Annotated in this window: 69 protein-coding genes, 15 pseudogenes and 1 riboswitch (1 of these 85 running past the window's edge); of the genes and pseudogenes, 58 read left to right on the top strand and 26 right to left on the bottom strand. The window is 36.9% G+C overall.

All coding sequences use genetic code 11. The features are described 5' to 3' along the window. Positions 1-931: pseudogene (locus JCM13188_RS12445) on the bottom strand (potassium/proton antiporter) (it extends 528 nt beyond the left edge of the window). Between the two features lie 168 nt (positions 932-1,099). Between JCM13188_RS12445 and JCM13188_RS12440 the strand changes: the two are divergent. The 13 genes and pseudogenes from JCM13188_RS12440 (at position 1,100) to JCM13188_RS12400 (ending at position 8,434) form a co-directional block, all read left to right on the top strand. Then, entirely contained in the window at positions 1,100-1,645 is a 546-nt protein-coding gene (locus JCM13188_RS12440) for an AAA family ATPase (protein ID WP_054754440.1), read from the top strand. A gap of 59 nt (positions 1,646-1,704) precedes the next feature. Continuing rightward, the gene (locus tag JCM13188_RS19245) at positions 1,705-1,845 is read left to right on the top strand and encodes a hypothetical protein (protein WP_279401802.1); all 141 of its coding nucleotides are present in this window, start codon (positions 1,705-1,707) and stop codon (positions 1,843-1,845) included. A gap of 45 nt (positions 1,846-1,890) precedes the next feature. Then, a complete protein-coding gene (locus JCM13188_RS19240) occupies positions 1,891-2,028 on the top strand; it encodes a hypothetical protein (protein ID WP_279401801.1) in 138 nt (45 codons plus the stop codon). A gap of 196 nt (positions 2,029-2,224) precedes the next feature. After that, positions 2,225-2,473 carry an ATP-binding cassette domain-containing protein gene (locus JCM13188_RS21175; protein WP_369405006.1) on the top strand — a complete coding sequence of 83 codons (249 nt, stop codon included), beginning with the start codon at positions 2,225-2,227 and terminating at the stop codon, positions 2,471-2,473. Between the two features lie 23 nt (positions 2,474-2,496). Beyond that, entirely contained in the window at positions 2,497-3,078 is a 582-nt protein-coding gene (locus tag JCM13188_RS21170) for an AAA family ATPase (protein WP_369405005.1), read from the top strand. Then, a complete protein-coding gene (locus JCM13188_RS12430) occupies positions 3,053-3,850 on the top strand; it encodes an ABC transporter permease (RefSeq protein WP_279401800.1) in 798 nt (265 codons plus the stop codon). The genes JCM13188_RS21170 and JCM13188_RS12430 overlap by 26 nt, the downstream gene beginning before the upstream one ends. A 39-nt stretch (positions 3,851-3,889) precedes the next feature. Beyond that, positions 3,890-4,003, top strand: a riboswitch (TPP riboswitch). 89 nt (positions 4,004-4,092) lie between these two features. Next, positions 4,093-4,605 (top strand): annotated as a pseudogene (gene thiW, locus JCM13188_RS12425) (energy coupling factor transporter S component ThiW). Next, positions 4,602-4,826 (top strand): thiaminase II/PqqC family protein, encoded by a 225-nt coding sequence (locus JCM13188_RS21165; RefSeq protein ID WP_369405004.1) that lies wholly within the window; start codon positions 4,602-4,604, stop codon positions 4,824-4,826. The pseudogene thiW and the gene JCM13188_RS21165 overlap by 4 nt, the downstream one beginning before the upstream one ends. Further along, positions 4,823-5,170: a thiaminase II/PqqC family protein gene (locus JCM13188_RS21160; RefSeq protein ID WP_369405008.1), complete on the top strand. Its 348-nt coding sequence runs from the start codon at positions 4,823-4,825 to the stop codon at positions 5,168-5,170. The genes JCM13188_RS21165 and JCM13188_RS21160 overlap by 4 nt, the downstream gene beginning before the upstream one ends. A gap of 114 nt (positions 5,171-5,284) precedes the next feature. Beyond that, positions 5,285-6,100, top strand: a complete 816-nt coding sequence (thiD, locus tag JCM13188_RS12415) for a bifunctional hydroxymethylpyrimidine kinase/phosphomethylpyrimidine kinase (protein WP_054754438.1) — start codon at positions 5,285-5,287, stop codon at positions 6,098-6,100. Positions 6,101-6,149: 49 nt separating this feature from the next. Next, complete coding sequence (gene thiM, locus JCM13188_RS12410) at positions 6,150-6,776, top strand: hydroxyethylthiazole kinase (RefSeq protein ID WP_369405003.1); 627 nt, start codon at positions 6,150-6,152, stop codon at positions 6,774-6,776. A 76-nt stretch (positions 6,777-6,852) separates the two neighbouring features. After that, the gene (gene thiE, locus JCM13188_RS12405) at positions 6,853-7,467 is read left to right on the top strand and encodes a thiamine phosphate synthase (protein WP_054754435.1); all 615 of its coding nucleotides are present in this window, start codon (positions 6,853-6,855) and stop codon (positions 7,465-7,467) included. A gap of 70 nt (positions 7,468-7,537) precedes the next feature. After that, a complete protein-coding gene (locus JCM13188_RS12400; RefSeq protein WP_054754433.1) occupies positions 7,538-8,434 on the top strand; it encodes a DMT family transporter in 897 nt (298 codons plus the stop codon). 51 nt (positions 8,435-8,485) lie between these two features. Here the strand turns inward: JCM13188_RS12400 and mreBH are convergent. Both mreBH and JCM13188_RS19235 read right to left on the bottom strand, forming a co-directional pair. Then, positions 8,486-9,491, bottom strand: a pseudogene (gene mreBH, locus JCM13188_RS12395) (rod-share determining protein MreBH). Positions 9,492-9,625: 134 nt separating this feature from the next. Next, positions 9,626-9,757 (bottom strand): YflJ family protein, encoded by a 132-nt coding sequence (locus tag JCM13188_RS19235; protein ID WP_279401799.1) that lies wholly within the window; start codon positions 9,755-9,757, stop codon positions 9,626-9,628. Between the two features lie 224 nt (positions 9,758-9,981). On the opposite strand from JCM13188_RS19235, the gene JCM13188_RS12390 reads away from it, so the two are divergent. Continuing rightward, positions 9,982-10,653: a YkgJ family cysteine cluster protein gene (locus JCM13188_RS12390; RefSeq protein ID WP_054754431.1), complete on the top strand. Its 672-nt coding sequence runs from the start codon at positions 9,982-9,984 to the stop codon at positions 10,651-10,653. A gap of 178 nt (positions 10,654-10,831) precedes the next feature. On the opposite strand, the gene JCM13188_RS12385 is transcribed toward JCM13188_RS12390, so the two are convergent. Next, positions 10,832-11,641 (bottom strand): HAD family hydrolase, encoded by an 810-nt coding sequence (locus tag JCM13188_RS12385; protein ID WP_054754430.1) that lies wholly within the window; start codon positions 11,639-11,641, stop codon positions 10,832-10,834. A gap of 143 nt (positions 11,642-11,784) precedes the next feature. Here JCM13188_RS12385 and JCM13188_RS21155 point away from each other — a divergent pair. After that, positions 11,785-12,431, top strand: a pseudogene (locus JCM13188_RS21155) (lysophospholipid acyltransferase family protein). A gap of 84 nt (positions 12,432-12,515) precedes the next feature. After that, positions 12,516-13,181 (top strand): SOS response-associated peptidase, encoded by a 666-nt coding sequence (locus JCM13188_RS12370; RefSeq protein ID WP_054754424.1) that lies wholly within the window; start codon positions 12,516-12,518, stop codon positions 13,179-13,181. A gap of 41 nt (positions 13,182-13,222) precedes the next feature. On the opposite strand, the pseudogene JCM13188_RS12365 reads toward JCM13188_RS12370, so the two are convergent. Further along, a pseudogene (locus JCM13188_RS12365) lies at positions 13,223-13,682 on the bottom strand (hypothetical protein). A gap of 78 nt (positions 13,683-13,760) precedes the next feature. Then, positions 13,761-14,684: a DUF3231 family protein gene (locus JCM13188_RS12360; protein ID WP_279401797.1), complete on the bottom strand. Its 924-nt coding sequence runs from the start codon at positions 14,682-14,684 to the stop codon at positions 13,761-13,763. Positions 14,685-14,876: 192 nt separating this feature from the next. Here JCM13188_RS12360 and JCM13188_RS12355 point away from each other — a divergent pair, with 192 nt between their 5' ends. Genes JCM13188_RS12355 through JCM13188_RS12345 form a run of 3 tightly spaced genes read left to right on the top strand, consistent with a single transcriptional unit; the run spans position 14,877 to position 16,482 of the window. Continuing rightward, the gene (locus tag JCM13188_RS12355; protein WP_054754422.1) at positions 14,877-15,347 is read left to right on the top strand and encodes a low molecular weight protein-tyrosine-phosphatase; all 471 of its coding nucleotides are present in this window, start codon (positions 14,877-14,879) and stop codon (positions 15,345-15,347) included. A 15-nt stretch (positions 15,348-15,362) separates the two neighbouring features. Further along, the gene (locus tag JCM13188_RS12350) at positions 15,363-15,641 is read left to right on the top strand and encodes a hypothetical protein (protein WP_054754419.1); all 279 of its coding nucleotides are present in this window, start codon (positions 15,363-15,365) and stop codon (positions 15,639-15,641) included. A 7-nt stretch (positions 15,642-15,648) separates the two neighbouring features. Then, positions 15,649-16,482: a YihY/virulence factor BrkB family protein gene (locus JCM13188_RS12345; RefSeq protein WP_054754417.1), complete on the top strand. Its 834-nt coding sequence runs from the start codon at positions 15,649-15,651 to the stop codon at positions 16,480-16,482. A 188-nt stretch (positions 16,483-16,670) separates the two neighbouring features. On the opposite strand, the gene JCM13188_RS21150 is transcribed toward JCM13188_RS12345, so the two are convergent. Together JCM13188_RS21150 and JCM13188_RS21145 are read right to left on the bottom strand one after the other, a co-directional pair. Continuing rightward, the gene (locus JCM13188_RS21150; protein ID WP_369405002.1) at positions 16,671-17,177 is read right to left on the bottom strand and encodes an MFS transporter; all 507 of its coding nucleotides are present in this window, start codon (positions 17,175-17,177) and stop codon (positions 16,671-16,673) included. A gap of 65 nt (positions 17,178-17,242) precedes the next feature. Continuing rightward, positions 17,243-17,845: an MFS transporter gene (locus tag JCM13188_RS21145; protein ID WP_369405001.1), complete on the bottom strand. Its 603-nt coding sequence runs from the start codon at positions 17,843-17,845 to the stop codon at positions 17,243-17,245. Positions 17,846-17,939: 94 nt separating this feature from the next. Here JCM13188_RS21145 and JCM13188_RS21140 point away from each other — a divergent pair, with 94 nt between their 5' ends. From JCM13188_RS21140 to JCM13188_RS21835, 10 genes and pseudogenes are all read left to right on the top strand, one after another. Beyond that, positions 17,940-18,107, top strand: a complete 168-nt coding sequence (locus JCM13188_RS21140; RefSeq protein ID WP_369405000.1) for an OsmC family protein — start codon at positions 17,940-17,942, stop codon at positions 18,105-18,107. Between the two features lie 11 nt (positions 18,108-18,118). Continuing rightward, on the top strand, positions 18,119-18,325 hold the full coding sequence (locus JCM13188_RS21135; protein WP_369404999.1) for an OsmC family protein: 207 nt from the start codon (positions 18,119-18,121) through the stop codon (positions 18,323-18,325). 109 nt (positions 18,326-18,434) lie between these two features. Continuing rightward, a complete protein-coding gene (locus JCM13188_RS12330) occupies positions 18,435-19,748 on the top strand; it encodes a Na+/H+ antiporter family protein (RefSeq protein WP_054754415.1) in 1,314 nt (437 codons plus the stop codon). Between the two features lie 235 nt (positions 19,749-19,983). Continuing rightward, complete coding sequence (gene pdaA / locus JCM13188_RS12325) at positions 19,984-20,766, top strand: delta-lactam-biosynthetic de-N-acetylase (RefSeq protein WP_054754413.1); 783 nt, start codon at positions 19,984-19,986, stop codon at positions 20,764-20,766. A 110-nt stretch (positions 20,767-20,876) separates the two neighbouring features. Further along, a pseudogene (locus JCM13188_RS12320) lies at positions 20,877-21,421 on the top strand (sigma-70 family RNA polymerase sigma factor). Further along, complete coding sequence (locus JCM13188_RS12315; protein ID WP_054754410.1) at positions 21,411-21,623, top strand: hypothetical protein; 213 nt, start codon at positions 21,411-21,413, stop codon at positions 21,621-21,623. Before JCM13188_RS12320 ends, JCM13188_RS12315 begins: the two are co-directional and overlap by 11 nt. Further along, positions 21,568-21,807, top strand: coding sequence for a helix-turn-helix transcriptional regulator (locus JCM13188_RS21130; RefSeq protein ID WP_369404998.1), 240 nt, complete (start codon positions 21,568-21,570; stop codon positions 21,805-21,807). The genes JCM13188_RS12315 and JCM13188_RS21130 overlap by 56 nt, the downstream gene beginning before the upstream one ends. A 6-nt stretch (positions 21,808-21,813) precedes the next feature. Further along, entirely contained in the window at positions 21,814-22,539 is a 726-nt protein-coding gene (locus JCM13188_RS12310; protein ID WP_054754409.1) for a permease prefix domain 1-containing protein, read from the top strand. A gap of 42 nt (positions 22,540-22,581) precedes the next feature. Then, positions 22,582-22,923: a hypothetical protein gene (locus JCM13188_RS21840; RefSeq protein WP_439646639.1), complete on the top strand. Its 342-nt coding sequence runs from the start codon at positions 22,582-22,584 to the stop codon at positions 22,921-22,923. Beyond that, entirely contained in the window at positions 22,890-23,450 is a 561-nt protein-coding gene (locus JCM13188_RS21835; protein WP_439646638.1) for a DNA-3-methyladenine glycosylase family protein, read from the top strand. Before JCM13188_RS21840 ends, JCM13188_RS21835 begins: the two co-directional genes overlap by 34 nt. 59 nt (positions 23,451-23,509) lie before the next feature. On the opposite strand, the gene JCM13188_RS12300 is transcribed toward JCM13188_RS21835, so the two are convergent. Genes JCM13188_RS12300 through JCM13188_RS12285 form a run of 4 tightly spaced genes read right to left on the bottom strand, consistent with a single transcriptional unit; the run spans position 23,510 to position 25,617 of the window. After that, the gene (locus JCM13188_RS12300; protein WP_054754407.1) at positions 23,510-24,169 is read right to left on the bottom strand and encodes a hypothetical protein; all 660 of its coding nucleotides are present in this window, start codon (positions 24,167-24,169) and stop codon (positions 23,510-23,512) included. Beyond that, positions 24,169-24,723: a hypothetical protein gene (locus JCM13188_RS12295; RefSeq protein ID WP_054754405.1), complete on the bottom strand. Its 555-nt coding sequence runs from the start codon at positions 24,721-24,723 to the stop codon at positions 24,169-24,171. The genes JCM13188_RS12300 and JCM13188_RS12295 overlap by 1 nt, the downstream gene beginning before the upstream one ends. Before the next feature lies 1 nt (position 24,724). Then, positions 24,725-25,198, bottom strand: coding sequence for a type II secretion system protein (locus JCM13188_RS12290; RefSeq protein ID WP_054754403.1), 474 nt, complete (start codon positions 25,196-25,198; stop codon positions 24,725-24,727). Further along, on the bottom strand, positions 25,195-25,617 hold the full coding sequence (locus JCM13188_RS12285; RefSeq protein WP_054754402.1) for a type IV pilus modification PilV family protein: 423 nt from the start codon (positions 25,615-25,617) through the stop codon (positions 25,195-25,197). Before JCM13188_RS12285 ends, JCM13188_RS12290 begins: the two co-directional genes overlap by 4 nt. An 83-nt stretch (positions 25,618-25,700) precedes the next feature. Between JCM13188_RS12285 and JCM13188_RS12280 the strand changes: the two are divergent. The 8 genes and pseudogenes from JCM13188_RS12280 (at position 25,701) to JCM13188_RS12245 (ending at position 31,873) form a co-directional block, all read left to right on the top strand. After that, positions 25,701-27,387 (top strand): annotated as a pseudogene (locus tag JCM13188_RS12280) (GspE/PulE family protein). A gap of 103 nt (positions 27,388-27,490) precedes the next feature. Next, the gene (locus JCM13188_RS12275) at positions 27,491-28,606 is read left to right on the top strand and encodes a type II secretion system F family protein (protein WP_054754400.1); all 1,116 of its coding nucleotides are present in this window, start codon (positions 27,491-27,493) and stop codon (positions 28,604-28,606) included. A gap of 26 nt (positions 28,607-28,632) precedes the next feature. Then, the gene (locus JCM13188_RS12270; RefSeq protein ID WP_054754398.1) at positions 28,633-29,052 is read left to right on the top strand and encodes a prepilin-type N-terminal cleavage/methylation domain-containing protein; all 420 of its coding nucleotides are present in this window, start codon (positions 28,633-28,635) and stop codon (positions 29,050-29,052) included. 36 nt (positions 29,053-29,088) lie between these two features. Continuing rightward, a complete protein-coding gene (locus JCM13188_RS12265) occupies positions 29,089-29,841 on the top strand; it encodes a prepilin peptidase (protein WP_054754396.1) in 753 nt (250 codons plus the stop codon). Positions 29,842-29,853: 12 nt separating this feature from the next. Next, the gene (locus tag JCM13188_RS12260) at positions 29,854-30,051 is read left to right on the top strand and encodes a type IV pilus biogenesis protein PilM (RefSeq protein WP_054754394.1); all 198 of its coding nucleotides are present in this window, start codon (positions 29,854-29,856) and stop codon (positions 30,049-30,051) included. 22 nt (positions 30,052-30,073) lie between these two features. Next, positions 30,074-30,814 (top strand): type IV pilus biogenesis protein PilM, encoded by a 741-nt coding sequence (gene pilM / locus JCM13188_RS12255; protein WP_054754393.1) that lies wholly within the window; start codon positions 30,074-30,076, stop codon positions 30,812-30,814. Positions 30,815-30,821: 7 nt separating this feature from the next. Then, a complete protein-coding gene (locus tag JCM13188_RS12250; protein ID WP_054754391.1) occupies positions 30,822-31,346 on the top strand; it encodes a hypothetical protein in 525 nt (174 codons plus the stop codon). Beyond that, a complete protein-coding gene (locus JCM13188_RS12245) occupies positions 31,343-31,873 on the top strand; it encodes a hypothetical protein (RefSeq protein ID WP_054754389.1) in 531 nt (176 codons plus the stop codon). Before JCM13188_RS12250 ends, JCM13188_RS12245 begins: the two co-directional genes overlap by 4 nt. Positions 31,874-31,929: 56 nt before the next feature. Here JCM13188_RS12245 and JCM13188_RS12240 read toward each other — a convergent pair whose 3' ends face one another. The 7 genes and pseudogenes from JCM13188_RS12240 to JCM13188_RS12210 form a co-directional block, all read right to left on the bottom strand. Further along, on the bottom strand, positions 31,930-32,325 hold the full coding sequence (locus JCM13188_RS12240) for a hypothetical protein (protein ID WP_054754386.1): 396 nt from the start codon (positions 32,323-32,325) through the stop codon (positions 31,930-31,932). Next, positions 32,316-32,693, bottom strand: a complete 378-nt coding sequence (locus JCM13188_RS12235) for a hypothetical protein (RefSeq protein WP_054754383.1) — start codon at positions 32,691-32,693, stop codon at positions 32,316-32,318. The genes JCM13188_RS12240 and JCM13188_RS12235 overlap by 10 nt, the downstream gene beginning before the upstream one ends. A 10-nt stretch (positions 32,694-32,703) precedes the next feature. Next, the gene (locus JCM13188_RS12230; RefSeq protein WP_054754381.1) at positions 32,704-33,612 is read right to left on the bottom strand and encodes an ABC transporter ATP-binding protein; all 909 of its coding nucleotides are present in this window, start codon (positions 33,610-33,612) and stop codon (positions 32,704-32,706) included. A 2-nt stretch (positions 33,613-33,614) separates the two neighbouring features. Next, the gene (locus JCM13188_RS12225) at positions 33,615-33,809 is read right to left on the bottom strand and encodes a PLD nuclease N-terminal domain-containing protein (RefSeq protein ID WP_054754379.1); all 195 of its coding nucleotides are present in this window, start codon (positions 33,807-33,809) and stop codon (positions 33,615-33,617) included. A 117-nt stretch (positions 33,810-33,926) separates the two neighbouring features. Next, a complete protein-coding gene (locus JCM13188_RS12220; protein WP_054754377.1) occupies positions 33,927-34,346 on the bottom strand; it encodes a helix-turn-helix transcriptional regulator in 420 nt (139 codons plus the stop codon). 168 nt (positions 34,347-34,514) lie between these two features. Continuing rightward, positions 34,515-35,062 (bottom strand): annotated as a pseudogene (locus tag JCM13188_RS12215) (GNAT family N-acetyltransferase). A gap of 283 nt (positions 35,063-35,345) precedes the next feature. After that, entirely contained in the window at positions 35,346-36,185 is an 840-nt protein-coding gene (locus JCM13188_RS12210) for a TIGR01777 family oxidoreductase (RefSeq protein WP_279401796.1), read from the bottom strand. A 69-nt stretch (positions 36,186-36,254) separates the two neighbouring features. Here JCM13188_RS12210 and JCM13188_RS12205 point away from each other — a divergent pair, with 69 nt between their 5' ends. The 3 genes from JCM13188_RS12205 to JCM13188_RS12200 are packed head-to-tail and all read left to right on the top strand — an operon-like array spanning position 36,255 to position 37,620. Then, positions 36,255-36,809: a RecX family transcriptional regulator gene (locus JCM13188_RS12205; RefSeq protein ID WP_279401795.1), complete on the top strand. Its 555-nt coding sequence runs from the start codon at positions 36,255-36,257 to the stop codon at positions 36,807-36,809. After that, positions 36,809-37,066: a regulatory protein RecX gene (locus JCM13188_RS19225; RefSeq protein ID WP_279401794.1), complete on the top strand. Its 258-nt coding sequence runs from the start codon at positions 36,809-36,811 to the stop codon at positions 37,064-37,066. Before JCM13188_RS12205 ends, JCM13188_RS19225 begins: the two co-directional genes overlap by 1 nt. Positions 37,067-37,077: 11 nt before the next feature. Beyond that, positions 37,078-37,620 carry a SurA N-terminal domain-containing protein gene (locus JCM13188_RS12200; protein WP_054754376.1) on the top strand — a complete coding sequence of 181 codons (543 nt, stop codon included), beginning with the start codon at positions 37,078-37,080 and terminating at the stop codon, positions 37,618-37,620. Between the two features lie 180 nt (positions 37,621-37,800). Here JCM13188_RS12200 and JCM13188_RS21125 read toward each other — a convergent pair whose 3' ends face one another. Both JCM13188_RS21125 and JCM13188_RS12195 read right to left on the bottom strand, forming a co-directional pair. Continuing rightward, on the bottom strand, positions 37,801-37,944 hold the full coding sequence (locus JCM13188_RS21125; RefSeq protein WP_369404997.1) for a hypothetical protein: 144 nt from the start codon (positions 37,942-37,944) through the stop codon (positions 37,801-37,803). Beyond that, complete coding sequence (locus JCM13188_RS12195) at positions 37,932-38,465, bottom strand: SDR family NAD(P)-dependent oxidoreductase (RefSeq protein WP_369404996.1); 534 nt, start codon at positions 38,463-38,465, stop codon at positions 37,932-37,934. The genes JCM13188_RS21125 and JCM13188_RS12195 overlap by 13 nt, the downstream gene beginning before the upstream one ends. 106 nt (positions 38,466-38,571) lie before the next feature. Between JCM13188_RS12195 and JCM13188_RS12190 the strand changes: the two genes are divergently transcribed. Continuing rightward, positions 38,572-38,904 carry a YfhH family protein gene (locus JCM13188_RS12190; RefSeq protein ID WP_054754374.1) on the top strand — a complete coding sequence of 111 codons (333 nt, stop codon included), beginning with the start codon at positions 38,572-38,574 and terminating at the stop codon, positions 38,902-38,904. 24 nt (positions 38,905-38,928) lie between these two features. Here JCM13188_RS12190 and JCM13188_RS12185 read toward each other — a convergent pair. After that, a pseudogene (locus JCM13188_RS12185) lies at positions 38,929-39,893 on the bottom strand (metal-dependent hydrolase). A gap of 44 nt (positions 39,894-39,937) precedes the next feature. On the opposite strand from JCM13188_RS12185, the gene JCM13188_RS21120 reads away from it, so the two are divergent. From JCM13188_RS21120 to JCM13188_RS12150, 9 genes and pseudogenes are all read left to right on the top strand, one after another. Further along, positions 39,938-40,315 carry an HhH-GPD family protein gene (locus JCM13188_RS21120; RefSeq protein WP_369404995.1) on the top strand — a complete coding sequence of 126 codons (378 nt, stop codon included), beginning with the start codon at positions 39,938-39,940 and terminating at the stop codon, positions 40,313-40,315. Continuing rightward, entirely contained in the window at positions 40,287-40,475 is a 189-nt protein-coding gene (locus JCM13188_RS21115; protein ID WP_369404994.1) for a hypothetical protein, read from the top strand. Before JCM13188_RS21120 ends, JCM13188_RS21115 begins: the two co-directional genes overlap by 29 nt. Continuing rightward, entirely contained in the window at positions 40,472-41,005 is a 534-nt protein-coding gene (locus tag JCM13188_RS21110; protein WP_369404993.1) for an NUDIX domain-containing protein, read from the top strand. The genes JCM13188_RS21115 and JCM13188_RS21110 overlap by 4 nt, the downstream gene beginning before the upstream one ends. A 58-nt stretch (positions 41,006-41,063) precedes the next feature. Continuing rightward, a complete protein-coding gene (locus tag JCM13188_RS12175; RefSeq protein WP_054754372.1) occupies positions 41,064-41,255 on the top strand; it encodes a gamma-type small acid-soluble spore protein in 192 nt (63 codons plus the stop codon). Positions 41,256-41,392: 137 nt separating this feature from the next. Further along, a complete protein-coding gene (ntdP, locus tag JCM13188_RS12170) occupies positions 41,393-41,920 on the top strand; it encodes a nucleoside tri-diphosphate phosphatase (protein ID WP_054754371.1) in 528 nt (175 codons plus the stop codon). Between the two features lie 60 nt (positions 41,921-41,980). Further along, positions 41,981-43,752 (top strand): annotated as a pseudogene (locus tag JCM13188_RS12165) (ABC transporter ATP-binding protein). A 195-nt stretch (positions 43,753-43,947) separates the two neighbouring features. Beyond that, complete coding sequence (locus JCM13188_RS12160; RefSeq protein ID WP_054754369.1) at positions 43,948-44,298, top strand: VOC family protein; 351 nt, start codon at positions 43,948-43,950, stop codon at positions 44,296-44,298. Between the two features lie 379 nt (positions 44,299-44,677). Next, entirely contained in the window at positions 44,678-45,157 is a 480-nt protein-coding gene (locus tag JCM13188_RS12155) for a DUF1062 domain-containing protein (protein WP_279401793.1), read from the top strand. A gap of 129 nt (positions 45,158-45,286) precedes the next feature. After that, a pseudogene (locus tag JCM13188_RS12150) lies at positions 45,287-45,850 on the top strand (GNAT family N-acetyltransferase). A gap of 578 nt (positions 45,851-46,428) precedes the next feature. Here JCM13188_RS12150 and JCM13188_RS19220 read toward each other — a convergent pair. After that, positions 46,429-47,043, bottom strand: coding sequence for a hypothetical protein (locus JCM13188_RS19220; protein WP_279401792.1), 615 nt, complete (start codon positions 47,041-47,043; stop codon positions 46,429-46,431). After that, positions 47,040-47,465, bottom strand: coding sequence for an aromatic acid exporter family protein (locus tag JCM13188_RS19215; protein WP_279401791.1), 426 nt, complete (start codon positions 47,463-47,465; stop codon positions 47,040-47,042). Before JCM13188_RS19215 ends, JCM13188_RS19220 begins: the two co-directional genes overlap by 4 nt. A gap of 334 nt (positions 47,466-47,799) precedes the next feature. Between JCM13188_RS19215 and JCM13188_RS12140 the strand changes: the two genes are divergently transcribed. Then, the gene (locus JCM13188_RS12140) at positions 47,800-48,546 is read left to right on the top strand and encodes a hypothetical protein (RefSeq protein WP_054754363.1); all 747 of its coding nucleotides are present in this window, start codon (positions 47,800-47,802) and stop codon (positions 48,544-48,546) included. 37 nt (positions 48,547-48,583) lie between these two features. On the opposite strand, the pseudogene JCM13188_RS12135 reads toward JCM13188_RS12140, so the two are convergent. Then, a pseudogene (locus JCM13188_RS12135) lies at positions 48,584-49,865 on the bottom strand (glutamate-1-semialdehyde 2,1-aminomutase). 124 nt (positions 49,866-49,989) lie between these two features. Between JCM13188_RS12135 and JCM13188_RS12130 the strand changes: the two are divergent. The 6 genes and pseudogenes from JCM13188_RS12130 (at position 49,990) to perR (ending at position 53,289) form a co-directional block, all read left to right on the top strand. Continuing rightward, a complete protein-coding gene (locus JCM13188_RS12130) occupies positions 49,990-50,376 on the top strand; it encodes an ion channel (protein ID WP_054754361.1) in 387 nt (128 codons plus the stop codon). Positions 50,377-50,437: 61 nt separating this feature from the next. Further along, positions 50,438-50,909, top strand: a pseudogene (gene bcp, locus JCM13188_RS12125) (thioredoxin-dependent thiol peroxidase). 330 nt (positions 50,910-51,239) lie between these two features. Next, positions 51,240-51,869, top strand: coding sequence for an NAD(P)-dependent oxidoreductase (locus tag JCM13188_RS12120; RefSeq protein WP_369404992.1), 630 nt, complete (start codon positions 51,240-51,242; stop codon positions 51,867-51,869). Then, positions 51,862-52,191: an NAD(P)-dependent oxidoreductase gene (locus tag JCM13188_RS21105; protein WP_369404991.1), complete on the top strand. Its 330-nt coding sequence runs from the start codon at positions 51,862-51,864 to the stop codon at positions 52,189-52,191. The genes JCM13188_RS12120 and JCM13188_RS21105 overlap by 8 nt, the downstream gene beginning before the upstream one ends. Before the next feature lie 2 nt (positions 52,192-52,193). Further along, positions 52,194-52,747: pseudogene (locus JCM13188_RS12115) on the top strand (cob(I)yrinic acid a,c-diamide adenosyltransferase). Positions 52,748-52,854: 107 nt separating this feature from the next. Next, the gene (gene perR / locus JCM13188_RS12110; RefSeq protein ID WP_279401790.1) at positions 52,855-53,289 is read left to right on the top strand and encodes a peroxide-responsive transcriptional repressor PerR; all 435 of its coding nucleotides are present in this window, start codon (positions 52,855-52,857) and stop codon (positions 53,287-53,289) included. Positions 53,290-53,370: 81 nt separating this feature from the next. On the opposite strand, the gene JCM13188_RS12105 is transcribed toward perR, so the two are convergent. After that, on the bottom strand, positions 53,371-53,751 hold the full coding sequence (locus JCM13188_RS12105) for a YgzB family protein (RefSeq protein ID WP_054754357.1): 381 nt from the start codon (positions 53,749-53,751) through the stop codon (positions 53,371-53,373). 172 nt (positions 53,752-53,923) lie between these two features. On the opposite strand from JCM13188_RS12105, the pseudogene JCM13188_RS12100 reads away from it, so the two are divergent. Then, positions 53,924-54,789 (top strand): annotated as a pseudogene (locus JCM13188_RS12100) (nucleotidyltransferase-like protein). The last annotated feature ends 380 nt before the right edge of the window (positions 54,790-55,169 follow it).

Raw genomic sequence — 55,169 nt, 5'->3', positions numbered from 1 at the left:
AATGAAATTAATAATCCTTGCGTCATGACACTAAAAGAAAAGACGTGTTCAGGAAAAGCAAGTAATCCTAAAATCACGAACATTAGAATTTGAGCCATCCAAGCGAACCCTTCATTAAATTGCGAAATAGAATAACGGTAAGTTAATTCTGAGTTACCAATCACAAGGGCTGCAACATATACAGCTAAAAACCCACTGGCATCAATGGTTGAAGCAATACTATAGGTTAGTAACCCAAACGATAAAGTAAAAATCGGGTATAAACCAGATGATTCTAAATTAATTCGATTAATTGAAAACGAAGCTAATTTACCGATGCTTAGTCCAAGTAATAGACCCATTCCCATTTGCCAGAAGAAAGAAGGAATCATGATCCAAAGACTTGTGTCAGGTTGTAATAGTAGTTCAATAAAAATGAGTGTTAAGAATACAGCCATGGGATCGTTTGTACCTGACTCAGCTTCAAGAGTTGCTCCCATCTTGGCTTTAATATTTCGTTCTTTTAATGCTGCGAACACGGCTGCGGCATCAGTAGAACCAACAATAGCACCAAATAATAAGGCCTCATACCATAAGACATCTAATATATAATGAACGGCTACTCCTGTGATCAGTGATGTAAGAAGGACACCAACAGTTGCAAGCGAGATAGAAGGTAGGGCAACAGATCGAACGGTCTTCCATTTGTTTGAAGACCACCTTCAAAAAGAATAATAATTAGTGCTAGAATACCTGCCATTTGAGCAATTTCTGCATTATCAAAGTAAATCCAGCCTAACCCGTCGCTACCAATTAACATTCCGACGAGTATGAAAAGGACTAGTGAAGGAAGACCAATGCGGCTAGAGAATTTTGCAGCTATGACTCCACTAATTAATAGAAAAGCTATGATTAATACGAATACATCATTATCAAACGAACCTAATTGCATGGCAGTTCCCCTTTTTTCACATTGTCTATTAACTATTTTATCAAAACTTCTTATTAATTTCTTCTGATAAAAACTTTTCAGGTTCATAATTAAACTTATTAATAAGAGTTGGTATAATTGAACTATGTTAAAATAAAATTATTAATTTTCTGAATAAGGAGGATGCTGATGAGTAACCAAGTTCCCGTTTTAAAATCTCAATTATCGCCGCCGCCAGTAAAAGATCAATTTATCCATCGCATTAAATTACATAGACAATTACAACTCATTCCTAACTATCCTCTAACAATCATTTATGCTGGAGCTGGTTATGGTAAAACGGTTGGTTTAAGTAGGTTTATCCAAGACTTAGATTCTAAATCGTGTTGGCTAACAGTTGCCGAATATGACCAGCATATTATTAGATTATTAACGAAAATGGTGACAGCTATTCAATCCGCCTCACCTGAATTTGGTCGTGATTTAATGGATCAATTTAATCAATTGAATCAACATGTAAAAGATGATGAGCTTTGGACGTTAATGACGATGATGGTTAATGAAATAGAAGCCTTAAATGATGAACTAGTTTTAGTAATTGATGACGTTCATGTGTTAAATCAAGCCCATTCTTTTCATAAATGGATGCAGTTATTAATTAAGCATATTCCAAAAACATTCACATCGTCATATCGACTAGGCATAAACCTAACTGGACACCATTACAACAATTAAAGGTCCAAGACGATTTATTAGAGATTATCACTCAACACCTTGCCTTGTCATTAGATGAAATGGATCACCTGATTAGAGACATGAATAGCATCGAACTAAATGATGATCAAGTTGAAGATATTTATAGCCTGACTGAAGGCTGGCCAATTGCTTGTTCAATGGTGGTGCAACAATTATCATCGGGGGTCTCTATTAATTAACTCTTAAATGAAACAGATTTTGTTTTAAAGGATTTATATCAATATATGCAAGTTGAAATTTTTTATAAACAACCTTCAATCGTCCAAAAGTTTATTGAACAAACAAGTGGTTTAAATGAATTAACAGAAGACTCGTGTAACCGTCTAATCCATATTTCACATTCAGACTTAAGTCTGATGTAAAAACATTCCCAAGTTGGTAACACTTTTCAGAAAATTTGTTATATAATGACAATGGATTATGAAAATGGGGGATGAGAATGGAGAAAATTATTGAGGTTAGGAACTTAGAGAAGGTTTACAAAAGAAGAAGACAAAAGAACTTGTCAAAGCAGTAGATGGCGTTAGTTTTGATGTTTATCGAGGTGAAATCTTAGGTTTGTTAGGTCCAAATGGTGCTGGTAAAACAACGACCATTAAGTCAATTTGTGGTCTGTTAAAACCGAATGGAGGAAGCGTACATATAAATGGGTTTGACTCTAATAAAGAACGACTAAAGGCAGTCAATTATATTACGGCAGTGTTAGAAGGGAACAGAAATATATACTGGAGACTCACAGTTAGGGAAAACATGGAGTATTTTGCAGGGAATCGCGGAATCTCAAAAAAGCGATTCAAGGTAAAATAGATGAGTTACTAGTTTTTTTCAATTTGAAAAATAAAGAGCAAGAACTGGTTAGTAGTTTGTCACGGGGGATGCAGCAGAAACTTGCGATCGCGATTGCATTACTCCCGGATACGGATGTGATTTTATTAGACGAACCGACTTTAGGGTTAGACGTTGAAACAAGCTATGAGGTAAGAGACTTACTTAAACAGATTGTGAGCGAGCAAGGTAAAACGATTATTATAAGTACTCATGATATGCCTATTGTTCAAGACATTTGCGATAGAGCGGTGATCATAAATGGTGGTAAAGTCGTAGCAGATGAAAAGGTTGAAGATTTAATTAAATTGTTTGAGACAAGAGCTTACAGTTTCACTATTGAAGAAGTCCTCACAGAACAGCAGAAAGTAGCCATCCATAACCACTTTCCGATAGTTGAAATAAATGACCTCCAGATTAACGTGACCTTGGAAAAAGAAGACGACCTTTATATCATTATGGATATTTTAAAAAGTAATCAAACTAAAATTGAAAAAATTGATCGTACGACAGTCGATTTTGAACAGGTCTTTATGCAGTTAATAAAGGAGGGGAATGACATTGACACAGCTGTGGCATCTCACTAAAGCCAATATGGCAAAAGAATATATAGAGTTAAAACGCTATTATCCCAATACGATCACCATGATTGTTCAATTTTATTTCGTCTTTTTAGCCATGCTGCTAGGACTATATGCTATTGGAGACCCCCAACAAGTTGATACGAACGTACAATACGTCATAGTAAACTACGTGATATGGTTTTTCATGTTAACCATTATGCAAAATTTAGGGTTTGTCGTGCTAGTCGAAGCACAGAGAGGTACTTTAGAGCAGCTCTTTATGTCGCCACTCGGCATGTGGAAAGTGCTTTTAGCAAGAATTGTCTCAAATGTATTGATTTATGGTGTGATTGTGTTTGTGTTACTTATTCTATCTATGTTAACGGCCGGCGAGTGGCTTATTTTAAGAATTGATATCGCATTACCAATTTTTATGGTTACGACTTTAAGTATGATTGGAGTTGGCTTTTTATTAGCAGGACTTGCAATTATTATTAAACAAATTCAATCCGTCTTAAATGTCCTTCAGTTTATTTTAATGGGGTTAGCTTTTGTACCACTATCAGTAGCTCCTTATTTAGTGTTTGCTCCATTTTCCAAAGGAATTGATATGGTACGTCAAGTCATGATCCACGGATATACATGGGGAGATTTTACAGCATTAGATTACACAGCTTTGCTTCTAAATTCAGTCTTTTACTTAGTGTTTGGAATTTTTATTTATTTAAGGTCTGAAAAAAATTGCTATGGAAAAGGGACTTTTGAGTCAATATTAAATTTGAACGTGACAGAATAAATATTCTTTGTTAAAGTAAAATTATGAAAATTGAAAATGATGCACTACTAGGGGTGCCCAATAATCGTGGGCTGAGAGGAAGCACGCATGCTTCTAACTCTTAAAGGACCTGATCTGGTTAATACCAGCGTAGGGAAGTAGCTATGTATGACTTAGTATGTCTTCTAACGTCAGGTCCAGTTATGGCCTGACGTTTTTGTGTATATTTAGGTCCTTTTTTAGCATCAAAGGGAGGTGAAGTAGTGGGGCAAGTTCGTAAATTAACTGTTATGTCAGTGTTTATTGCAATCGGTATTGTTGGATCTCAGTTTATTTGGTTTCCAGCAGGAGTTGCTAAAGCTTATCCAGTTCAACATGCCATTAATGTCATGGCAGCCATTTCCCTTGGAACAGGTCCAGCTGTGTTAATAGCATTTCTCATGGCTTTAATTCGTAATTTGCTAGGTTTAGGTACGTTATTAGCCTTTCCAGGGGGGGATGATTGGAGCTTTTTTCGCAGGAATTTTATATAAAAGGTTTAAGAAAAAGGTTGGGCTGCTGGAGGTGAAATCTTTGGAACAGGAATAATAGGAGCGCTTATAGCATTCCCAATCGCAAATTTCCTAATGGGCAGTTCAGCAGGTGCTTTATTTTTTATCCCTGTATTTATAGTTAGTTGTGTTCCAGGTGCCATAATGGGTGTCTTACTAACTACTAGATTAAATCAACACATAATAAGAGCAGCAGGTAACATTGAGGAGGAGGTAGCTAAATGAGCTTTACAGAAAATTTAAGACATGAAAACGATGATTTATTTCAAAAGATCTTTAATCACTCTTTTGTTAAAGGAATTGGGAACGGTGATGTCCCGTCTGAAGCGGTGAAGCATTATATTAAAGCAGATTTTGAGTACTTAAATTCATTTATTAAGGTTTATGCATTAGCCATAGTTAAATCAAGTAGGCGAAGTGATTTTCAGTTTTTAACGAACAAATAAGTTTTATTTTAAATGATGAAACGCACCCACACCATAACTTTTGCCAGTATGCAAATGTGGATTATAAGTCGTTACAACATCATCCGTTACCACCAACAGCAGATCATTATATAAAACACATGCTATTTCATGCACAAAACGGAACATTAGCTGAGATTTATTCTGCGCTTTTACCTTGCCCGTGGACGTATTATGAAATTGCCTTAAATTTAATCGAGCACTTTAACATTAATGAGGAGCACCCTTTTTATGAATGGATTAGCTTTTATGATCGAGACGATCTTAAGGATTTAATTCTAAATTTAAGAAAAACGCTTAGACTCATTAGCATCACTAGCAAATGAAAATGAGAAAATTAATATTAGAGAAGCATTTCGTAAAAGCTGTGAGCTCGAACTTAAATTTTGGGACATGGCTTACACATGTGAAAACTGGTCTGGGTCAAGCGAGGTGTCTCTATGAAACAAGTATCAACTGTTTTAACGATTGCTGGAACCGATCCATCTGGAGGAGCTGGTATACAAGCTGACTTAAAAACTTTTCAGGAATTAAAAAGTTATGGGATGTCAGTCATTACATCGGTCGTTGCTCAAAATACGACGGGTGTTCAAGATGTGCACCACTTGCCAATAGAATTTATAGAAAAACAACTAGATTCTGTTTTAACAGATATACCTGTTAATGCATTCAAAACAGGTATGATTGCAACAGAAGATATGATGCGAGTTATACATCAGCGTATGAGGCAGCAGGATATTTACTACGTTCTAGATCCAGTCATGGTAGCTACAAGTGGTGATGTTCTAATAAATGAAAATGCGCGCGATTATTTAAGAGACTATTTAATTCCATTGTCAACGGTTGTGACACCAAATATTCCTGAAGCTGAATACCTAACCGAAACTAGTATTACGAGTATGGAAGATATGAAAGCCGCTGCCAAAATTCTTGTCAACGAATTAGGTGCTTCAGCAGCCTTAATTAAGGGTGGTCATTTGGAAGGTCATCCTATAGATTGGTTATACAATGGTGATGAGTTTTACAAGTTTACTTCTAATAGAATTAATACGACGAGTACGCATGGAACTGGGTGTACTTATTCTGCAGCCATTACAGCTCTTTTAGCGCAAGAAAATCTATTATTGACTTCTATTGAGTATGCGAAACAATTTGTGACGTCAGCTTTAAGATATTCTTTCTCATTAGGACATGGGAACGGGCCAACTAACCATTGGGGAATTCGGGAGGATCGTATGAACTCAAAACGTAATTGATGCTGTCCGAGAAAAAAGTCCACTCATTCATCATATTACGAATCATGTTGTGATGAATTTTAGTGCGAACGGTTTATTATCTTTTGGTGGCTCACCAATTATGGCTAAAGAAGAACAGGAAGTAGAAGAGATTGTTCAAGTGGCAGATGGTCTTCTACTAAATATTGGTACTGCAGTTGAGCAAGATTACAAATCTATGATTCGAGCTGGTATAAAGGCAAATGATAGAGGAATTCCAGTTTTGTTTGACCCAGTTGGAGTTGGTGCAAGCCAATTCAGACAGGCAAATGTTCAAAAGTTGTTAAAAGAAATCACGCCGACGGTTATTAAGGGGAATGCCGCAGAGATTGCCTATTTAGCAGATGTGAAATGGAAAGCTAAAGGCGTGGATGCCGTAGGAGATGGCAATGTCATTGAATTAGCTGAAAAAGCATTCGATCGCTATCAATGCCCTGTTGTCTTAACGGGAAAAAGGGATGTTATTGTAACTGCAGGCAAAACGGTAACTAATAAAACCGGTCATAGATGGTTAGAAAGAATAACAGGAGCAGGTTGTTTACTAGGAACTATCATCACCTCATGTATCTCTGTTGATGGTGATTTACAAGAACAACTAAAAGAGGCTGTCTATTTTATGGTTTGGCCGCTGAATATGCAAGTCAATTGCAGCATGTGAAGGGACCAGGAACATTTATACCTCATTTTATAGATGCGCTTTCTTATGACCTAACGTTTTTGAAAGAGGCAACCAAATGAACGAGCATCTACTAAGAAAATATTTTATAATGGGCAGTCAAAACTGTGTGAATGATCCAAGAGACATATTACTAAAGGCAATTGAAGCTGGAATTACGATGTTTCAATTCAGGGAAAAAGGAAGTGGGTCTAAGAATGGAAATGAGAAATTAAAGCTTGGCCTTGAACTTAGGGAGATATGTAAAACCTACGATATTCCGTTTATTGTGAATGATCATGTGGAATTAGTAAATGTACTTGAAGCTGACGGTATCCATGTGGGTCAGGATGATGTATCTGTAGAGAAACTTCGGAAACAGTTTCCTTATAAAATTATAGGACTTTCAATTTCAAATCAAGATGAATTAAAACGAAGTCCGATTAATTTAGTGGATTATATTGGAACTGGACCGATTTTTGGCTCTAAGACAAAAGAAGATGCTAAGAAGCCTGTAGGGTTAGAGTGGATTCGATCGCTTAGAAATCAGGGTCTTACTCTTCCGATTGTCGGTATTGGCGGAATCAATGAAACGAATGCACAACAAGTGTTAGAAGCTGGAGCTAATGGAGTATCAGTGATTTCAGCTATTACGAAATCCAACCACATTTTTGAAACTGTTCAAAAATTATAAGCGACCACACGTTGGTCGCTTTTATTTTTGTTTGTAAAAGTAGTAAGATGATAGTCGGAGGTGGTAAAACTTGATTCGTTCATACATATTTCTACTCATCACAGTTATGATCTTCTCTGGTAATTTAATTGTTGGAAAAGCTATCAATGAATTACCACCTATTACGATTGCCTTTTTCAGAACGTTAATTGCTTTTTTAGTCGTTCTTCCATTTGGGTTCAAACAGTTTCGTTATTACCATAAAATTTGGCGTGAGAACTTTTGGCCACTTATTGGAATTGCACTAACTGGCATTACTACGTTTAATGTGTTAGTTTACTTATCGCTTAACTTTACGACGTCTACAAACGCTGGGATTGTGGAAGCGACGACTCCGGCCTTTGCGATGGTGTTATCATTTTTAATCTTAAAAGAAAAATTGAAACCTCGTCATATTATCGGGACTGTCGTATCCTTTATTGGAGCATTGTGGGTATTAACCTCGGGCTCAATTGAAAGGCTACTTGAATTAAACATTAATATTGGTGACCTAACGATGCTACTTGCGATGATCATATGGGCCTTTTACACACTGATAGTCAAACAACATAATCATAAGTTTCCGATATTTGGCGGTACACTTGTAATGGTAGGTCTAGGCTTAATAGTTATAATTCCAGCTGTTGTAATCGAGTGGTTTATTCTTGGGTTTCCTTCACAAATTGTGAATCCCGGTAATTGGTCAGGCTTATTATATTTAGGAATTTTCCCATCTTTTATCGCTTTAGTGCTATGGAATCAAGCAGTTTCCGATTTAGGACCGTCACTCTCAAGTGTATTCTTAAACTTATTACCTTTCTTCACCACAATTGGAGCCGTGATCTTTTTAAACGAACAAGTGGTTGCAGCTCAAATTGTTGGAGGAATTCTTGTTATTGTTGGGGTCATTATGGTGAATGTTAATTTTAGAAAAAGAAAATCGTCATAAACAATAAAAAAGGTTCGGATGACTAGTCATCCGAACCTTTTTCATAAGATATTATTTCGCTGCTTTTTGCAGCTTATGAATTAAGTGTAATGATTTACCTGTTCCAACAGCTACGCACTCAAGTGGATTTTCAGCTACGTGTACAGGCACATCAATTACTGATGAAAGCCAATCTTTCATACCATTAGTAATGCTCCACCACCAGTCAGCATAATACCGTGATCAACGATGTCACCACTTAGTTCAGGCGGACAGCTTTCAAGTGTAGCACGAACAGCTTCTAGAATAGATTCTAGCGGTTCTTTTAAGGCATCTTGAATTTCTTTTGAATTAAGCGAGATGGTTTTTGGTAAACCTGTAACTAAATCACGACCACGAATTTCCATTTCCATTGGATCATGATCAATTAAAGCATAACCAATTTCCATTTTTATGTTCTCAGCAGTACGTTCACCAATTAAAACATTGTAATGTTTACGTACGTGTTGAATTATAGCAAGGTCCATGTGATCTCCGCCTGTGCGGATTGAGTTGGCTGACACAACTCCACCAAATGAAATAATCGCAACTTCGCTAGTTCCTCCGCCAATGTCAACAACAACGTTTGACACAGGCTCGTCCACTGGAAGTCCAGCACCTACTGCAGCCGCAACAGGTTCTTCAATAATGTGTACTTGCTTTGCACCATAATCTTTAATGGCATTATCAATCGCTCGACGCTCAACAGAAGTCGAACCAGTTGGCGCACAGACAATAACGTTGGTTTACGCATGGACATGCCTAAACGTTTACTTACTTTCTTAAGCATAACGTTTAACATTTGTGATGTAACTTCATAGTCGGCTATGACACCATCTTTTAATGGTCTAATCGACGTGATGTTTGCTGGTGTTTTACCAATCATTTCTTTTGCTTCATTACCAACAGCTAATACTTTACGAGTGTTCGTATCAATTGCTACAACTGAAGGTTCATTATAAACGATGCCTTTGTTTTTACTATATATTAATAGGTTAGCTGTTCCTAGATCAATTCCAATTTCTGCATTTGAAAACATTCAGATGCCTCCGTCTCTATAAGTCTTATCAATTAATCCTGTAGCTTTAATTTTAACACGGAAAATTGTCGAATGTCGTTAAGAATTTTTTAACAAAAAATTACAGAGGAGCCGATCCTCTGTAACAATACTGGTTATTTTTTCTTGGCTTCTAGTAAGTTTGCAAGTGTAGAAGCGTCATATGATTCGATTTTGCGACCTTCATGATAGCTGATACCAATATTTTTTAATTCGCTTACGAACCAACCTTTTGAACCGATATACATCTATAACACCTCTTTCTTGAATTGTTCCACTATTAAAATCATGCAGATGTCATTGTAACACTTATACCAATCATTGAGAAGGATAAAGTGTTGTAAGTTTTTGCATATGGTTTAAAAAAACATTGTGATATGATAAGAGTGATTTAGAAAGGGTTGTTATTTATGGAAAATCGCTCACTTGAAGAAGTCAAAAAGACGTCTAAATACGCTAAAAAAACTTTGAGTTGAACGAAGACGATTTTTATGATGCTGCTGAAGATCAATTAGATGAGGCGGGCACATCATTAGAGCGTATGGTGTCAGTATACCAGCGGCTTCAACAAGAAGTTTCACAAAAGATGAACGAAATGGATGACCATATGGGCATGACGCCTAATTGTCAGTTAGGATGTGCATTTTGCTGTTATTTTCCAATCATTATATCAAGACTTGAAGCGAACATGATTATGGCATCAATAGAAGCGATGCCACAAAGCAGGCGTGAAGAGTTTATTCATCATTTGAAGGATTATTTTGAACGTCATAAAGCATTAATAGATGAAGCAACAGCGCTTAATTTTGATGAGGAAGATATCAAATATGATTATATTAAGAAGCAACTGCCTTGCCCGTTATTAAATACAGAAACCAATGCGTGTATGGCATACGAAGCAAGACCACTACCATGCCGCACTTATGTAAACTATATGGACCCTGACATTTGTTATGAGAACTATGTTCCTGAAGAGACCGTTAGTTTTGAGTTCTTGTATGAAGATTATATGGGAGCTTTAAATGCGGCTGCACAAGTCATGTATGAAGATGAGAATCCAGACTTCTTGGACTATCCATCAGACGTTTATCAATATGACTACATGCCAGTGTTTTTAAAAGAGTGGATTGAAAATAGAAAATAAGGCTGCCCCACAAGTGGGTAGCCTTATTTTTTATGTCTTATAAAATGGGTCGAATGTCTCATATATCAAGTTCAATGTCCCATAAATCATTTTTTTGTATCATAAATCTGAAAAATTGTCTCATAACTAGCCAGAAACGTCTCATAAATAAGATGTCATGTCCTATAAAAGTCAACCGTTACTGCGCAAGCGTATCTGTTAATACGTACTGATTATGTTCAACAGGTTTTTCCTTAGCATCGGTTAACCAAACTGCTCGCATGCCTAATTGAAGGGCAGGTGCGACTTCGTTCATGAAGTTATCGCCAACCGACACGGCTTGTTCAGGTTTTACATGATACTTTTCTAAAACATAGCTAAAATGTTTCTTCGTATGAACGGGTTTCATAGCCGAAGGAATGAGTTCTTCAAAATGCTCGTCAATGTCTAAGAATTTAAGCAGACGCTTTGCGTCGACTTCATCACTATTTGTACATACAATTAAACGCCTACCTTGCTGTAACTCTTTAAGATAACCTTTTAATCCTGGTGTTTGTTTTAGATAACCGTCTAATTCCGCCATCTGCTCTTTAGTTCGATTGTATGATGCTTGAATAACGTCAGTGCCAATACCGAAATGGCGTGCAATCGCATATGGAGGCCACCAGCCATCTCCAATCGGAACCCAGTTTTTAAAATCAAATTCATGCGCAGCAATCGTTTTAGGCGCATCTTGTACGTTTACCACTTCACCTTCCCAATTATGAGCTTCTGTTAACTCTTCTGTAAAAGGGTCCCACGTCCAGACAATGTCACGTTTTCCGTCATAGATTTTCCCAATTTGTACAGGGTGGTCGCCTTTTAATATCTGGTCGTAAATGGACTGGAATTTTTCCTTTTTCTCATCATTTAGGTGTTGTTTTAAGTTGTCAACATGTAGGTTAAAATGCTCTGTGCCTTCATATAATGTACCATCTAAGTCGAATATAATGACATCTGCTTGATCCAATAGTTTTTATACATGTCTTTGATCCCTTCCTTTATATCTTTGAAAATAGTTTAACATACTAATCCGACTATTTTTTCGTTTGTTCCGCTTTTTATTTAACATTTGATAAAATATGAGTAGACAGATAAAGGGGAGAGAGCAGCATGCGGACGATTTGGAGTTTGTTTTATGGTGTCTTGTATGTATTATATACAGTGCCTTTCATGAAAAGATATCAAAAATTAGATCGAGATAATTATACAAGAGCTGAATACAATCAATTAGTACATAGAGTACCAAAACAGTTTGCAAGGAAGTTTTTTAAACAATCAGGGTCAACCATGGTTGTATGTGGAGAAGAAAACATTCCAGAAGCGCCATATTTAATAGTGGGAAACCATCAGGCGAACTATGATATTTTTGCTTATTTAGGGTATTTCAAAGAACCGTTTGGGTTTATCTCAAAAGTAGAAGTAAGCAAAATTCCGATTGTTAAGCCTTGGATGGAGGTCATGGATTGCTTGTTTTTAGACCGAAAAATCGCAGGGAATCGGTTAAAACCTTTAAAAAAGGTATAGAATTATTAAAGGATGGTCATCCTCTAGTTATTTACCCCGAGGGGACAAGGTCAATGGGGAGTAACATGTTGCCATTTAAAAGTGGAAGTTTAGCTTTAGCTAAAAAAGCTAAAGTGCCTGTCTTACCTGTAATGGTTGATGGCACTTATAAAATAATGGAAGAGAATCAAAACAGAATTAAAAAGGCAACGGTTTATATGACGATTTGTGAGCCGATTTCGGTAGAGACGTAGAACAGATGAAACTTGAAAAGCTAGCTGAAGAGACACAAAGTAGGATTCAAAAGGCGTTAGATCAAGTGAAGGAAAGGTGATTGTATGTGCGGAAGATTTACGTTTGTTGCAAATCCTGACGAAGTGGCAGAGGAGTACGAGTTAGATCAGCCGTTTGATTTTCCAGCTCGTTATAATATCGCGCCAACACAGGAGATTTTAACGGTCGTAAATGATGGCGAGAAAAACCGGGCTGGTACGATGAAGTGGGGGCTTGTGCCTTTTTGGGCAAAAGATCAAAAGATTGGCCATAAAATGATTAACGCTAGAGCTGAAACGGCAGATGAAAAGCCAAGTTTTAAAAGGTTAATGGAACGTAGACGCTGTTTAATTTTAGCTGATAGCTTTTATGAGTGGAAGAAGACAGATGATGGTAAACAACCTGTAAGAATAAAAATTCCTGATCGAAATCTATTTGCGTTTGCGGGACTTTGGGATCGCTGGCGCCGTGATAGTGAAGAATTAGTTACCTGCACGATTTTAACAAAAGAAGCGGACGATTTTATGAGCGATATACATCACCGCATGCCTGTTATCTTGCCGAAAGAACAAGAACAGGATTGGTTAGATTTTAATTTAAAGGATGCAACTGAAATGAAAAAATTTGTTTTGAGTTTACCAAAACAACATCTAGAAGCTTATAGCGTTAGTCAATATGTTAATAATCCTCGTAACGATGATGAAGCATGCATCACTGCATTAACGGATTGATAAAGAAGAGGGGTTTCCTATGTATGTTGGGGAACCCCTTTTTATGGTGAGTAATGTAATATTAATTTTCGAATAAAAAGCCCTACGCAAATTCCAGGAATTACGAATATGATGGGAAGCCATACCGGACCTACGATATATCCAAGTACTTCAGTACGATAGGAATACATTAACCCTATCGTGACAAAAAAATGCTGTAAACACAAATGGCAAAAATTCATATGAAGGATTTTTACCATCAGCGTGTTTATAAGCATCCCATATTCCAAAGAAATAAATACACGGATAGAACATCAGCCACTGGTAATCAACTATGTGAATCGCCTTATCGATTTCACCTATAAAACTGTATAAAATCGCTTGATTGAACTTACTCATCACATTTATTAATACTTCTAAAATAATTAAAGCAATTCCCTTAACGAGCTGGTGATTGAGTAGTTGCCCAAAACCTGGGAAAGCGATGCTCCAAAATAGCACTTCAAGTTTTTTATTCCTCATGTTCCCGCCTCTTTTAATCCTTAATTAGTTGTTTTCGGTTCGGTACTTGTGGAGGCTCTTCAAGCCAACCATTGTCGATCATAATATTTGCACCATCTTGGCATACATGGCAATTTCTGCAGATAAACGTTGGTAGGTTAACGTAATATCACTTCTCATACTCGCAGTCGATGCCGTAGCGTAATTCCCTTGGCCAGCTGCACTTAATACGGCCATGAAATGCATAATCAGTTTGTCAGAAAATACTTTTTCTGTAGAATTGGTTATATAACTATTGGACCCCATAGGTACATCAATATATGACTTTTCAATAATTTTACGAAAAGTTTTTACGTGCTTCTCAGAGATTTTCATACCTCGAAGCATGTATTCCTTCACAACTTGATTATCTGTAGTCTGTGCAGAAGACATAGTAATCATAATACCAACAGTGTTTGTTTTAATATTTTCAAATAAATGGGTTAACTCAACCGTATTTAGTGGGCGGTTACTGAATAAGCTCATGTACTTCTGAGATTTAACAAATTCAACTTCTGGTTGAACTTGAACACTGGGCGGCCTAACTAGAAGTCCTTTTTCTAATGCCAAATCAATACATTGATTATAGAGTTTGATGGATTCCTTAGTTGTGTTCGTAAAAAGGTCACGTATATCTTTGCGTACGCAGGTCATCAGAGTAGAACCGTGAGCGAGCATGCCTGCCTTTAAAGTATGTTCTAGAAACTGGACCATAAATGGATCTAAGAAAAGCTTGTCCGCATTTAAATTAACATCTTGACCATTAAAACCTTTCGGAATTGGAATGTTGTCATCTTTAAATAACTTTGTTAGATCTTTTACTATTTGATCAGATAGATTTATTGAATTCTGAACGAGGTTTTTGGTTTGTTCATCATCAACCGTTTCAAGGAAGTATTTAAGTATTTGGACGTAAAGAGAGTTCTGAATATACTGTGTCCACATTGTGCCTATTTCATTACTGTTTATATTTATTTTGTCCACAATTGTTCCCACCCTTCGGCAAACAAAACATTTACTGTTATTTTGACCTTAGTTATGTAATTTATTAGAGAAAATATAGATTAGGGATTTTTTTCAAATTTATCTTCTTTTAATGTGGCACAATTTTGTTTATGATATTGGTTAAAGGGAAATAAAATATGTAGCGATAAATTGATAGTGAAGGTGATGTAGTTGGTTAAAGTATTGTTCGTGTGTTTAGGAAATATTTGCAGATCACCAATGGCTGAAGCAGTCTTTTCAAATTTAGTCAGTCAAAAAGGACTTGATTGTCAGTTTGTGATTGATTCGGCTGGTGTGGCAAATTATCATGTTGGCGAACCACCTCATGAAGGAACCTTGCAAAAGCTAAAAGATCATCAAATTAATGCCTCTGGTTTAACAGCAAGACAAGTAGACAGTTCTGATTTTGAGCATTTTGATTATATTATTGCGATGGATGACGATAATATAAAAGCTTTAAATGATTTAAAACCTGATGATTCACATGCAATGATTAAGAAATTATTAGATTATACTGAGGAGCATGACACAAAGAATGTTCCAGATCCTTATTTTACGGGTGATTTTGATGAAACGTATCAATTAGTTTCAGAAGCATGTCAAAATTTACTTTACGATATTCGTATTAATCACGACATTTAAACAGGAGGATGTTTTATGAAATTAAAATCATGGCAATCGAGCATGTTGGTAGGGGCTTTAGTTGGACTTGCAGTATCGATGTTTAATAGGGAAGAACGTGAAAGCTTTAAAAGTGGTTCTAAAAAGACATATCAACAAATAAAACATATTTATAGCCACCCATCAGAAACAATTAGACAACTTCGATTAAAATTAGATCAAGTGAGTCAAGGAACCGATAAATTAATTGAACAAATCGACCAAGTTGAAAAATTAGTTGATAAGGTGGATCAAGGCCAGAAAAATAGTAGGTGAATAACTCGTGATTTTCACACTAAAGTTTTGGAAAGATTTGTATCAACATTTTGTTGATGATGACGTGATTGGGATGTCGGCCCAGCTAGCGTATTTCTTCTTATTGTCTTTATTTCCATTTCTTATTTTCTTGTTAACTTTAATTGGATTTTTACCGATTGATAAAGATAGTGTATTTAATCTCATTCATCGCTATATGCCTGGCGATTCAATGGAACTGATTATTAATAACGTTAATCAGTTAATGGAGGACAGGAATGGCGGGTTATTGTCAATTGGGATTATCTTAACCATTTGGTCAGCATCGAATGGGATTAATGCACTCATGAGAGTGTTTAATCGGGCTTATGAAACTGAAGAAGATCGTTCATTCATTGTCACAAGATTAATATCAATAGCCATGACACTGGCGATGGTGTTGGTTATTTCCATTGCCCTAGCACTTCCCGTTTTCGGAAAAGCTATTGGTACTTACGCCTTTGAGTTTCTTGGATATTCAGAAAGCTTTATTGAATTTTGGAGTGCGATTCGTTGGATCATCTCGTTCTTTATCATTGTTTTTGTATTAACCGTGTTATATATGCTTGGTCCAAATCAGCGGATAAAGCTAAAACATGCTCTACCTGGTGCTGTAATCGCAACGGTAGGCTGGCAAGTGATATCATTAGGTTTTGCATATTATGTTGAAAATTTAGGGAACTTCTCCTATACTTACGGAAGCTTAGGAAGTATTATCGTTCTTATGATTTGGTTCTTCTTATCAGGCATGATGTTAATTATCGGAGGCGAAATTAACGGATTATTGCACCGACATAAAGCTAAATTATTTAAGCACGCGTGAGATCTCGCGTGCTTTTTTGTAATATGCGGAGATACGTTCATAAAAGGCGAGAACCGTTCATAAAAAGCAAAGTTACGTTCATAAAAGGACGAGAACCGTTCATAAAAAGCAAAGTTACGTTCATAAAAATGGGAGAACCGTTTATAGAGCTATAAAAACCGTTCATAGTAGCGAAAACCCGCCCTAAATTAAGCGCTAGCTTCGCCCTTAATTGGATTCTTGGCATAAATCGTTATGAGAATTAATACGACCAGTAGGAATCCTGACACAACGTAAAAGAATGACACCCCTGGTAAATACTCAATGAATAAGCCGCTTAGAGCAGGGCCAGAAATACTGCCAATGCTAAAGAACACACCACAAAGAATGTTTCCTGCTGGAAGTAAGCTTTTAGGTAGCAAGTCCGTCATATAAGACATGCCTAAAGAGAACAAAGAACCAACGAGTAAGCCGGAAACTGCGAAGACTATAAATAAGCCGATTACAGACTCCTCAATGAATACCGCGATTAAAAAAGTGACTACTCCGCCAATTAATACAAATGATAAAACACTTTTCCTCCCTATTCGATCACTCAAAATTCCTAAAGGTATTTGTGAGATAATACTTGCTGCGGCAAAACAAGGAATAATAAACGAAATAATCGACACATCATGACCAATTCTCATGGCGTAAACAGGGAAATTCCCATGCAATGATGCCTCTAAAAAGCCATACGCAAAAGGTGCTAGAAACGCAACCCACGCATATTTAATCGTACCTAAAAACGTCCTATTGAACGGGTTGATGTTACTTGCATAGCGTCTTCTTGTACGGGGAATTCATTACGCACAAAGAACATAGAAGACCAGGCAATTAAGCACATCAATCCACTAATAATGAACGGCAGACTAGGATTAATTTCGATTAATGCTGTCATCAAGGGGCCAAGAGCAAACCCTAAAGCGAACATTAAACCATAGATTGCAATATTCCGTCCGCGATTATGTTCTTCGGTCGTTGTTGTAATCCATGTTTGCGTTCCGAAGTGTAAAATATTATCTCCTATTCCAATCATCATTCTAAGTACAAACCAAAACCATAAGGATTCCCATATGGTGAAAAAGAATAACGATAAGAAGACGAGAGAACCTCCAATTAAAATTAAAGGTTTATAACCATACGTTCTTAAAGGTTTTTCTAAAAACGGGGAAATGACTAAAATCCCTATGTATAATGCAGTTGCATGTAGTCCATTAACAGATGAGGAAATTCCACTCTGTTCTAATAAAACAGCGATTACCGGCAACAGCATACCCTGTGAAAGACCTGATATTCCTACCATCGTGACGAGTATGATAAAACGTGCTTTTGGACCTGCCATATTGCCATCCCCCTTTGAGCAAAGTCAATGACATTTTACCCCACATCCATGTTAGAATGAAATCAAAACGATTTAACGAATAGGAGTGACGTTCATGCAATTCCACGTAACACAAGATGAGATTAAAACTAAGACAAACTACGGCTCACTAGACATTTCGCCGAACGATGAAAAAGGTTTTAGACCCTTTCAATTAATGGTTGCATCATTAGCAGGTTGCAGTGCATCTGTCTATCGAAAAATTTTAGCAAAACAAAAGTAGAATTTGATGAAATGACGATTGATGCGGATGTAGAACGTACTGGTGATGACGTTAATAAAATTGAAAAAGTGACGTTGATCTTTAAAGTGAAAGGCCAAAACTTAAATGAGAAAAAACTTCAAAAGAGCTTAGAGATTGCGAGTAAAAACTGCTCAATGGTTCAATCGGTTACTGGATCCATTGAGGTCATCGAAAAAGTAGAAATAGAAGAAGCATAACAACGAGATCAGCCCCATATTTTTTAAAAAAGGGGTTGATTTTTTAAATTAACACCTTTATCATGATAAAGTGTTAACGTGGTAACAAGATGAAAAGGGAGAGTTTAAAATGGCTTCAGCAGTTATTATATCTGTAATTATATTAACAATTCTAAGCTTATTAAAAGTTAACGTATTAGTCGCAATAGTCATCTCAGCTTTTTCAGCAGGACTGATCGCTGATTTAAGTTTTACTGAAACAGTTGAAATGTTTGTAACTAATATGGGAGGCAGTGCAAATACCGCTTTAAGTTATGTGCTTCTAGGTGGATTTGCCGCAGCGATTGCTTATACAGGAATTACTAAAGGAATCGTTCAATTTTTAAGACGAGCAGTGAAAGGGAAACGCGGATTTATGCTAATTGCTATAGCTATTATCGCGTCGTTCTCACAGAACTTAGTTCCCGTTCACATTGCGTTTATTCCAATTTTGATTCCACCATTGATTGCGTTATTTGATAAAATGCAACTGGATCGTCGTGCAGTCGCAACGTCACTAACATTCGGGTTAAAGGCTCCGTATGTAATGTTGCCAGTTGGGTTCGGACTAATCTTCCACGAAACGATTCAAGATAGTATGAAGGAAAGTGGAGTAGAACTGACAGTTGGTCAAATTGCTTCATCTATGTTTATTCCAGGTCTAGGAATGATTGTTGGTTTATTAATCGCAATCTTTATTACGTATCGTAAAAAGCGTGACTACAGTCAGGTCACACCTGAAGGGCAGCCATCAGACATTGAGGAAATCGATGATGAGCCATTTAAATTTGAACTCAAGCACTTAATGACGATGATTGCAATTGTAGCAGCATTAGTTGTGCAAATTTTAAGTGGTGAAATGGTGCTAGGCGCATTAACAGGTCTAGTCTTAATGTTCTTGCTTGTAGCCGTTCCATTTAATGAAAGCGAACAAATCATGTCAAAAGGTATTACAATGATGGGCATGATTGCATTCATTATGTTAGCAGCATCAGGATTTGCTGGAATATTAGACGGAACAGGATCTGTTGAGGCTTTAGTTGATGCATCATCAGGTATTTTAGAAGACCAAAAAGCGTTAGTTGCTTTTGTCTTATTATTAGTCGGGTTAATTGTCACAATTGGAATTGGAACGTCATTTGGTACCATTCCAATCTTAGCAGTATTATTTGTGCCAATCGCATCACAAGCAGGTTTTTCACCGTTAGCAATCGCAGCGTTAATCGGAACAGCTGGCGCATTAGGTGATGCAGGTAGTCCTGCTTCAGACAGTACATTAGGTCCAACAGCAGGTCTTAATGTTGACGGAAAACACAATCACATTTGGGATACGGTAGTGCCGACTTTTATTCACTTTAACATCCCGCTATTCATTTTCGGTTGGATTGCATCATTGATTCTATAAAATGAAAAAGCTATTGCGACACGTGATCGCAATAGCTTTTCTTATATTAAAGTAATGATAAAACAAAGCCGATGACTACGATAAGACCTATGATCATAAGAATTGTGCGAATCACTATCTTCACCCACCTTTTCTCTTTCCGTTAATAATCAATTACCTTAAATCCCGCTTATTAAACCTTAGAAGTATGTTTTTATGGAACAACACAAAATATAAACATATGGAGGATGACTTAATGAAAAAAGTATTGTTTTTAGTGTTGATTAGTCTTCTTTGTACATCCATTTCTGCATCCGCAACTCCTGCTCATCAGGAAACATACGGTTACGGATATAAGAAACAATATAATGAACAGCCACCTGATTTAGGGTTTTACGCTCCATTAATTGAAAAATACAATGGATTTTACATGGGGGATCCAAATGAAAAGAAAGTGTACTTAACGTTTGACAATGGTTATGAGCAAGGTTATACGTCGACTATTTTAGATATTCTAAAAGAGAAAAAAGTTCCGGCGACGTTTTTCTTAACAGGTCATTATGTAAACGACGAACCCGAGTTAGTTAAACGGATGGTTAATGACGGTCATATCATTGGGAACCATTCTAATAAGCATCTAGATTATACAAAAGCTTCTGAAAGCGACATTAAACAGGATTTAAAAGCGCTAGATGAAAAAATCAAAAAATATACTAATCAGGATACCGTTCAATTTTTCAGACCAGCTGAAGGCCGATTTAATGAGAAATCTTTAGCAATCACAGACGAATTAGGTTATGTAAACGTCTTTTGGACAGTGGCATTTGTTGATTGGCATAGTGACCGCAAAAATGGCTGGAAATATGCATTTGATGAGGTCATGGAGCAGGTTCATCCAGGGGCCATAATCTTACTACACACCGTTTCGCAGGATAACGCCGATGCACTAAGTCATCTCATTGATGAACTGAGAAAAAGAGGGTATGAGTTTGGCTCTATAGAAGATATACTTTGGGACAAATACGTCCCGTTGTATTAAGTTATTAACTCGCATATTTAATGCGAGTTTTTTATTTTTATTTTAAGGTAGAAAACTTTTTTAAAACCTAAGTTAAGTTCATGTCGTCTAATCTATAGGGAGTGAGAAACGTGGATGCAGAATCATTGAAACCGCTAAATCTTGATCACAAAGAAGAGCTCATTAACGAACTCATAAATAAATATGGTCAAGACTTGTTAAAGCTTGTTTATTCGTATGTGAACAATCAAGAAGTAGCTGAAGACCTCACACAAGATATATTTATAAAGTGCTATAAGACACTCGATACCTTTAAAGGACGTTCAAGTGTTAAAACGTGGCTATGGCGAATTGCGATAAATCAGTGTAAAGACTATCTAAAGAGTTGGCATAAAAGAAACGTATTTCCTTCTGAAAATCAGAATGTTTTTGATCAATCTGATTATGAACACGTAGAGCATCATGTGATTCAAAAGGATACAGATGTGGCTTTAGTAAGGGCAGTTATGAAATTACCTATTAAATACCGAGAAGTGATTTATTTGCATTATTACGAAGACTTACCTATTAAAGAAATCGCAGCTGTTATCAATAAAATCAAAATACCATTAAGACACGTTTGAAACGTGCAAAAGAGCTTTTAAGAAAGGAGCTAGAGAGAGTAAATGGAAAATAGATTAAGCAAACTTCGTAAGTCGCTGGATCATTCAGTTTTCAAACAGCTGACTTTTTCAGAACAACTTAGGGAAGGTATTTTTAAAAATTTAGACCGCGATCAAGAAAGTGATTACGAAATAGATTTATCTATTTTACACCTGTTGGTTGAGAAGAAAACAGGTTATCAACTTCTTCAAGACCTTTATTCTCGAGATTTATAACTATGAAAGCAATGAAGGGATGTTATATTTAAAGTTACACGATTTAGAGAAACAAGATTATATAACATCTAGTTGGGGAAATGACGGTGAGAAGTTTTACCGGATTAGTCAAATAGGTAATAACATATTAGACACTCACTATAAGCAAAATCATACTCTGTTTAGAAACCTAATAGAGGAGTGAGGTTAAATGAGGGAGATTGATTCTTTTTTAGAGAAGGTATCGAGTCAAATCAAAACAAAACGAACAAAAAGATACGTACAGTTAGAACTATCCCATCATTTAGAACAATCTAAGCAAAAATGGATTGAAAGAGGGTTTAACGATTTAGATGCAGAAAAGAAAGCGGTAGAGGAGATGGGTGACCCTTATAAGATTGGATCCAATTTAAATAAGACACACGCTACAACTGCTTTCTCTTATTTCAAACCTTGGTTTGTTCATATCATCATCGTCATAATATCTGCGTTAATGTTTAACGTGCTTCAAGTAATGGATCAATTAATAGTCAATCATATATTTAGGTTAATTATTTATGTTGCTCAGACAGCTTTAGTTATTTGTCTTTATTTTTATTTTGGAAGAAAGCTTTTGAGTGATTTACCTAAAAGAATCATTTACATATCGGTTGGAAGTTTACTTGTTTTAAATTTGGCCATAGCCTTAAGCGGTTACGTAATGATGAATTCAAGCAATCACATCACAGCTGAAAACGGCCAATTTCCTATCATGCTTTTGATGGTTTTTAATCACAGCTTTCATATGATACTGACTTCCATTTCCGTAATTCCAGATATAATAAATATATTATTAATTTCAATATTGTCTCCACTCTTTTTATATATAGGAAGTAAAAATAAAAAAGACTTATTTAACCACACATTAATCAAATCGTTTTGCCATAATATGAGTTAGATGTACACTGTTAGTAGTGACTAAGCAAAGGGGAAGTTAACGATGTGGAAAGAATATTATCATGCTCCAGGCATGTATGATTTTGACTATTCATTAAGACGTTTAAGTATGGATCCACTTATTCGTATTAATTCCAAAGAGCGTTGGGTTGACGTTCCAGTACGTTTAGAGAATGACAAGGTAGTTGTCCGTGTAAAAGCAGAAGGAACGACGGAGAAACCTGTTTTTTCTGTTATGTCGGATCACGATGAAAATCAAGATGTAATTTTTGAACATATCCGAAATATTTTTCAGTGGGATAAAGATTTAGATGAAGTTCATCAATTTTCCAGCAGTCGGAGCTATCTATGTTGTTCCATCAATATCAAGGCACTCCAATCGTAAGGGATTTTAATTTGTATGATTCGCTTATGAAAGTGATCATTCATCAGCAATTAAATATGAAATTCGCTTTTACGTTATCGACTCGCTTCGTTCAGAAATACGGAGAAGAAGTAGATGGTTCCTGGTTTTATCCAGAACCCGAAACCGTTGCTAAGTTAAATTATGAAGACTTACGAGAACTGCAATTTAGCCAGCGTAAAGCTGAATACGTCATCGATACATCAAAAAAAATCGTGGACGGTGATCTTGACTTACAAGAAATCTCCAAACTTCCAACCGAAGATGTGATGAAACGATTAGGTAAAGTGCGAGGAATCGGACCGTGGACAGTTGAAAACTGGTTACTGTTTGCGCTTGGAAGAGACGACTTATTCCCAGCTGCCGATATTGGCATACAGAACGCACTTAAGAAATGGTGGCAGATGGACAAAAAGCCGAGTAAAGATGATGTTGAGAAAAAGGCTGAAGAATGGACGCCATATAGAAGCTACGCAGCACTAACTCTTTGGAGGAGTATAGAAGATTAAAATTAATTAGAGCATCGATTGGCACACGCCATGTCGATGCTCTTTATCATATTTAGAACTTAATAACTTCCGTCTTCGATAGTTACAACTGGTTCTGATGTTGTCTCTAGTGGAGGGGCATTCTCACACTCAGGGAAGCTCGTTTGAACATCAGCATTAGTATGAAATGAATTACCAGCAGGGTTGACGATTGTTTCACCATCTTCAGTTTTAATAATCAAATCACCCGATACATAAATGTCGCCTCCAAATTGTGTATGGGAAAATTCTTCAGAAGACGTGTTAACGTAAATTGTTAGATTACCATCAACGGTTAAGTCAGTTCCATGAAGGATCAGACCGTTTTTAAGTATGGCATCACTACCAAAAACGACAGGGTTATGACTGAAAATCACGTCATCGTCCGTAATCACATACCCTCTGACACTGAAGTTTCCTTTATAATCAATTTTCTGTTTAAACCTTGCATGACCACAGGCTAAAAACAAACTGTTTGGATTATTACCGCTAGTTAAAGTTGAATTAATATAAGCATTTCCTTTAATAATTGCCTGAGTCAAAGTATTGATTTCAATACTATTTAATACAGCCGTCCCGTTTACAATTAGTGAGCTGCTTTTGACTGTCAAAGGACCATTCAAAAATAGGCTTCCAATTTCAGCATCCCCACAATTCTTCGTATCTAATGACCCAGTTATGACGTATGTATGATCGTTCACTAATGGACATTTTTATGGTTCCAACTCACATCTTCATCATAAAAATGATCAGGATTACTCGGAGGTTCAGGTGGGGATGTGCTATCTGATTCCCATTCCTCAATAGGTAATGTTCCGTTCTCTAGGCTAAACGAGATGGTCAGACTTTCATTGAATTCGCCATCATGACCGTTGATTTGAGTAGAAACGATGGCGCCTTTAGATGTTTCTTGGATGTTAATATCAGGTTCGAGTTCAAAATAACGCTCGGGGTATTCATCATCAATTTGAACTGCTTCAACTTTATCGATCGTGTCGTCAACCATATCTTGAAGCGCGCTTTCATTTAGCTCGACGTTATGCTCTTTTAAGTAGTTAGTAAACTGATCGCTCACAAAAGAAACGCCCATTTCAGCAATGTGGGTCGCACGGTTATGATGTTCAATCACGTTATTCTGCTTCGCGTTCGATAAAATATTATTCATCATAACAGTTGAGAACAGCATAATTAATGCTATCGTAAGTAGCACCATAATTAAGGCTGCTGCGTTTTCGTTATGAATAAGTTTGCGCATATTAATCACGTTCCTTTGAACCGATGATTTGAGTAATAGTTGTCGTTAGAGTGACCGGCTTAAAGCGTTTGTTAGAAGGGTCTGTGACTTCAATTAATAACCTTAAATCATCTACATGATCGACGCTAATGGTGTCACCAGCTGCTAAGTTCGTTAAGCTACGTTCCCCTGCGCCAGCGGCTATATCATAAATTCCACCGTGTCCATCAAAGGTGTAACTTTGATCTTCTGACATACGAACGACATACGTTGAAGAGTCAATCCGTGTCAGGTCATATTGCTTATGCGTTTGATGGATATCGGTTAAGTGAGCAATAAAACGATTGAGATCTGATTGAACCTGAGATTCGATTTCGGATTGCTGATAGTGATTAATTGTTGATAAGGTAACGGAGAACACGACTGAACCAACAATAAACATTAACGTTAACGTAGCTAACAGCTCCACTAATGTAATTCCGCGTTCATCCTTCATTCTTCATCCACCTCTATGTATGTATAAGTATCTGCCAGCGTTTCCCCGTCCTTATTAATCAAAATTTTGGCTAACCAAAGAGAAGTATCTGGTTCTTCAGATAGCTCTAGTTGTAATTGAAAAGATGGATGTTTGTGAAATTGACCTGATGAATTTACAGAAGTGATGTGAGGATGGGATGTTTGGTTGAACTGAGTATATGTACCTAAATCTAATAAATCCGTATTTAAATCACGTACGTCTTCTAAAGCCACCCTCGCTAAATTAGTCGCGATCATTTCCTCCTCATTTGTGTTTTGCATGCTTGCAGACTGCGTAAAGACTGAGAAGAAGCCAATCAATACAATTGAGAGGATGACTAATGAACTTAATAATTCTATTAAAGTGATGCCTTTTTGATTATTTAAAATAGAGAACATACTGAACATACCTCGACTTTTTTCTAGTAAAAAAGTATAATGTAAAATATACTACTAATTTATCATATTTTAATAGATTATGTATGTCTTTTCTTGAAGAAAGGAAGATTGGCTTGGTGAATAAAGTAAAGTTGAGATTAGGTGAAATCCTGACTCAGCAAGGCTTAATAACGAAAGAACAGCTTAATCATGCCTTGGAAACCAAACGCCCTGGCCAAAAACTAGGCGATAAGCTATTAGAGTCTGGTGACATAACCGAAATGCAGCTCATGGAAGTGTTGCAGCAACAACTCGGCATTCCACATGTAAGGTTACATAATTACAATATCGATCAAAGTCTATTAAATTTAATATCGAAAGAATACGCACGGGAAAATCTCGTCTTACCGTTAAAAAAAGAACAAAATAAATTAATTGTTGCAGTTAGTGATCCATTAGATTATTTTGTATTTAATGATTTATGGTTATCGACTGGATTTATCATTGAACCAGCAATTGCTACAAAAGATGAAATAAGGCAACAAATTTTAAGGCATTATGAAAGAGAAAATCTAGCCGAACAATTTGACTTAGAACATGAACCAGAGACCTCTCGCGACCTAACACTTGAAGAAGAAACATCACCTGTTGTTAAGCTCCTTAGCCAAGTGATTCAACAAGCCGTTGTTGAAAAGGCCAGCGACATACACTTCGATCCTCACGAACATCACGTTGTTATTCGTTTAAGAATAGATGGATCCTTACGAACAGAACAAACGTTATCTAAGAACATTCAGTCTTCAATGATTACCCGCATTAAAATTATGGCAGGATTAGATATTACAGAACAAAAGATTCCACAAGACGGCCGCATCAAACGTAAAATCGAGGCCGAGATATCGACATGCGTGTAAGTACACTACCCACGATTTTTGGCGAAAAAGTTGTCATTAGGGTACTCGACATCCACTCGGTATCAAATCATTTAGCTGATTTAGGTTTTGAAGACCATCAATTAAATGCATTTGTCAGTATGATAGAGAAACCACATGGTATCGTACTATTAACTGGCCCGACTGGTTCAGGTAAAACCTCAACTATGTACGGAGCCTTAACTCGGTTAAATCAGGAAAACGTGAATATTATAACAGTTGAAGATCCCGTCGAGTATCAGCTAGACGGCATCAACCAAATACAAGTTAATCCAAAGGTTAATTTAACTTTTGCATCGGGGTTAAGGTCAATTCTAAGGCAAGACCCCGATATTATTATGGTCGGCGAAATTAGAGATGAGGACACCGCCAATATGGCCGTACGCGCATCCATCACTGGACATTTGGTCTTAAGCACGCTACATACCAATGATTCCATCGGTGCAATAGATCGTCTCATTAATATTGGTGTTGAGCGTTTCTTAGTTGGAACATCCCTAAATGGAGTTGTAGCTCAAAGGCTTGTGCGAACTATTTGTAAAGATTGTGTGGTAAGTAAAGAGCCGGCTGAACGGGAGAAGGAAATCTTTGCGAAATACAATCTGAAAATTGAACAGGTTAAAAGAGGAAAAGGCTGCCCGACGTGTAACCAAACTGGCTATAAGGCCGAACTGCCATCCATGAAGTCCTTAATATAGATGAAGATGTTCAGTCAGCTATATTAAATAATCAAACCTCAATAGAAATTCAGAAATTAGTTCGTGATAAAGGCTTTACGTATTTATTTGAAGATGGTTTACGCAAAGTACAAAAAGGTTTGACTACGACTGAAGAAGTCTTAAGAGTAGCAGTGGAGTAGTGGAGGTAAAACGAGATGGGCGCTTATAAATATATCGCTTATGATTTCTATGGACAGACAAAAAGGGTCGAATTGAAGCCTATAACGAAGAACAAGCCAAAAAATGCTGAAAGATGAAGGATATAAAGTTAATGAAATAGAAGAAGTTAAAGATTCTATTTGGAACCGCGACCTCTATATAGGAAAACCTGTTAAAACAAGAGATTTAGTTGTGTTTTTACAACAGTTCTCAGCTTTGTTAGAAGCCGGGATGACTGTGGTTGATACGATGGCCATCTTACGCGAACAAACCAAAAATAAGGTGCTGAATAAAGCACTATATTATATCGAGATTGACCTTAGACAAGGAACCTCGTTAGCTAAAGCGATGAAAAAGCATCCAAGGATATTTCCATCTATTTTAATTAACGTGATCCATAGCGCAGAAGTGAGTGGATCGCTAGAAGAAACACTTAATGAGCTTGCTAACTATTATCAAAAGCACCATAAGACAGTGTCAAAAGTTAAGTCTAGTCTGGCTTACCCATTAACCGTCATGATCGTGGCAATTGGAGTCGTGATCTTTTTACTTATGTACGTGGTTCCGCAGTTTGTGTCTATGTTTGACCAATTTGGTGCGGAGTTACCTATGATCACCAAGGTCGTTTTAACTTTAAGTAATGTTTTACAGAAGCATTGGTTACAGTTATTTCTTACCGTCATTGGACTCATGACAGGGTTAGTTCTTCTTATGAAAAATGAACAATCCAGATTGAAACTGGATGCACTATTATTAAAGCTACCATTATTCGGTTCACTGATTTTAAAGTCGAATCTAGCCAACATGGGACGGACATTAAACTCTTTACTTAAAAATGCTGTTCCGATTATAGATTCAATCGATTTAACAAAACAAACAGTTAAAAATAGAGTCATTCAGCACATTTTAGACCAATCAAAAAGTTCACTGAAGCAAGGTGGTTCGTTTACTAAACCTATGAAAGACCACTGGGCATTCCCGTTTCTAGTGACGCAAATGCTATCAGTCGGTGAGAAAACAGGGTCACTTGAGGAGATGTTAAACCAAGTAGCCAGTTTCTATGAAGAAGATGTGGAAACAGCTTCAGATCAATTAAAAACACTTCTAGAACCATTACTTATTATTACGATGTCCATCATCGTTGGAGCTATTGTCCTCGCGATTGTAGTGCCAATGTTTGAATTATATAATCAGTTATAAAATTTATATAAAGGGAGAGAGTGTGGATGTTGAAAACAACACGTAATCTATTAAGGAAAGAGAAAGGTGTCACGTTAGTTGAGTTACTTGCTGTCATCATCATCTTAGGGATTATTGCTTTAATAGCGGTGCCGGCGATTGCAGGTGTGATTGATGAATCAAAGTATAATAGTTTAAAAGCGTCAGCAATTAATGCGATTGAAGCGGCAGAACTATATAGAGTGACAAACGATGATTTGCCAGAGGGGATAAGTGAATTAGAAGGATATTATGATAGTAAGGGCGTTACTTGGTCAACAGGACCTACTTTTACAGAAGGATCCAATGGAACTATCTTGTTATCGGGAACAGTTACTGTAGACTCTAAAGAGATTAAGTTAACAAATGCATCTGTGAGTGATATTGATACTGCCGATATTAGTGATGATGACTCTACTATAGATTAGATAATTTTTAAAGTATGAATGTTTGGATTGGTGCATATGATTTGGATTTATTTATACATTACAGTTCTTGCCCTCATCCTCGGCTCTTTTTACAACGTCGTAGGATTAAGAGTGCCTTTAAGGGAATCAATCATACGTCCGCCTTCTCATTGTCCTTCTTGTGAGAAGCGACTTAAAGCTTATGAACTAATTCCAGTTATTTCATTTGTTATTCAAAAGGGGAGATGTCGGCACTGCCAAACTCGGATTTCTCCTTTATATCCTTTCTTTGAACTGGTAACAGCCGTATTGTTCGTACTGGCTTTTGAGAGAATTGGATTTCAAATGGAATTAATCGTCGCTTGGGTGTTTGTGAGTTTACTAGTGATTATAACCATTACAGATCTTCACTATCAGCTCATTCCCAATCGAATTCTATTATTTTTCTTAGCTGTACTTGTTCCACTTAGACTGATCATTCCCACTGAACCATGGTATGATGCTTTTTTAGGCGCTGTCATAGGCTTCGGATTACTATTCTTTATAGCCCTTTTAAGTAAAGGTGGTATGGGTGGTGGTGACATCAAATTATTTGGTGTGATCGGTTTAGTGCTAGGACTTGAAGGTACGATGCTAACGTTATTTTTTGCTTCAATACTAGGAGCCATAATCGGCATCATTCTTATGTTTTCCGGAAAAATTAAACGAGGTGTTCCGTTTGCGTTCGGGCCGTTTATTGCAGCTGGAGCCATTTTAGCTTATTTTTACCACGATTTATTAATAGATTGGTATATAAATGTGTTGTTATAAGGATGATACCCTATGAGTAAAAACATCGTAAATATTGAAATAAGAGACTATGTTATTCGGTTTACAGAAGTCAATCCGAAACGTCCTACAGAGATGGTTAGATTTGGAGAGCATTTTTTACCTAATGGTATTATAGATGTTGGTACGATTCAAGATTCATCATTGTTTCAAAAGGCTATGAATACTTGTGTGAAAAAAGTGGCGTCTTAAGCGTAAGCAAATTAGACTTACGATGCCTGATTCACAAGTTATTGTGCGTAAACAAACGATCCCATCTAGTATTAAGTCTGAAGATATAGATCGTTACATATACTTTCAGCTTGGTGATAGAATCCATTTACCGTTTCAAAAGCCCATTTTTGAAACGGCTATATTAAAAGAAAACGAACAACAAGTTGAAGTGAGCATTATGGCAACGTGTGAAACTCTAGTCCAGCCATTTATCGATCAACTAGAAGACGCTAAATTAAAAGTGGTTGCTGTAGATATTTCTCCGCTTAATCATTACCGTATTTTCTATGACAAACAACTTGTGACGAAAGAAGATCACATATTGCTCGTTCAATATAATGCGAAGTCAGTCGTCTTTTGTGCTTTTGAAAAGCATGTCCCCATATTCTTGCAACAGTTTCAACTAGAATCAGAGGGAGAATCAAGGTCATATGGCCCCACAATGACACGAGAAGATTTTAATGAAGAACAGGTCATGCTTGAATTTGAAGAGATTCGAATAGAACTAGAACGAGTTGAACGTTTCTATCAATATTCAATGAATGATGGGTCTCAATCATTCAATAAAACAATTGTTGTTGGAGACCATCCATACTTAGATGACATTATTGATCGAATGAAGGAGCGTTCGGAAACAGAACTCATAACGTTAACCGATGATTCGTTAAGTGGGCCTAAAGGATTAACTATTGAACGAAAATTCCACAATGTATATGGGTTAGCCATGAAGGATGGAAGTTAAATGTTAGTTGACATTAACCTTTTACCTAAAAAGAAAAAAAGCACTCAGCTTATTTTCACTGCCAGCTTTATTAACGGCCTTAACCTTACTAGTTTTAGGAACTGGAGGGTTTATTTACTGGCTTCAAGTACAAGATGTACAAGCATTAGACAGCCAGATATATGAGCAGAGAAGTATAAATCAAAACCTTCAGCATGAATTAGAAGGCGGAGAAGAAGTTAATCAAGCTAAAGTCATACAAACATTGTCTGAACAGTTGTATACAGATACTGCAGGAATCGTAAGTGACATTCATCAACAAATACCAAATAAAGGTGAGTTAATTGCTCTTAAGCTAAATGAAAATCAAATAGACTTAACGATTACAACGACGACTAATGAACAAGCCGTTCAGTTTTACAAGAAACTTGAAGAGATGGATTTCTATGAGGTGGTCATTCACACCATTAATTATGATCAATCTCAAAACTATTTTACAACGAATTACACCATTCACCTGGAAGCTAGTGAAGAAGGAGGGAATGGTTCATGATCTCTAAAACCGTTCATAGACGCGTTATATACATATGGCTTGTGGTAATCATATTAACCTGCACTGCGGCTTATTTATTTATTTTCATGCCATTAAGTACGGAAATTTCTCAAAAAAAAGAAGCCTTAAATTTTACTGAAAAGAAATACGAATTATTAAAAGAGGAAGCCGAAAAAGCAGAGAGTCACACGATACCAGTTACAAGCTTATTAAACTCAATTCCTGAAACGATGGATGAAGAAGAGGTGATTGAGTTAATTAATCAAGCCTCAAACGGCTCCAAATCTCTTGTTGAAAGTTATCAATACAAGGAAGAAGAGGTTATAGAAGTCAAAGGAGAAAAGGTCGAACAGTTAACGATGCAGCTGAACGGAACTACTAGCACCCTAGCCCAATTAAATAAATTTATTAAACAGCTCGAGATGTCTGACCGGCTCGTTCACATAAGCGGTTTGGACTTTCAAAACAGGGATAAATCAATATATTTCCAAACAGAGTTAAACGTTTATTCGAAAACATTTGAGTAGAAAAAGAGCATCCAACTGAAGTGAAGTTGGATGCTCTTTTTAAATAGTCTTGCCTGTTAATGTAGAACTCTATTTTTAAGTGTGACAATCGCAAACTGTAAGCATGCAACTGTAAAGACGAATGCCATTAAAGCTGCATACCATAATTCTGTTGATAAATGACCAGAAGCTAAGAACTCTCCGATGTAATCAGAAATGAGTGCAGGGCTCCAGGTGAAAATATGTCCATAAATATTCGTTAGTACATTAACCGCAATAATAATCCCTAGTGAAATAAAGGCAACCAAACCTGATGACTGCGTCCACGTGTTAACCATCATGACAATCGATACGACTAAAGCAAAATATAACGCGAAGAAGAATAGGCTTATGAGTAAGTGTGTGAAATCAATCGTTCCAAACAATATCATGACATAATACCAAGCTGCGATGACTGATATTACTAGAGACAATAAACAATTAACATCATAGACATGAATTTTGCCGATACATAGTTGGTGAACTTAACTGGTTTTGATAAAATCATCTCATAAATTCCCGATTTCATCTCACCTGAAATGGTGCTCATGACAATCACAACGGTTAATAAAACTCCTAACAACCCAAGCTCACCAAAACTCATCATTAAGGCTTCAGTTGCGTTAGGCATTGGAATATCGATAACAGAACCATCCGGCATTCCTCCAGCTGCATCCATGATCTTCGGTAAATAATAAGTCGTTATTGGATCCATTATAGCGAACAGAACGAACACGATTGGAACCCAAATCCATTTAAGATTGCGCCAGTTTTTCAAGTATTTCTTTTTTGAAAATAACAAACCACTGCATCTAATTTTTCACCGCCTTCATGAACAAGTCTTCAAGTGACGTTTTCGCAACTTCAAATTTGGTCAGCTGCCAGTCTTCGTGATAAACGACTTCTAACAACTGTTTTCGTGCCGTTTTCAAATCATGAACGGTTAATAGAAAATCGTCCTCGACTCTATGAATTTTAAACACGGATTCGATTTCTTTAAGTCGTTCCTCAATAAATTTTGGTTCATCTGAGAATGATAGTTTTAACGTAACAGTATTTTGCACAGTTTCAATCTCGTGCATGCTGCCTTGTTCGATGACATTACCATTATTAAGTAATAGAATTTCATCACTTACTTCTTCAGCATCGTTCAAAATATGTGTTGAGAACAGAATCGTTGCATCTTTCTTTAATTCACGCATGAGGTTAAGGACCTCACGTCGTCCAATAGGATCTAATGCTGAAGCGGGTTCATCGAGAATAATCAGTTTAGGTGAATGGATTAAAGCCTGTGCGATTCCAAGCCTCTGTTTCATACCACCTGAATACTTTGAAATTCTTAGTTTTCGAACCTCTTTAAGATTCACTAATTCTAGTAATTCATCTGCTCGCTCTTTGGCGATTTTCTTTGGCAAGTGGGATAACCTACCCGCATAGATCAGAAATTCCTTTCCCGTCATCCAGTCATGAAAAACGGGAAACTGAGGTAAATAACCTACATGCTGCCTAAAATCTTTTGATAGACTTTCATCTTCGAATTGTATATCACCTTCAGTTGGTTTAATAAAACCTGCCAGCATTCGTAAAGTCGTTGTTTTCCCAGAACCATTAGGACCTAAAAGCGCAACACAACGTCCATGCTCAAGTGTGAATGACACATCAGAAATCACTTGGTGGTCTTTGTACTTCTTAGTTAAATGATTAGCCTGTAACAATGCCACATTTATGGCCTCCTTCCAAAAATAAAGTAAATGATTGGGCCGATAATATTCATGAAAACAATGACAAGTGCCCAGACCCATTTAGGGCCGTTTGTTTCGTGAATTCTTATTAAATCTATTATGGCGATGATGAGTAAGATTAGCTGCAAGATGACGATTGGTAAAATTAATAGAATAATATCTTGGTTAATTTCCATTATGACCACCTCACTTTGTTTTATACATCTAGATACGGTTTTATAGATTAAAAGTTTTACTTAAAATTCCATGATGATTATAAAGTATAAAAAGATAAGCTGTTTTTAAAGCTTATCTTAAATACGTTCATATTCATGAATGAGTTGATTAAAAATTTGAAGAACCGATTTTTGTTTCCGTACGGGTAATTCTGATAATTTATTTAAATCGTGGAGCAAAGATTTGTTTTTCTTAAGTAAATCAATCGCGACAATAATTTCTTGTTGTTCATCATTTGTTTCTTGATCGAGTGAGTACACGCGCTCAAACTCTTTTAACAGAAATTCATCCGATAGACTTTTTCCTACTAGTTGATCTAATGAAATCGAAAAGATATCACTAATCTTAATTAAAGTATTTAAATCCGGAATCGTGGATTCGTTTTCCCATTTCGTAATATTAGATCTGGACACATTAAGCTTATTAGCTAGTTGTAGTTGAGTCCAGTCATTCTGTTCGCGAAAATATCGGATGTTCGTCGCAATTTTACTAGACATACTTTACTCGCACCCTAATTTAGTAGATTTGTGGAATAATCGTAACACTAAACAGGTGCTAATTGTTGGTAATGAATGGTACGTTTCGTAACATTTATTTAATGTTCTTTAAAAGAACATAAAGGGTAAAAAATAACCTAACAGCTAACATGTAGCTGAAAGGTTATATTAAGCTTCGAGTTCATCGTAGACTTGTTCTTGCTCATGTAAGTGGAAAATGAACGCATCTTTGTAAATCGCAAAGAGCTCATAGGCTTTTGGGCCTTGGTTGATCTGTTCATATATGTGAGGGTAATGATCACTTGCGTGAACGGCGTATTCAATCTTTTTCATCGCGTTTAAAGATCGTTCATTCACTTTATTCACTTTTAAGAAGACGACTTCAATCTCTTTTTCCATAAATAATTCACGCAAAATAAGTCTTTTGCGTATTGATTATACCCTTTTCCAAAATACGGTTTGCCGAGCCATGTTGCTAGAAAACCCATTTGGTCTTGAACATCATACAATGTGATTGCTCCTATTGGCATATCCCATTCATCCAAAATCGTCCTGGAGATGAGCTCACCATTTTCCTCCTGATTCATCATCTTGTTTAGGAAGAAATAGTATTCTTCAATGGACTCAGCCTTTTCACGAACATATGGTTTAACAGCTTCGTCGCTTAATAATGGGAATAGGATTTGGGCATCGTGTAAATCTCGTTTTTTAAGCATAAAAAACACCCTCCATCACTTGAGGGTGTTGTCGCTGAAAGTTGGCACACCTTGGGTAACGACCACCCTCGAATTTTATCAATTGCTCACAAAAATTCGGGGTGGGAATCGAACCCACTAGAACTGCTTGAAACAAGCAGTGGCGCACCATTGCCTTCCCTTAATTTATATCCAAATCATACAATATTTTTACGATTTGGAAATAGTTTTGCATTAATTTTTAGAGTAAATATTTTCTAACGCTTCCTTAAGTGTTGGGTACTTAATTGATAATCAGTAGCCTCTAATTTTCCGGATATACGTACTGACCCTTCAAAACTAATATACTCATTTCTCCTAAAATCGTTCTTAATGCAATAGAAGGGGCAGGGAGCCAGTGAGGCTTACCTAATACTTCGCTAAGTGTTTTGCCGAAATCTTGATTCCTCTGTGGCGTCGGAGCAGTTAAATTGACCGGTCCACTGAGCTCGTCATGATTGATGATGTGATCAATCGCTTGAATGACATCATCAATATGAATCCAGGACATCCACTGTTGTCCATCGCCAAGCGGACCGCCAATCATTAATTTATACGGCATCACCATTTGAGGAAGCGCTCCTTCATTTTGATCTAAGATAATTCCAAATCGAGTAAATACAGTTCTGACACCAATGTCTTCAGCTTCTCTAGCTTCTTGTTCCCAAACCGAGCACACCTCAGCTAGAAAGTCATGTCCCGATACCATCGTCTCTTCAGTGAAAGTTGTTTCTTTTGATGTACCATAATAACCAATAGCCGATGCATTAATAAAGACATTCGGTTTTTCAGTAAGTGCATTCATAATACGAATAAACTCTCTAGTTGTAATCATGCGGCTTTCAAGAATTTGTTGCTTTCGTTGATCCGTCCAGCGTCCGCTATTAAGAGAAGTTCCGGCAAGGTTGATGCACACATCAATATTTTCAAGCTCTGTTTCTGGTTGGCTATGAGGGTCGAGCCATTCAATATATGATACGCGTTCTTTATACGGATGCTTTTGAGGATTTCTTGTCAGGATAAAAATTTCATGGCCTTGTTTTTGAAAATAATCCGTTAATCGGCTTCCTATAAAACCAGTTCCACCAGCAATTAAAAATCTCAAGTAGCAGTCCCCCTTATATCTATACTATACTATTATTAGAATATCTTCACTTATATAGGAGTCATGACGATGAAAATTAGTAAAATTTCTACCCAGAAGAAAAATAAACAACGTTATAACGTTTTTGTGGATTATAATGGACGTGAAGAATTTGCGTTCGGTGTACACGAAGATCTGCTTATTCGTTTTAACCTTAGAAAAGGGTTAGAGTTAACAGATAAACAAGTGCGAGAAATTAAACAACAAGATGCGATTTATCAATACTATACCCTTTCGATTAACTATTTAAGCTATCGAATGCGTGCAAAATCAGAAATTGCGGAGTATTTAAAAGGGAAAGAAGCAACACCCGAAGCGATTGAAACCGTCATACATAAGCTTGAAGAAGAAAAATTAGTCGATGACCTGCAGTTCAGCAAGGCATACGTGCGTACGAAAATGAATACCTCGACAAAAGGGCCGAATAAAATTAAACAAGAATTAATTCTAAAGAAAATTCCGGAAGCTTATGTTGAAGAGGCCATGTCAGAATACTCAAGTGAGATCGAAGTTGAGAAGGTTATAAAGATGCTAAAGAAAAAGTTCGCCTCATCCTCTCGAAAAAATCATTTCAACAACAGCTGATGCAGGCTAAACAATCTTTAATTCAAAAAGGATTTACACAAGGGGCTATCGAAATAGCATCACAGGAAGTCGATTTGTCACCAGATGAAGATGATGAAATGGATGCGGTACGTTATCAAGGTGAAAAAATCTGGACGAAGCATGCGCGTAAGCATGAAGGATTTCAGCTGAAACAGAAAGTGATGGCTTCGTTATATCAGAAAGGTTTTAAGGTGGACTTGATCAATCAATATTTAGATGAGAAAGAAGAGGACTAAGGTGGGCTTTCATGAAGAAGATATTGCTATTGGTTTGTTTAAGTATACTCGCTGCCTGTTCTAACAGTTCAAACTATAATCAAGATGATGTTGCGGCGATCGTTAGGGGCGAGGAAATTACAGTAGGAGACATTCGATTTTTTAAGCAGGTAAACGATAAAGAATTACCTGAAGCTGTAATGGCACATGTGAGAAACAAACTCATCGTATTGGAAGCGAAGGAAATGGGCATCACCGTTAGCGGGGAAGAACTTAACAAAGCCCAGGAAGCATTCCCATATCCTAAAGAATCAGTTAAGTCGGAACAAGCTAATGAGATTAGAGACTTTGCAGAGTCTCAAGCAGATCAGTTTAATATGGAACCAAGAGAGTATTATCAAGAGTTTGTCAGAAGAAGCGCAAAGAATAGTCAGTACCAGCAGAAATTTTGGAAGCAAAAACTAGGTAAACCAGAGAGTGAAAAAGAACAGATTATGACGAACGAAAAGGGTCAAAAAATTATGGACGAATTGCTTGAGAAGTATGAGGATGAGATTGAAATAATCATTAAGTAGTTTGATTTGGGACATGATGCATAGAGATTAGGACTCGAAATTTGTCGAAAACAGGCGTTGTACTCAACTTATGAGACATTTTTGGGGGATATGAGACATTTCCGACCCGTTTGTGAGACAAACGAGATGAAATATGGGACATAACAAAAAAAGCTATCGGTTTGTTAAGCCGATAGCTTTTTAACTATATTTTTCTAACACAATTTCATTTCTACCATCATCTTGCTCTACGATTTGTTCAGCTATTTGATCTGGTGACGGTAGGAAAGATGGATCGGATACATAGTCACTTCCATCCCAGAACGGTGTGTTCATGCCGCCCATGTAAACACCTGTAACTGAAATTCCGCGATCCTCATACTCTTTTTGCAAGCTTCCGTGAAACCACGCTGCGCAAATTTACTAGCGCAGTAACCAGCTTCATGGACTTTGCCGCGAAGTCCAGCTGTCGAAACAATGTTTAAAATGCGTCCTTTACTAGTTAAAATATGAGGCATCAAATGCTTCGTCGTGTAAATTAGTCCTGCTGCATTTACGTTTAACATCGTGTCAATTTGGTCTTTTTCTAAATCTTCAAATGCTCCAAAGTAACCAATGCCTGCGTTATTAATAAGCACATCGATTTGATCGACTTTTTGAGCTAATTCCTCTAACTCGTCCCATTTCGTAATATCGCAAGTATAACTTTCAGCAGTGCCGCCTGCTTGTTCAATTAAGTCCTTCGTTTCATCTAGCTTCTCTTTGCGGCGACCAACCAATAAAATATGATAGCCTTGTTTGGCATATTGTTTAGCGAGTGATTGCCCGAGACCAGTTCCTGCCCCAGTGATCAGTGCGTTTTTCATAAATTTTACCTCCATTAAGTTCAGTCTAGTTGATGCAATAGCGTTTTCTATTGTAAATGACTTTGATATACTTATGAAAGTCATAAGTATAGAAAGGGGTCACAGTATGCAACGCCGTTATAGTGACTTGACCGTAGAAGAATTGCGCAAAGAAGTTTCTGAGCTAACCGAAAAAGCTCGTAAAGCAGAGCAAATGGGAATGGTTAACGAATATGCCGTCCATCAGCGCAAAATCGTCATGGCTAAATCTTACATGATGAATCCTAAAGAATTTAAAAAAGGACAAGTTTATGAAATAGAAGGGGCACCCGGTGAACACTTTGACATCAACTATATGAATGGTGTCTTTGCTTGGGGTACCCGCAAATCACAACAAGGCCAAGTCTTAAATGAAGAAGAGGCTTTACCAATCGCTCTTCTAACTAATCAAGTTAATTAAGAGCCTTTCTTAGGTTAAAAGGCTCTAATTTTTTTTTTGTAATTTGTCTTCAGAATAGACCCAACCTGTATAAGACGTGATGATATTGTAAAATTTATCCATCGTAACAACAGCTACGAATGGATACCTGTCTTTAGCCCGGTATCGTAAGTCAATAAACGTATCTCTGTATAATCATCAAAACGGTCGATCTCATACCGATAGACTGGAGAAAAGTTAATAAATGATTTTACATTAGCGTCTTGTAAGGCGGCGTTCATCTCTGTTGTATCGGGCAGTGGCATGCGATCGAAAGCATCTTTAATTTCAACGTGACCATCTTCCGACCTTGCAACGAAAAACTGATCCTTAGTCACAACAGCAACTCGCCATATGTTATGTCTTATGGTAGGCTGAGTAATCACTTTTTCAACGTCGTCAAAATAATTTTCCATTAACTTGACGATTTCTCGTTTATCCATATAACGTTTTATATAGTATAGAAATACGATGAAAAATACGATACCAAACGTATAACGAGGGTCAGCTCCAAGTAACCATGCAAAGATTCCAGCTATATATAAAACAAATATGAGTGGGTCAAACGTATTAATAAATCCAACTGCGATCCACTTATCGACAAATGGTTTTAAGGCTTGCGTTCCATATGCATTAAAAATATCTACAAATACATGTAGAAATACTGAGAATAGAACCCATAACCATAAATGTAGATAATTCACATCAGGACTAAACAGAAAAATAACACCCGAGACTAAAAAGCTCCACAACAATACAGCAATTGGAGAATGTGAAGCTCCCCTATGGTGTCTGATGTAAGTCGCATTATCTTTTAATTTAAACAATGTATCGAAATCTGGAGCATGAGAACCAACAATGGCCCCAATTAATACAGCTTGAAATAATGCAGGGTCTTGTTGTACAGCAGGATCAACGGTGGCTAGCCCACCCACTGCCACGCCCATCGTAATATGGGTTGCAGTATCCAAAATATGCTCCTCCTTTTAGTTCAATTGAAGTAGGTGATTTAACGTTGAAAGATACTACTACTTTTTCTATACCCGTTTTATTTAATGTTCATTCGTTCCAAACGGATTTAATATCATGGTATTTATCAATCAAACGTGATTTGCCATGGCGCTTAAATCAAGATCCGTACCGTGTTTGGGTATCTGAAATTATGCTACAACAAACGCAAGTTGATACGGTCATTCCGTATTTTAATCAATTTATGAATCGATTTCCGACTACTTACGACTTAGCCAATGCTGAAGAACAAGACGTTCTTAAGTCGTGGGAAGGTTTAGGTTATTATTCCCGAGCCCGAAATCTTCATGCAGCCGTCAAAGAAGTTGTGGCAAGCTATGACGGCGAAGTACCACATGAAAAAGACAAGCTTAAAAAAACTTAAAGGTATTGGGCCATACACGTTAGGGGCTATATTAAGCATTGCGTTTAACCAACCAGAACCCGCAGTTGATGGAAATGTGATGCGCGTCATGTCTAGAGTTTTTCATATAGAAGAAGATATTGCAAAACCTAGAACTAAAAAGATTTTCGAAGAGTGGTGAGAGAAGTTATTTCTCATGACGACCCATCATCTTTTAACCAAGGCTTAATGGAGTTAGGCGCATTAATTTGTACACCGCAGAAGCCGAAGTGCGACCAGTGCCCAGTTCAAGAACACTGCCTTGCTTATGAATACGGTAATCAAACAGATTTACCTATTAAGTCAAAAAAGAAAAAGCAGAAACAAACTGACTTCTATGGTTTAATTATTCAAAATAAACATGGAGAGTTACTTATTCAAAAGCGTCCAAGTGAAGGTTTGCTTGCGAATCTGTGGGAATTTCCGCTAATGCCTAAATCAGAGCTACCTATTGAAGAATGGTTTAAACAGCATTATGGCGCTGACTTATCTGTTAATGCTAAGCGTGGTCAAGTACGCCATGTATTTTCACATGTGATTTGGAATATTGAACTAGTTTTTGCTCAAGTTGAAGGTGAGGAAATTGATTACGGGCAGTTTGTAACAGCAGATCAGTTAAAAGAATATCCATTTCCAAACGTTCAATATAAAATGATGGATGAAATTTTATAAATGAAATTAGGATAAAACCCTCCGTTTGGTTACTCTAAAGTTTGCGGAGGTGATATTGATGGCTAAAAAGCAAAACCAACAAAAGCCAAATGCGCAAGCATCAGGTACAAACGTAGAAAAAGTGAAGCAGCAAAACCAAGCTGCTGAACAAGGTCAGTATGGTGCGGAATTTGCTTCTGAGACTGATGCTCAAGAAGTACAGCGTCGTAACCAACAATCTCAGCAAAAGAAAAATCAACAAAACAAATAACCCTAAGCGTTAAAATCTGAAGCACTCCTATGGTAGGGGTGCTTCTTTAATTGAATTAAAGCCTGCTTATTCTTAGAACTTTATATTATGGTTATGTTACAATTACATTTACTAAAGAAACTGTTAGGAGTATAAAGATGTTCCCAAAAATCGGAGAAAGGATTGAAATTCAGAGCTATAAGCATGACGGCAACATTCATCGTATTTGGGAAGAAAGCATGGTGCTCAAAAGCCAGTCTAATTTATTAATTGGGGCAAACGACCGAGTTTTAGTCAAAGAAAGTGACGGGCGGTTTTGGCGAACCAGAGAACCAGCGATTACATATTTTACAGGCAACTATTGGTTCAATGTCATATGTATGATTCGTACAGATGGGATCTATTATTATTGTAATATTAGTTCGCCGTTTGTCATTGATGAGGGAGCTTTAAAATATATCGACTATGATTTAGATATTAAAGTATTTCCAGATATGAGTTATGTCATATTAGATGAAGATGAGTTTGAACAGCATCGTAAACAAATGAATTATCCAGATGTTTTATCGAAAATTTTGTACAAGCAGTTACATACATTGGAACGTTGGGTGCAGCAACGTAAAGGCCCATTTTCACCAGAATTTGTAGATAAATGGTATGAGCACTACTTAACGTTTCCAAACTAATATAAAGGTTCAGCTCGCCACGAAGGCGAGTTTCTTTCGTATGAATGAGAGGTGACGCTGTTGGACAGCATCAAACGATACTTACAATTTGTTAAACCGTATAAATGGAAAATTGTATTAACGATTATTATAGGAATCTTAAAGTTCGGAATTCCACTTATGCTTCCGCTCATTTATCGGTATGTCATCGATAACATCCTAGGCGTTGATATACCTTATGATGAAAAAGTATCTAAACTAATGTGGGTGATGGGTATTGCGCTATTCGTATTCCTAATTTTAAGACCACCAATTGAATATTACAGACAATACTTAGCTCAAGAGGTCAGTAGTAAAATTTTATACGACATTCGTGATACTCTGTTCGATCACATACAAAAACTGAGCTTAAAATACTATTCAAAGACGAAATCTGGCGAAATTATTTCCCGGGTGATACATGATGTCGAACAAACGAAGACGTTTGTCGTAACAGGGCTTATGAATATATGGCTTGATATGTTTACTATTATCATTGCAGTTGGCATTATGTGGTATATGGATCCCATGTTAACGTTAGTTCGATTGCATTATTTCCGATCTACGGATTTTCTGTTAAATATTTTTACTCAAGATTACGTCAGCTAACGAGAAATCGATCTCAAGCTTTAGCAGAAGTTCAAGGCCATTTACATGAACGCGTTCAAGGCGTTCCAGTCACAAGAGGATTTGCCTTAGAAGATCATGAACAGAAACAGTTTGATAAACGAAACTATCATTACTTGGACCGTGCACTTAAGTTTACGAACTGGAATGCGAAGTCATATGCCGTTACACACACCATTACGGACATTGCCCCGCTTTTAGTCGTGGCCCTAGGTGGTTATTTTGTCATTATAGGTAACGTATCATTAGGTACACTCGTTGCCTTTATCGGTTATATGGACCGTGTTTATCAGCCGTTACGTCGTTTAATTAACTCCATGACACAGTTAACGCAGTCTCACGCATCGATGGACCGGGTATTTGAATTTATGGACGAAGAATACGATATCATCGACAGTCCGGGTGCAAAAACGCTAAACACGGTGCATGGCGATGTGAGCTTTGAGAACGTGTCATTTAAGTATGACGATGAAGAAGAAGAAGTCCTTAAGAACATTAACTTAAATATTAAGAAAGGCGAGACAGTTGCCCTCGTTGGTATGAGTGGCGGTGGGAAGTCGACCTTAGTCAGTCTTATTCCTCGCTTTTATGATGTATCAAAAGGTAAAGTAAAATTAGATGGTGTGGATATTCGTAATTACAAAGCTAGATCGCTCAGAAACAATATTGGGATGGTACTCCAGGACAATATTTTATTTAGCGAGTCGATTGCGATGAATATTCGAATTGGTAACCCTCAAGCGACAGATGAAGAAGTCGTCGAAGCGGCAAAAGCAGCAAATGCTCACGATTTTATAATGGACCTGCCAAATGGTTATGAGACCGAAGTAGGCGAAAGAGGCGTTAAACTGTCTGGCGGTCAAAAACAACGTGTTGCTATTGCACGGGTATTCCTTAAGAATCCGCCCATACTCATTTTTGACGAAGCCACATCCGCACTTGACCTAGAAAGTGAACACTTAATTCAAGAAGCATTAGAAAAATTAGCACACAACCGAACAACTTTCATTGTGGCCCATAGATTATCGACCATCACCCACGCCGATCGCATCGTCTTAATGAATAATGGAATGGTGATGGAACAAGGCACGCATGATGAACTCATGAAGAAACAAGGTTATTACTACGACCTTTTCCAAGTACAAGAACTATCTTCTGAAAAAGAAAATGAGAATACTATACAGTAGAACCGCTGGAGAGCCCAGCGGTTTTTCTTTATTCAAGTGTGACTTTTCTAAAGGTTTTTTAGGTAAAGGAGAGAAGTAGTAAGTTAATCAATAGTTTATAAATAAAAGGTTATTTGGAGTATGGAGTTAATTTAAGGGCTTCATTGGTAAAATAACATTTGTCCAAAACTTGATCATATTTTGGAGGTTGTAGGAATGAAGGTTAAACGAATAGTTGCCAATGTGAAAACACAAGACATTAACAAAGCAAGCTACTTCTACAAGGACGTCCTTGGACTTGACCAATTAATGAATATGGATTTTATTGCAACCTTTGGATCGCATGAAAAGATGGACACTCAGATAAATTTCCTTTCAGAAGGTGGCTCTGGGACACAAGTACCTGATTTGTCAATTGAAGTTGATAATCTAGACGATGCACTTGCTAGAGTAAAAGAGGCAGAAATCCCAATTGAATATGGACCAGTTAATGAACCATGGGGTGTGAGGCGCTTTTACGTTAGAGATCCATTCGGGAAACTTGTCAATATTTTAATCCATCTATAAAGACTAACTTTGCATATGAATCAACGGTTTGAAGAAGTCGATTACAAAATTAAATTTAACAGATAATTTTGAAAATAAATTGACACATATTTCTATAGTGGTATTCTAATAAGTAGGAGAAATACGGAAGGTGGAATTGGATTTGCCAATAACTTGTAATGGTTAAAAAGTAACTAAATAGTACATTCTTATTTTTCATTTTCACTTTATTTTTATGTAGGGATAAGTATGTCTATTTTTAACCATTACAGGGAACGCAGGATCATCAGTTGTTAATTCCGAGCGAGATTCCTATAAGGTATTTCGCTTTTTTATGGGAAATTTTCTCCTCAACCGTTTCAGGCGTTTCTCTGAATTATAGGAGGCACGGTAAATGTGCTTGTATAATTTTGAGATTATTCCACAAGAAACACCTAATGTCATTCGGAACTGTGGTAAATGTAAAAGGAATACAGAGTTCTATTGTAGTGAGAAATTCAGGGTTAATTCAAATCAAAAACTGGTTGATGTTTGGGTTATTTATAACTGTACGCATTGTGAAGGAACTTGGAATTTCCCTATTTTATCGAGAGTACATGTAAACAATATTAATTCTGATTTATATCACAAATTTATAAGTAATGATAAAGAGACGATCTGGCGCTATGCTTTTCAATCCAAACTTTTGAGAAAACAATGTCATGAAGTGAATACAAATATACGTTACGAGTTAAGAGAGGAAAAGATTGATTTAAAATCTAACAATCTTACTATTAGGTTTTATTGTAAATATGAACTTGATCTTAGAATTGATAAAGTATTATCAGAAATACTTGGAATTTCAAGATCAAACCTCAAAAACTGGAACTTGATGAGATGATCATTCTAAATCCAAAGATCAATATCAAGAAAAAAATCACTCATAATTTACAAATAACAGTTGTAGGAAAAGGCCAGAAAATTAAACTTTAACTATTAATTTAAAAAGTCTAGAAAGAGGGAAAATCAAATGAACCCTTTATTGTTAGATGTTCCTCTAGAATTAGAAACAGAAAGGCTGATTCTACGAGCACCATTACAAGCTGGTGATGGAGAAGTTGTGTACCAAGCAATTGAAGATTCTATTTATGAATTAAAATCGTGGTTGTCACTTTTCCAAGAACCTCCTACTGTTGAAGAAGTAGAGATTATGCTAAGGAATGCTCATATTAATTTTTTAAAAGAGAAAGCTTTCGTTTTCTTATATTTGACAAAGGTAGCAATGAATTTATTGGAACTACGAGCCTCCATGAAATTGACTGGGACATTCCAAAATGTGAAGTTGGATACTGGATTAGCACAAAATATAGTGGTAATGGATATATGACGGAAGCTGTAAGGGAACTGGTTAACTTTGGATTAAATCATTTTAAATTTAGAAGGATTGGAATAAGGTGTGAATCAACAAACCTTAAAAAGTCGTGCGATTGCAGAGAAACTAGGGTTTGTATTAGAAGGTACTTTAAGAAATGATAATTTTTCCGCTGATGGTAACAAACTGACCGACACATGTGTCTATTCAATAATAAAGTAACATAGTGAGTAACTACAATTATAACTAAAAAGGGCGATTGTTCAATCTTGACAATCGCTCTTGAGTTAATTAGAAAACCATTAAGTAACAGGAGGGGAAAGAATGTTTGTAAAAGTTTATACTTATCATATCCAAAGAGGGGAGGGTGTTTTTAATTAAAAATACATCAAAGTTTATAGGGATAATCAGTGGTTTTGCCAGCATAATTTTATGGATAGTGCTAAATTTTTATAATCCTTACACAAATTCTTATGGGGTTGAACCTGTTTTATCAACATTTTTTTTTTATGCTATTACTTCCAGCTTGTGTCGCAATCGTAGCTTCTTTTACATCAAAACCATCATTGTTGTTAATTGCTTTTGTATGGTCATTACCATTTAGTCTATATTTGGCTCTTACACCTGGAATTTTCGTTTTATTTGGTGTCTCTTGTATGTCCTATTTAATTAGTTTCTTTTTAATAAAACTTACGAAAAATTATAAGTTAATAGGGCAGTAATTCTTCTTCAACAACGGGGCGTTAGTCGAAGAAGATAAATTTAAAAAGAACTTAGAAAAAAATTCTAAGTCCCTTTTCTCATTCCTTATTTTGATAACTCACCAGCAATTTCTTAAGGTGAATAAGCTCGTTATGATATTCTAATAGGTTTGATGCGAGAGGAAGAAAGGTCATGCGGTCGCTTTCCTCATCGTCATAGGTTTCCATCAATTGATCGACTAAATCTTGAATGTTCGGTTCGGTGATTCTCTCAAGTGGGTCCGTTTCTTTTTTACGGATTCGGCCAAGGTACATGAGCACTAGCTTTTCGTGAGTATGCAGTGTTTTATCCACTTCTTCAATGATTTGCTTATTAATATTTCCCTTGAAATGTTCAATTTCATAATCCATTCGGTGTAAGTTTTGCAGAACATTAAAAGCCTTTTTAGTCGTTGCGATTAATTGTCTAAACAACACTAGTTTACGAGCCCTTTCAAATCCCCGCCTTCTAGTATAAGTACGCTCTTCTGAGAACAGCATATATGTTTGATCTAACCTTGTAATATCCTCTTGTAGCCTTTGAATTTCACGTTTTAAAGCTGGCTGATCTGATAAGTGCCTGGTTGTGACACGAATCCACTGCAGAATGTCATTCGTTGTGCTGTTGATTTGTTCAAACAACCTCGTCTCATACTTAGGTGGTAGGAACGTCATGTTGACGATAAATGCTGATACAATTCCGATAAAATAGCAGAGAAGCGGACGCCTGCCTGCTCTAAAAATGGTAAAGTCGTCGATTCCATAATCGCAATGACAGCAATAATCGCGATAAATGTTGTGTCCTCTTTCATTTTAAACAACATACAAATACCAATAACAAGAATAATCGCAAACCCAATCACAAATGGTTCATTTCCAACTGTTAAAACTAATATGACAGCTAACGTTGCACCGATTATGTTAGCTTGAATCTGTTCAATAATCGTCTGGACTGATCTATAAATAGATGGCTGTATCGATGAGACTGCCGCAATGGCTGCCGCAAACACCCCAGCCTTCAGTCCAAAAGCACCTGCAACGTAAAGTGCAATGGCGGTTGCGAGCCCTGTTTTAAATGCTCTTGCTCCAAGTTTCATAAAAACCTTCTTTCGATTATTCATCTTCTTCTATAATAATACCTTTATGTATAAATAGAAAAACATATTATAGATGTTTTGTGAATAAAAATAAGCCCGCGCAATCGGCACAGGCTTAGTCTGGAAAAACCAGAAAGGAAGGGAGTTTCATAACATGAATTCCTTGATAAGGGGTAATCCATTAAATCTGAATTAATTACATTCTACACAAATATTTTGAAAATTACAACTACTTTTAAAATTTTTCAATAGGTTTCGGTTCAATATGATGTATCATGTGCTGAGACTTTGTATGCTACTATTAAGAGGATATACATATTAAGGAAGGTTAACTATGACTAGAAGTATTCATTACATATTAAAAAAATTAGCTGGTGCAGGCTTTTTCTTCGTTGTCTTATCAAGTTTTTTATTATTGTCTTCGGAAATTGACGATGGGTTTGAGTTCGTAGAAGAAATAAGCGTCGTTTTCTGGTGGATCATCCTCTTTAGTTTAGCTACTTCGATGATTGATTTTATTGTGCAAAAATTCCTAATGAACTATCAGTCTATAAAACTCGCACTTTATGTGGTCTCAGGCGTCTTGTATTTTCTTCTAAACCCAATGGAAATCTGGACGTTTTACTTTATTCTTGGGCTAATCGGAGCAATGGCAGGTTTAACGGTATATATGGGTATGTATCTAGCAAAGAAATCAACTATACTCAAAATTTTCCTCTCAATTGTGGTACCGCTCGTTTGTTTCATTTTCCTTAACTTAAATTTCACTGACAAACAAGGCTGGGTAGAAGAGAGAACCGAAACCTCGTATGAAGCATCCTTTGACTATTTTAATGGTAGACATGAAGTGCCAATTAAAGCGGAAAAAGGGGAGTCCATTACGTCTTCATTCGAATTTAATAACATAAATGAGGGAGGCTGGAGTTTCCACATTCTAAATGAACTTGGACAAAAAGTTGGCAGAGCTGAAATTAATGACGACCAAACGAGGTTTGAAGCCAAAAGAAGTGGGGTCTATCGATTTGTCATCATAGGTGATGATGTGGAAGGTCGTTTTAGAATAGAATGGGCGATTGAATAAAAAATCACCGCGATCGCTCGCGGTGATTTTGCTTAACTCATTGTTTAAATGCATGATCAACGGCTTCTAATGTTTCTTCGATGTCTTGATCCGTGTGCGCGGTCGTTAGGAACCACGCTTCGAATTTAGAAGGTGCGAGGTTAATGCCTTGATCTAACATCAGTTTAAAGAACTTCGCAAATTGTTCGCCGTCCGTATTTTCAGCTTGTTCATAATTCGTTATTTTTTCATTTGTAAAATAAACCGTCAAGGCGCCCTTTAACCGGTTAATCGTAATCTGAACGCCGTGTTTATCAGCACGTTCTAAAATGCCTTCTTCTAATTTAGCCCCTAAACGATCCATTTCATTATACACGCCTTCTTCTTGTAAGACTTCTAAACAGGCAATTCCTGCAGCCATTGATGCAGGGTTTCCAGCCATTGTACCAGCTTGATAGGCAGGTCCAAGTGGAGCAACCTGTTCCATAATATCAACGCGGCCTCCGTATGCCCCAATCGGTAGACCACCGCCAATGATTTTACCCATCGCTGTCATATCAGCCGTTACACCAGTTAATTCTTGTGCGCTGCCATAATGGAAACGGAACGCTGTGATGACTTCATCGAAAATAAGTAAACTTTCATTTTGATGCGTCAGCTCTTTTACCTTTTCTAAAACCCAGGTTTTGGCTCAACGATTCCAAAGTTCCCAACGATTGGTTCGACTAAAACGGCTGCGATATCCTGACCATACTTCTCTAGTGCATCTTCTAGCGCCTCAGCATCATTAAACGGAATCGTAATAACCTCTTGCGCAATGCTTTTTGGCACGCCAGCTGAGTCGGGTGTGCCAAGTGTTGATGGTCCTGAACCAGCCGCAACCAGTACTAAGTCTGAATGTCCGTGATAGCACCCAGCAAACTTAACAACTTTCGTGCGGTTTGTATAAGCACGAGCGACACGAATCGTGGTCATGACAGCTTCTGTACCAGAATTAACAAATCGTACCTTTCTAATGAAGGAATCGCATCTTTTAACATCTTGGCAAATTTGTTTTCTAGTTTAGTAGGTGTACCATACAATACCCCGTTCTCTGCCGCTCCCTTGATCACTTCAGTAATATGCGGGTGAGCATGGCCGGTAATAATCGGTCCATAAGCCCCCAAGTAATCTATATATTGATTGCCGTCTACATCCCAAAAATGTGAACCATTTGCTTTCTCCATAAAAACTGGTGTCCCGCCGCCAACACCTTTATAGGCTCTTGAAGGAGAATTGACGCCTCCAACAATATGTTCTTGTGCTTCGTTGTATAACTGTTCAGATGTAGGTCTATTCATGAGTAAATCCTCCAATTTAATATAATCCAAGCTATATTTTATCATACCAAGTCCCTCATTTTTTTACATGAGATGGACAACTTTTACATAAAAATTAATGAGGCGTAATCAAAGGATGGTGCGGATGGGGTATTTAGAAATCGTGTTTGTTGTGATTATTGTGATTGTAAGTATATTGATTTTTCTTAGGAGTAATCGAAATATACGGCACTCCTTTTCAAGTGAATTATTTATCGCATTTTTAATTATTTATTTTATATTAATGATTGGCTTTGCCTTAATCTATTTTTTAATGTCACAAATAGGATTTACCGTCCTATCAGACATATCCTTGCAAGCCGGAAGCACGCTTGATCGGTTCTTAAGATCACTTTACTTTAGCGGAGTCACCCTAATGACCGTTGGCTATGGTGATATTTATCCTATTGGGGTTGCTAGATTCGTATCATTAATTGAAGCTGCCGTCGGTTATCTCTTGCCAGCTGCATTTTTATATAAATTGATAAAATAATTTGTCATCGGCGCCATTCTTCGATAATCTAAAATAAAGGATTATTAAAGGAGGAATCGTCATGACAGTAGAATTAGGTAAACAAGCACCAGATTTCACATTGCAAGCAAGTAACGGAGAAAACGTTAGTTTATCAGATTTTAAAGGGAAGAATGTAGTTCTTTATTTTTACCCTAAAGATATGACACCAGGTTGTACGACAGAAGCCTGTGATTTTAGAGATAACCATAAGAGTTTTGAGGAATTAGACGCCGTCATTCTTGGGGTGAGTCCGGATCCAGTTGATCGTCATGAGAAATTTATTGATAAGCACGATTTGCCTTTCTTACTCCTAGCAGATGAGGATCATAAAGTAGCTGAAGACTTTGATGTTTGGAAGCTTAAGAAAAAATTTCGGTAAGGAATATTACGGTATTGAGCGTTCCACTTTTATCATTGATAAAGAAGGACAGCTTGTTAAAGAATGGCGTAAGGTGCGCGTGAAAGATCACGTTGAAGATGCACTAAATTATATAAAAGAAAATTTAAGCTAAGAAGTAAGCTGGCCATAGCACGTAACTATGGTCAGTTTTTAAACCATTTGGTGTCAATAAAAATGTGTTTCGCTTTCGGTGGACGCTTTCCGTGGGCACGGCTTCAGCTTCTTTGAAAAGAAATCAATTTCTTTTCAAAGTGATCTTCAGCTCGTGCTGTTCCCGCGACGAACCGGACGTTCTAGTGTCGGCGTTGGCCATAGGACGTGGCCGTTTTTAGCCGACCTGGAGTCCCCACCTTCGCTCATCACAATTTTTCAGCACAAGCATCCTTTCATCACGATATAACTCTAAATATACTTAACCATTAATAAAAGAGGTGTCCTGTTAATGAATATACTAGTCACAGCACGAATGAAAACGAGCTTTAGAGAAGAGTTAGTGGACAAGTTTCCTGAAGCTAATTTTATTTTTAAATACCCAATTGAAGAGGCAGAACCATACATACCAGAAGCTGACGTTATTGTAACGTTCGGTGAAGATTTGACTAATGAACATATGGAGAAAGCTGATCGTCTTAAGTGGATTATGGTCGTTTCAGCAGGTCTTGATGAAATGCCATTTGAGAAAATTATTGAGAAAGATATCCTTGTCACGAACGCTCGAGGTATTCATAAAATACAAATGTCCGAATACGCGATTGCGATGCTACTTCAAGTCTATCGAAACCTGCCGCAGTTTATAGAAAATCAGCGCAAACATGTTTATGACAAACGAGTTAAAATCGAAGAAATTAGCGGTAAAACAATGATGGTCGTAGGCACTGGCGCTATCGGGCAAGAAACAGCCCGCAAGGCTAAAGCTTTTGACATGAAAACGATTGGAGTTTCTAGAAGTGGTGCTAAAAAAGACTACTTCGATGAATGTTACAAAAATGAAGAACTTTTAGACAAATTGCCTGAAGCCGATTTTGTGATTAATGTGCTTCCAGCAACGCCAGATACGGAAAAAAATGTTTAAGTCAGAACATTTTAAAGCGATGAAAGAGGATGCTGTTTTCTTAAACATGGGACGAGGTACGACAGTTGATGAAAAAGAAATGATTGAAGCTCTAAACAACAATGAAATTCGTCATGCTGTTTTAGATGTATTTGAAGTAGAACCTTTACCAGAAGATAGCCCGCTTTGGGATATGGAGAATGTGACACTCACGCCTCACAATTCTGCGATTACAGCAGGATACATGCCACGTGCTTTAGATATTTTTGAGAATAACCTAAAACAGTTCTTAAATGGGGAAAAACCTGAAATTAACGTGATCGATCCGAAGAGGGGGTACTAAAGATGAGAATTTACACTCGTTCTGGAGATAAGGGAAGTACATCTCTCATTTATGGAAAGCGCGTAAAGAAAAACGATATTCGTGTTGAAGCATACGGAACTTGTGATGAAGCCAATTCAGTTGTAGGAGTTGCGAGGAGCCATCTATTAAACGCAGAGTGGGATGGTAAAGACCAAGTCATTGATGCTTTGCATAAAGTGCAAACAGTCTTGTTCCATGTTGGGGCAGAGCTTGCAACTCCTAGCGGTAAAGAAGTCATGTGGAAACTTAAGCAAGAGCATATCGACTTCTTAGAAAACAAATTGATGAGTGGGATCAAAATCTAGAAGAATTAAAGAACTTTATTCTACCATCTGGCCATCCCGCAGCAGCTTCTCTACACGTAGCCCGCACAATTGTGCGCAGAGCAGAGAGAATGGCGGTGGCGATTGAAGATGTGGACAATGAACTGGTCTTGCAATATTTAAATAGACTTTCGGACTTTCTATTTGTAGCAGCTCGTTATGTAAACCAAGGTTTAGGCGGAGAGGAATTACCATTAAATACCGATGTATAACTTGGTCTTTTTAGCCATATAAATTGACAAAAGACTCTATTTCGAATTAAACTATTTATAAGAATTCTTATTTAATAATTATATAGTTGAAAGAGAGGTGCATGACGGTGTCAGAACAAAGATTACAGGAAGCCTTATCTCATCTTAAAAGCTCGGGTGTAAGGATTACTCCCCAACGTCATGCAGTGCTTGAGTATCTTATGCAAGCGATGACTCATCCAACCGCAGATGATATTTATAAAGCACTTGAAGGTAAATTCCCAAACATGAGTGTTGCAACAGTATATAATAACTTACGTGTATTTCAACAGATTGGCTTAGTCAGAGAGCTCACTTATGGCGACTCATCTAGCCGTTTCGATTGCAATACGACAGAACACTATCATGTTATTTGCGAGTCTTGTGGTAAAATTGTTGATTTCCACTACCCTTCATTAGATGAAGTGGAGCAACTAGCAGAGCAAGTAACAGGCTTCGAAGTCAGTCATCACCGCATGGAAGTTTACGGAAAATGCGAAGACTGCCAACAAACGAATCACTAAATTCTAAACCACTCCTTTCATGGTGTGGTTTTTATTTATTAAAAAAGGGCCACCTCGTTAATTGAGATAGCCCTACAGAGTTTAACTATTACTCTTTTTCTCTTGCTCTTTCCAATATTTCTTCGAGTTGTATTTCTCATCAAACTCTTCGCCTTCTAAATTAGGGTCTAGAGTTAGAGGCTGTTTACAAAACATACACGCATCCACGCGCCCTAATACTTTCGTTGCTTTTCCGCATTCTGGGCAAGCCACTTGAACTGCCCTTGTGGAGAGCATTCCAATCCAGAAGTAAATAACCGTACTTAGAATGATTGCAATTAATCCTAAGAACATAAATAAGACCATTACCCATTCATAGCTCTTAAATAAAAGACCGATATACATAATAATCATACCAGCAAAAACTAATGCTAGTGCGACTGTACGTATCTTATTTATTTTATTACTATATTTCAATTTCATATGAAGGGCACCTCCCTTGTCATTCCAATAAGTAAAAGTTTTCTCTATATATTGCCTTTTAATATCTGATAGAAGTATAGCATAATTTATTTTAGTGTATGTGAAGAAAAAAGGAAAATCATGAATTTTGTCGAATTTAATTATTTGAGGAATGGTCGAGGGAGGATTAAGGATGGAGAATCTATTGCGTCCAATTTATCAAGAGAGAGCAAGCCAGCCTAACACACTTGGAGTTTTATTATATGAGAAATTGCATGATCAAAGCCCAGTTACAGATAACTTTGATGTGATTCTGCTAATTGTCGTGCGTGAAGCGGAAGAAGATTGGTATGTCAAACACTATGAATTTGAACAAAAACAGCTGCCATGCACATTGTGGATGAACAGTTATTAAATGAATGGATTGACAAGAGCGGTTACCGTAAAGCCATTGACTGGTTAATTAATGGGAAAGTAATTTTTGACCGAAATGAATATATGGCGAACTTAAAAGAAACACTACATCAATTTCCCGAAAAGAATAGGAAGCTTAAAAAGGCTGTTGAATTCGCGAAGTTGATAAGAGCTTATCGCGAGTGTAAAGATTTATATAATAGTAAACACTATATGGATGCTAACAGTTTAATGGTTAGATCTTTGCATTACCTAGCACGGGTTACAGTATTAGAAAAAGGCTTTCACCCAGAGATAACCGTCTGGAATCAAGTTAAAAAAATTGATCCGGAAGTTTATAAACTATATGAAGAATTAATGGAAAGTGAAGAATCATTAGAGAAGAAAATTTCTCTGATGTTACTGGCAAGCGATTTTGCGATTCATTCAAGAGCAGAGCATGGCGCTGAGCATTTACTTAATTTAATGAAAGAAAAAGAGGAGCCATGGTCGTTCGGAGAACTCAAAGTGCACCCTGAATTACAAGCTTATACATTAGATCTATCTATACTGTTAGAGTATTTAGTTGAACGAAAAATTATAAAGACCGTTTTAGTTGAAACGAAAGGACAGAGTATCTTCCATAGGCAATATGTTTTAAAATAACGGAAGTTAAGCCACTCAGTGCGACAAGAGTGGCTAGCTTCTAACCTTTCTTTAGATAATATGTATGGATGGCATAGTTTTGTTAAAAATAAGGAACGCTGACTGGGGTTCATTCATAATATTGATAGTGGTTTAAAAAATCTATTGACTTGAGAAATGAATCCGTGCTATATTATTTCTTGTCGCGCCAAAAAGACACTTTAAATTGGTGCCAACAAAATGAATTAAATCTTTTTGAAAAAGCACTTGTCAATCTGATTAATTCATGATAAATTATTAAACGTCGCGTTAAGAACAGAGCGTGATAAACAAGAAAACAAAATCTCAAAATCAACTAAAAAGTAGTTGACTTTTTCCTGAGAACTTGTTATTCTATATAA

The organism is Piscibacillus salipiscarius JCM 13188 (assembly GCF_001311865.1).
Lineage (GTDB): Bacteria > Bacillota > Bacilli > Bacillales > Alkalibacillaceae > Piscibacillus > Piscibacillus salipiscarius.
The sequence above is the reverse complement of the archived record's forward strand: the minus strand, read 5'-3'. Positions and strand labels throughout refer to the sequence as shown.

Coding starts and splice junctions, on each gene's coding strand:
- JCM13188_RS19235 (WP_279401799.1), bottom strand. CDS start 9,757: ATGTATATCGGTTCAAAAGGTTGGTTCGTAAGCGAATTAAAAAATATT.
- JCM13188_RS19215 (WP_279401791.1), bottom strand. CDS start 47,465: ATGAAACTTGGAGCAAGAGCATTTAAAACAGGGCTCGCAACCGCCATT.
- JCM13188_RS19225 (WP_279401794.1), top strand. CDS start 36,809: ATGCAGGCTAAACAATCTTTAATTCAAAAAGGATTTACACAAGGGGCT.
- pdaA (WP_054754413.1), top strand. CDS start 19,984: ATGAAAAAAGTATTGTTTTTAGTGTTGATTAGTCTTCTTTGTACATCC.
- JCM13188_RS12105 (WP_054754357.1), bottom strand. CDS start 53,751: ATGAAATTGAAATATAGTAATAAAATAAATAAGATACGTACAGTCGCA.
- JCM13188_RS12440 (WP_054754440.1), top strand. CDS start 1,100: ATGAGTAACCAAGTTCCCGTTTTAAAATCTCAATTATCGCCGCCGCCA.
- JCM13188_RS21145 (WP_369405001.1), bottom strand. CDS start 17,845: ATGGCAGGTCCAAAAGCACGTTTTATCATACTCGTCACGATGGTAGGA.
- JCM13188_RS21105 (WP_369404991.1), top strand. CDS start 51,862: ATGTTTAAGTCAGAACATTTTAAAGCGATGAAAGAGGATGCTGTTTTC.
- JCM13188_RS12205 (WP_279401795.1), top strand. CDS start 36,255: ATGAAAATTAGTAAAATTTCTACCCAGAAGAAAAATAAACAACGTTAT.
- JCM13188_RS12265 (WP_054754396.1), top strand. CDS start 29,089: ATGATTTGGATTTATTTATACATTACAGTTCTTGCCCTCATCCTCGGC.
- JCM13188_RS12195 (WP_369404996.1), bottom strand. CDS start 38,465: ATGAAAAACGCACTGATCACTGGGGCAGGAACTGGTCTCGGGCAATCA.
- JCM13188_RS12315 (WP_054754410.1), top strand. CDS start 21,411: ATGGAAAATAGATTAAGCAAACTTCGTAAGTCGCTGGATCATTCAGTT.
- JCM13188_RS21840 (WP_439646639.1), top strand. CDS start 22,582: ATGTGGAAAGAATATTATCATGCTCCAGGCATGTATGATTTTGACTAT.
- JCM13188_RS21125 (WP_369404997.1), bottom strand. CDS start 37,944: ATGGGCGGCATGAACACACCGTTCTGGGATGGAAGTGACTATGTATCC.
- JCM13188_RS12330 (WP_054754415.1), top strand. CDS start 18,435: ATGGCTTCAGCAGTTATTATATCTGTAATTATATTAACAATTCTAAGC.
- JCM13188_RS12285 (WP_054754402.1), bottom strand. CDS start 25,617: ATGTTCTCTATTTTAAATAATCAAAAAGGCATCACTTTAATAGAATTA.
- JCM13188_RS19220 (WP_279401792.1), bottom strand. CDS start 47,043: ATGACGTTCCTACCACCTAAGTATGAGACGAGGTTGTTTGAACAAATC.
- JCM13188_RS12200 (WP_054754376.1), top strand. CDS start 37,078: ATGAAGAAGATATTGCTATTGGTTTGTTTAAGTATACTCGCTGCCTGT.
- JCM13188_RS21140 (WP_369405000.1), top strand. CDS start 17,940: ATGCAATTCCACGTAACACAAGATGAGATTAAAACTAAGACAAACTAC.
- JCM13188_RS12190 (WP_054754374.1), top strand. CDS start 38,572: ATGCAACGCCGTTATAGTGACTTGACCGTAGAAGAATTGCGCAAAGAA.
- JCM13188_RS21165 (WP_369405004.1), top strand. CDS start 4,602: ATGAGCTTTACAGAAAATTTAAGACATGAAAACGATGATTTATTTCAA.
- JCM13188_RS12245 (WP_054754389.1), top strand. CDS start 31,343: ATGATCTCTAAAACCGTTCATAGACGCGTTATATACATATGGCTTGTG.
- JCM13188_RS21135 (WP_369404999.1), top strand. CDS start 18,119: ATGACGATTGATGCGGATGTAGAACGTACTGGTGATGACGTTAATAAA.
- pilM (WP_054754393.1), top strand. CDS start 30,074: ATGCCTGATTCACAAGTTATTGTGCGTAAACAAACGATCCCATCTAGT.
- JCM13188_RS12350 (WP_054754419.1), top strand. CDS start 15,363: ATGAAATTAAAATCATGGCAATCGAGCATGTTGGTAGGGGCTTTAGTT.
- JCM13188_RS12260 (WP_054754394.1), top strand. CDS start 29,854: ATGAGTAAAAACATCGTAAATATTGAAATAAGAGACTATGTTATTCGG.
- JCM13188_RS12370 (WP_054754424.1), top strand. CDS start 12,516: ATGTGCGGAAGATTTACGTTTGTTGCAAATCCTGACGAAGTGGCAGAG.
- JCM13188_RS12225 (WP_054754379.1), bottom strand. CDS start 33,809: ATGGAAATTAACCAAGATATTATTCTATTAATTTTACCAATCGTCATC.
- JCM13188_RS21115 (WP_369404994.1), top strand. CDS start 40,287: ATGAAAAAGACAAGCTTAAAAAAACTTAAAGGTATTGGGCCATACACG.
- JCM13188_RS12295 (WP_054754405.1), bottom strand. CDS start 24,723: ATGCGCAAACTTATTCATAACGAAAACGCAGCAGCCTTAATTATGGTG.
- ntdP (WP_054754371.1), top strand. CDS start 41,393: ATGTTCCCAAAAATCGGAGAAAGGATTGAAATTCAGAGCTATAAGCAT.
- JCM13188_RS12130 (WP_054754361.1), top strand. CDS start 49,990: ATGGGGTATTTAGAAATCGTGTTTGTTGTGATTATTGTGATTGTAAGT.
- JCM13188_RS12275 (WP_054754400.1), top strand. CDS start 27,491: ATGCTGAAAGATGAAGGATATAAAGTTAATGAAATAGAAGAAGTTAAA.
- JCM13188_RS12290 (WP_054754403.1), bottom strand. CDS start 25,198: ATGAAGGATGAACGCGGAATTACATTAGTGGAGCTGTTAGCTACGTTA.
- JCM13188_RS12120 (WP_369404992.1), top strand. CDS start 51,240: ATGAATATACTAGTCACAGCACGAATGAAAACGAGCTTTAGAGAAGAG.
- thiD (WP_054754438.1), top strand. CDS start 5,285: ATGAAACAAGTATCAACTGTTTTAACGATTGCTGGAACCGATCCATCT.
- JCM13188_RS12270 (WP_054754398.1), top strand. CDS start 28,633: ATGTTGAAAACAACACGTAATCTATTAAGGAAAGAGAAAGGTGTCACG.
- JCM13188_RS19240 (WP_279401801.1), top strand. CDS start 1,891: ATGCAAGTTGAAATTTTTTATAAACAACCTTCAATCGTCCAAAAGTTT.
- JCM13188_RS19245 (WP_279401802.1), top strand. CDS start 1,705: ATGGATCACCTGATTAGAGACATGAATAGCATCGAACTAAATGATGAT.
- JCM13188_RS12220 (WP_054754377.1), bottom strand. CDS start 34,346: ATGTCTAGTAAAATTGCGACGAACATCCGATATTTTCGCGAACAGAAT.
- JCM13188_RS12175 (WP_054754372.1), top strand. CDS start 41,064: ATGGCTAAAAAGCAAAACCAACAAAAGCCAAATGCGCAAGCATCAGGT.
- JCM13188_RS12160 (WP_054754369.1), top strand. CDS start 43,948: ATGAAGGTTAAACGAATAGTTGCCAATGTGAAAACACAAGACATTAAC.
- JCM13188_RS12140 (WP_054754363.1), top strand. CDS start 47,800: ATGACTAGAAGTATTCATTACATATTAAAAAAATTAGCTGGTGCAGGC.
- JCM13188_RS12310 (WP_054754409.1), top strand. CDS start 21,814: ATGAGGGAGATTGATTCTTTTTTAGAGAAGGTATCGAGTCAAATCAAA.
- thiE (WP_054754435.1), top strand. CDS start 6,853: ATGAACGAGCATCTACTAAGAAAATATTTTATAATGGGCAGTCAAAAC.